The organism is Paractinoplanes brasiliensis (assembly GCF_004362215.1).
GTDB lineage: Bacteria > Actinomycetota > Actinomycetes > Mycobacteriales > Micromonosporaceae > Actinoplanes > Actinoplanes brasiliensis.
In genome coordinates this window covers 284,313-340,988 of the sequence record NZ_SNWR01000002.1, presented here as the reverse complement: position 1 = coordinate 340,988, position 56,676 = coordinate 284,313, and the positions used below count along the sequence as shown (strand labels likewise).

51 protein-coding genes (2 of these 51 running past the window's edge) are annotated in these 56,676 nt (G+C 69.6%); 29 read left to right on the top strand and 22 right to left on the bottom strand.

The genetic code is table 11. The annotated features are described in order from the left end of the window. From cbiQ to C8E87_RS33565, 4 genes are all read left to right on the top strand, one after another. Positions 1 to 215, top strand: the 3' portion of a protein-coding gene (cbiQ, locus tag C8E87_RS33580; RefSeq protein WP_133877464.1) for a cobalt ECF transporter T component CbiQ. 547 nt of this gene lie to the left of the window's left edge; the window shows 215 of its 762 coding nt (coding positions 548–762); its start codon lies off the left edge, out of view; it ends in the stop codon at positions 213 to 215. A gap of 5 nt (positions 216 to 220) precedes the next feature. After that, positions 221 to 991 (top strand): energy-coupling factor ABC transporter ATP-binding protein, encoded by a 771-nt coding sequence (locus C8E87_RS33575; protein WP_133877463.1) that lies wholly within the window; start codon positions 221 to 223, stop codon positions 989 to 991. A 2-nt stretch (positions 992 to 993) separates the two neighbouring features. Then, positions 994 to 1,563 (top strand): HD domain-containing protein, encoded by a 570-nt coding sequence (locus C8E87_RS33570; protein WP_133877462.1) that lies wholly within the window; start codon positions 994 to 996, stop codon positions 1,561 to 1,563. A 103-nt stretch (positions 1,564 to 1,666) separates the two neighbouring features. Further along, positions 1,667 to 1,951, top strand: a complete 285-nt coding sequence (locus C8E87_RS33565) for a hypothetical protein (protein ID WP_239080136.1) — start codon at positions 1,667 to 1,669, stop codon at positions 1,949 to 1,951. A 96-nt stretch (positions 1,952 to 2,047) separates the two neighbouring features. Here the strand turns inward: C8E87_RS33565 and C8E87_RS33560 are convergent, their stop codons facing one another. Both C8E87_RS33560 and C8E87_RS33550 read right to left on the bottom strand, forming a co-directional pair. Then, a complete protein-coding gene (locus C8E87_RS33560) occupies positions 2,048 to 2,671 on the bottom strand; it encodes a DUF2461 domain-containing protein (protein ID WP_133877461.1) in 624 nt (207 codons plus the stop codon). Positions 2,672 to 2,848: 177 nt separating this feature from the next. After that, positions 2,849 to 3,331: an AAA family ATPase gene (locus C8E87_RS33550; RefSeq protein ID WP_166661373.1), complete on the bottom strand. Its 483-nt coding sequence runs from the start codon at positions 3,329 to 3,331 to the stop codon at positions 2,849 to 2,851. 207 nt (positions 3,332 to 3,538) lie between these two features. On the opposite strand from C8E87_RS33550, the gene C8E87_RS43985 reads away from it, so the two are divergent. Then, positions 3,539 to 3,700, top strand: a complete 162-nt coding sequence (locus C8E87_RS43985) for a hypothetical protein (RefSeq protein WP_166661372.1) — start codon at positions 3,539 to 3,541, stop codon at positions 3,698 to 3,700. A gap of 239 nt (positions 3,701 to 3,939) precedes the next feature. Continuing rightward, positions 3,940 to 4,374 (top strand): hypothetical protein, encoded by a 435-nt coding sequence (locus C8E87_RS33545; RefSeq protein ID WP_133877459.1) that lies wholly within the window; start codon positions 3,940 to 3,942, stop codon positions 4,372 to 4,374. 553 nt (positions 4,375 to 4,927) lie between these two features. Here C8E87_RS33545 and C8E87_RS33540 read toward each other — a convergent pair. Continuing rightward, a complete protein-coding gene (locus tag C8E87_RS33540) occupies positions 4,928 to 5,377 on the bottom strand; it encodes a hypothetical protein (RefSeq protein ID WP_239080137.1) in 450 nt (149 codons plus the stop codon). Positions 5,378 to 5,464: 87 nt separating this feature from the next. Beyond that, positions 5,465 to 6,292 carry an SDR family NAD(P)-dependent oxidoreductase gene (locus C8E87_RS33535; RefSeq protein WP_133877458.1) on the bottom strand — a complete coding sequence of 276 codons (828 nt, stop codon included), beginning with the start codon at positions 6,290 to 6,292 and terminating at the stop codon, positions 5,465 to 5,467. 78 nt (positions 6,293 to 6,370) lie between these two features. Here C8E87_RS33535 and C8E87_RS33530 point away from each other — a divergent pair, with 78 nt between their 5' ends. Beyond that, positions 6,371 to 6,970 carry a TetR/AcrR family transcriptional regulator gene (locus tag C8E87_RS33530; RefSeq protein WP_166661371.1) on the top strand — a complete coding sequence of 200 codons (600 nt, stop codon included), beginning with the start codon at positions 6,371 to 6,373 and terminating at the stop codon, positions 6,968 to 6,970. A gap of 279 nt (positions 6,971 to 7,249) precedes the next feature. Here C8E87_RS33530 and C8E87_RS33525 read toward each other — a convergent pair whose 3' ends face one another. Next, the gene (locus C8E87_RS33525) at positions 7,250 to 7,762 is read right to left on the bottom strand and encodes a GNAT family N-acetyltransferase (protein WP_203720613.1); all 513 of its coding nucleotides are present in this window, start codon (positions 7,760 to 7,762) and stop codon (positions 7,250 to 7,252) included. A gap of 648 nt (positions 7,763 to 8,410) precedes the next feature. Between C8E87_RS33525 and C8E87_RS33520 the strand changes: the two genes are divergently transcribed. Beyond that, positions 8,411 to 8,857: a hypothetical protein gene (locus C8E87_RS33520; protein ID WP_239080138.1), complete on the top strand. Its 447-nt coding sequence runs from the start codon at positions 8,411 to 8,413 to the stop codon at positions 8,855 to 8,857. A 206-nt stretch (positions 8,858 to 9,063) separates the two neighbouring features. On the opposite strand, the gene C8E87_RS33515 is transcribed toward C8E87_RS33520, so the two are convergent. The 7 genes from C8E87_RS33515 to C8E87_RS33485 form a co-directional block, all read right to left on the bottom strand. Beyond that, positions 9,064 to 9,300, bottom strand: coding sequence for a hypothetical protein (locus C8E87_RS33515; protein WP_133877456.1), 237 nt, complete (start codon positions 9,298 to 9,300; stop codon positions 9,064 to 9,066). Positions 9,301 to 9,615: 315 nt separating this feature from the next. Further along, on the bottom strand, positions 9,616 to 9,957 hold the full coding sequence (locus C8E87_RS33510; protein ID WP_133877455.1) for a cytochrome P450 family protein: 342 nt from the start codon (positions 9,955 to 9,957) through the stop codon (positions 9,616 to 9,618). A gap of 290 nt (positions 9,958 to 10,247) precedes the next feature. Then, positions 10,248 to 11,933 (bottom strand): glucuronoarabinoxylan endo-1,4-beta-xylanase XynC, encoded by a 1,686-nt coding sequence (xynC, locus tag C8E87_RS33505; RefSeq protein ID WP_133877454.1) that lies wholly within the window; start codon positions 11,931 to 11,933, stop codon positions 10,248 to 10,250. A 913-nt stretch (positions 11,934 to 12,846) separates the two neighbouring features. Further along, a complete protein-coding gene (locus C8E87_RS33500; RefSeq protein ID WP_239080139.1) occupies positions 12,847 to 14,970 on the bottom strand; it encodes a transglycosylase domain-containing protein in 2,124 nt (707 codons plus the stop codon). 89 nt (positions 14,971 to 15,059) lie between these two features. Then, on the bottom strand, positions 15,060 to 16,301 hold the full coding sequence (locus tag C8E87_RS33495; RefSeq protein WP_133877453.1) for an SGNH/GDSL hydrolase family protein: 1,242 nt from the start codon (positions 16,299 to 16,301) through the stop codon (positions 15,060 to 15,062). Beyond that, positions 16,298 to 19,243 carry a glycosyl hydrolase 115 family protein gene (locus C8E87_RS33490; RefSeq protein WP_133877452.1) on the bottom strand — a complete coding sequence of 982 codons (2,946 nt, stop codon included), beginning with the start codon at positions 19,241 to 19,243 and terminating at the stop codon, positions 16,298 to 16,300. The genes C8E87_RS33495 and C8E87_RS33490 overlap by 4 nt, the downstream gene beginning before the upstream one ends. Further along, complete coding sequence (locus C8E87_RS33485; RefSeq protein WP_203720608.1) at positions 19,240 to 20,553, bottom strand: SGNH/GDSL hydrolase family protein; 1,314 nt, start codon at positions 20,551 to 20,553, stop codon at positions 19,240 to 19,242. The genes C8E87_RS33490 and C8E87_RS33485 overlap by 4 nt, the downstream gene beginning before the upstream one ends. Positions 20,554 to 20,760: 207 nt before the next feature. On the opposite strand from C8E87_RS33485, the gene C8E87_RS43980 reads away from it, so the two are divergent. Genes C8E87_RS43980 through C8E87_RS33475 form a run of 3 tightly spaced genes read left to right on the top strand, consistent with a single transcriptional unit; the run spans position 20,761 to position 22,155 of the window. Continuing rightward, positions 20,761 to 20,907 carry a hypothetical protein gene (locus C8E87_RS43980; RefSeq protein ID WP_166661370.1) on the top strand — a complete coding sequence of 49 codons (147 nt, stop codon included), beginning with the start codon at positions 20,761 to 20,763 and terminating at the stop codon, positions 20,905 to 20,907. Beyond that, positions 20,907 to 21,593, top strand: coding sequence for a DsbA family oxidoreductase (locus C8E87_RS33480; protein WP_133877450.1), 687 nt, complete (start codon positions 20,907 to 20,909; stop codon positions 21,591 to 21,593). Before C8E87_RS43980 ends, C8E87_RS33480 begins: the two co-directional genes overlap by 1 nt. Before the next feature lie 7 nt (positions 21,594 to 21,600). Further along, positions 21,601 to 22,155 (top strand): TetR/AcrR family transcriptional regulator, encoded by a 555-nt coding sequence (locus C8E87_RS33475; protein WP_133877449.1) that lies wholly within the window; start codon positions 21,601 to 21,603, stop codon positions 22,153 to 22,155. Between the two features lie 57 nt (positions 22,156 to 22,212). Here the strand turns inward: C8E87_RS33475 and C8E87_RS33470 are convergent, their stop codons facing one another. The 3 genes from C8E87_RS33470 to C8E87_RS33460 are packed head-to-tail and all read right to left on the bottom strand — an operon-like array spanning position 22,213 to position 28,954. After that, positions 22,213 to 23,322, bottom strand: a complete 1,110-nt coding sequence (locus C8E87_RS33470; RefSeq protein WP_133877448.1) for a lytic polysaccharide monooxygenase auxiliary activity family 9 protein — start codon at positions 23,320 to 23,322, stop codon at positions 22,213 to 22,215. A gap of 13 nt (positions 23,323 to 23,335) precedes the next feature. Further along, positions 23,336 to 26,266 carry a glycoside hydrolase family 48 protein gene (locus tag C8E87_RS33465; protein WP_239080140.1) on the bottom strand — a complete coding sequence of 977 codons (2,931 nt, stop codon included), beginning with the start codon at positions 26,264 to 26,266 and terminating at the stop codon, positions 23,336 to 23,338. Positions 26,267 to 26,296: 30 nt separating this feature from the next. After that, entirely contained in the window at positions 26,297 to 28,954 is a 2,658-nt protein-coding gene (locus C8E87_RS33460; protein ID WP_133877447.1) for a cellulose binding domain-containing protein, read from the bottom strand. A 489-nt stretch (positions 28,955 to 29,443) separates the two neighbouring features. Here C8E87_RS33460 and C8E87_RS33455 point away from each other — a divergent pair, with 489 nt between their 5' ends. From C8E87_RS33455 to C8E87_RS33440, 4 genes are all read left to right on the top strand, one after another. Next, on the top strand, positions 29,444 to 30,808 hold the full coding sequence (locus C8E87_RS33455) for a UDP-glucose dehydrogenase family protein (RefSeq protein ID WP_133877446.1): 1,365 nt from the start codon (positions 29,444 to 29,446) through the stop codon (positions 30,806 to 30,808). Positions 30,809 to 31,119: 311 nt separating this feature from the next. Further along, the gene (locus C8E87_RS33450; RefSeq protein ID WP_133877445.1) at positions 31,120 to 32,487 is read left to right on the top strand and encodes an ABC transporter substrate-binding protein; all 1,368 of its coding nucleotides are present in this window, start codon (positions 31,120 to 31,122) and stop codon (positions 32,485 to 32,487) included. A 130-nt stretch (positions 32,488 to 32,617) separates the two neighbouring features. After that, entirely contained in the window at positions 32,618 to 33,559 is a 942-nt protein-coding gene (locus tag C8E87_RS33445; RefSeq protein ID WP_166661480.1) for a carbohydrate ABC transporter permease, read from the top strand. Beyond that, positions 33,556 to 34,470, top strand: coding sequence for a carbohydrate ABC transporter permease (locus tag C8E87_RS33440; RefSeq protein WP_133877443.1), 915 nt, complete (start codon positions 33,556 to 33,558; stop codon positions 34,468 to 34,470). Before C8E87_RS33445 ends, C8E87_RS33440 begins: the two co-directional genes overlap by 4 nt. A gap of 313 nt (positions 34,471 to 34,783) precedes the next feature. On the opposite strand, the gene C8E87_RS33435 is transcribed toward C8E87_RS33440, so the two are convergent. Next, positions 34,784 to 36,175: an APC family permease gene (locus tag C8E87_RS33435; RefSeq protein WP_133877442.1), complete on the bottom strand. Its 1,392-nt coding sequence runs from the start codon at positions 36,173 to 36,175 to the stop codon at positions 34,784 to 34,786. A gap of 80 nt (positions 36,176 to 36,255) precedes the next feature. Between C8E87_RS33435 and C8E87_RS33430 the strand changes: the two genes are divergently transcribed. The 3 genes from C8E87_RS33430 (at position 36,256) to C8E87_RS33420 (ending at position 38,187) form a co-directional block, all read left to right on the top strand. After that, complete coding sequence (locus C8E87_RS33430) at positions 36,256 to 36,675, top strand: universal stress protein (protein WP_133877441.1); 420 nt, start codon at positions 36,256 to 36,258, stop codon at positions 36,673 to 36,675. Positions 36,676 to 36,997: 322 nt separating this feature from the next. After that, positions 36,998 to 37,321 (top strand): hypothetical protein, encoded by a 324-nt coding sequence (locus C8E87_RS33425; protein ID WP_133877440.1) that lies wholly within the window; start codon positions 36,998 to 37,000, stop codon positions 37,319 to 37,321. A 29-nt stretch (positions 37,322 to 37,350) separates the two neighbouring features. Continuing rightward, positions 37,351 to 38,187, top strand: a complete 837-nt coding sequence (locus tag C8E87_RS33420) for a DUF1028 domain-containing protein (RefSeq protein WP_133877439.1) — start codon at positions 37,351 to 37,353, stop codon at positions 38,185 to 38,187. On the opposite strand, the gene C8E87_RS33415 is transcribed toward C8E87_RS33420, so the two are convergent. Both C8E87_RS33415 and C8E87_RS33410 read right to left on the bottom strand, forming a co-directional pair. Next, entirely contained in the window at positions 38,159 to 39,631 is a 1,473-nt protein-coding gene (locus tag C8E87_RS33415; protein ID WP_239080141.1) for a polysaccharide biosynthesis protein, read from the bottom strand. The genes C8E87_RS33420 and C8E87_RS33415 overlap by 29 nt on opposite strands. 141 nt (positions 39,632 to 39,772) lie before the next feature. Further along, complete coding sequence (locus C8E87_RS33410) at positions 39,773 to 39,982, bottom strand: hypothetical protein (protein ID WP_133877438.1); 210 nt, start codon at positions 39,980 to 39,982, stop codon at positions 39,773 to 39,775. Between the two features lie 85 nt (positions 39,983 to 40,067). On the opposite strand from C8E87_RS33410, the gene C8E87_RS33405 reads away from it, so the two are divergent. The 7 genes from C8E87_RS33405 to C8E87_RS33375 all read left to right on the top strand — a co-directional run bounded on the left by C8E87_RS33405 (position 40,068) and on the right by C8E87_RS33375 (position 49,670). Continuing rightward, entirely contained in the window at positions 40,068 to 41,615 is a 1,548-nt protein-coding gene (locus C8E87_RS33405; protein ID WP_133879107.1) for a long-chain-fatty-acid--CoA ligase, read from the top strand. A gap of 92 nt (positions 41,616 to 41,707) precedes the next feature. Next, complete coding sequence (locus C8E87_RS33400; RefSeq protein WP_133877437.1) at positions 41,708 to 43,033, top strand: GlnX family signal transduction membrane protein; 1,326 nt, start codon at positions 41,708 to 41,710, stop codon at positions 43,031 to 43,033. Then, the gene (locus tag C8E87_RS33395; RefSeq protein ID WP_133877436.1) at positions 43,033 to 44,001 is read left to right on the top strand and encodes a glutamate ABC transporter substrate-binding protein; all 969 of its coding nucleotides are present in this window, start codon (positions 43,033 to 43,035) and stop codon (positions 43,999 to 44,001) included. Before C8E87_RS33400 ends, C8E87_RS33395 begins: the two co-directional genes overlap by 1 nt. Then, positions 43,998 to 45,176, top strand: coding sequence for a hypothetical protein (locus C8E87_RS33390; protein ID WP_133877435.1), 1,179 nt, complete (start codon positions 43,998 to 44,000; stop codon positions 45,174 to 45,176). The genes C8E87_RS33395 and C8E87_RS33390 overlap by 4 nt, the downstream gene beginning before the upstream one ends. Beyond that, on the top strand, positions 45,173 to 47,374 hold the full coding sequence (locus tag C8E87_RS33385; protein WP_239080143.1) for a serine/threonine-protein kinase: 2,202 nt from the start codon (positions 45,173 to 45,175) through the stop codon (positions 47,372 to 47,374). The genes C8E87_RS33390 and C8E87_RS33385 overlap by 4 nt, the downstream gene beginning before the upstream one ends. An 86-nt stretch (positions 47,375 to 47,460) precedes the next feature. After that, positions 47,461 to 48,408, top strand: a complete 948-nt coding sequence (locus C8E87_RS33380) for a protein phosphatase 2C domain-containing protein (protein WP_133877434.1) — start codon at positions 47,461 to 47,463, stop codon at positions 48,406 to 48,408. Continuing rightward, complete coding sequence (locus C8E87_RS33375) at positions 48,405 to 49,670, top strand: vWA domain-containing protein (protein WP_133877433.1); 1,266 nt, start codon at positions 48,405 to 48,407, stop codon at positions 49,668 to 49,670. The genes C8E87_RS33380 and C8E87_RS33375 overlap by 4 nt, the downstream gene beginning before the upstream one ends. Before the next feature lie 22 nt (positions 49,671 to 49,692). Here C8E87_RS33375 and C8E87_RS45935 read toward each other — a convergent pair whose 3' ends face one another. Continuing rightward, positions 49,693 to 49,896: a hypothetical protein gene (locus C8E87_RS45935; protein WP_239080144.1), complete on the bottom strand. Its 204-nt coding sequence runs from the start codon at positions 49,894 to 49,896 to the stop codon at positions 49,693 to 49,695. A gap of 88 nt (positions 49,897 to 49,984) precedes the next feature. Here C8E87_RS45935 and C8E87_RS45930 point away from each other — a divergent pair, with 88 nt between their 5' ends. Further along, on the top strand, positions 49,985 to 50,413 hold the full coding sequence (locus tag C8E87_RS45930; protein WP_239080145.1) for an FHA domain-containing protein: 429 nt from the start codon (positions 49,985 to 49,987) through the stop codon (positions 50,411 to 50,413). Here C8E87_RS45930 and C8E87_RS33365 read toward each other — a convergent pair. Beyond that, complete coding sequence (locus C8E87_RS33365) at positions 50,410 to 50,598, bottom strand: hypothetical protein (protein ID WP_133877431.1); 189 nt, start codon at positions 50,596 to 50,598, stop codon at positions 50,410 to 50,412. The two genes, C8E87_RS45930 and C8E87_RS33365, sit on opposite strands and share 4 nt — an antisense overlap. A gap of 419 nt (positions 50,599 to 51,017) precedes the next feature. On the opposite strand from C8E87_RS33365, the gene C8E87_RS33355 reads away from it, so the two are divergent. The 3 genes from C8E87_RS33355 to C8E87_RS33340 all read left to right on the top strand — a co-directional run bounded on the left by C8E87_RS33355 (position 51,018) and on the right by C8E87_RS33340 (position 53,617). After that, positions 51,018 to 51,713 carry a carbon-nitrogen hydrolase family protein gene (locus C8E87_RS33355; protein WP_133877430.1) on the top strand — a complete coding sequence of 232 codons (696 nt, stop codon included), beginning with the start codon at positions 51,018 to 51,020 and terminating at the stop codon, positions 51,711 to 51,713. A gap of 73 nt (positions 51,714 to 51,786) precedes the next feature. Further along, positions 51,787 to 52,794: an inositol monophosphatase family protein gene (locus C8E87_RS45925; RefSeq protein WP_239080146.1), complete on the top strand. Its 1,008-nt coding sequence runs from the start codon at positions 51,787 to 51,789 to the stop codon at positions 52,792 to 52,794. Between the two features lie 82 nt (positions 52,795 to 52,876). Continuing rightward, positions 52,877 to 53,617 carry a hypothetical protein gene (locus C8E87_RS33340; protein ID WP_133877429.1) on the top strand — a complete coding sequence of 247 codons (741 nt, stop codon included), beginning with the start codon at positions 52,877 to 52,879 and terminating at the stop codon, positions 53,615 to 53,617. 110 nt (positions 53,618 to 53,727) lie between these two features. Here the strand turns inward: C8E87_RS33340 and C8E87_RS33335 are convergent, their stop codons facing one another. Together C8E87_RS33335 and C8E87_RS33330 are read right to left on the bottom strand one after the other, a co-directional pair. Beyond that, positions 53,728 to 54,270: a GNAT family N-acetyltransferase gene (locus C8E87_RS33335; protein WP_133877428.1), complete on the bottom strand. Its 543-nt coding sequence runs from the start codon at positions 54,268 to 54,270 to the stop codon at positions 53,728 to 53,730. Further along, positions 54,267 to 56,676: the 3' portion of a DEAD/DEAH box helicase gene (locus C8E87_RS33330; RefSeq protein WP_133877427.1), read on the bottom strand. The gene runs 344 nt beyond the window's last position; 2,410 of the gene's 2,754 nt are visible here — the last part of the coding sequence; its start codon lies off the right edge, out of view; it ends in the stop codon at positions 54,267 to 54,269. Before C8E87_RS33330 ends, C8E87_RS33335 begins: the two co-directional genes overlap by 4 nt.

The following is a 56,676-nucleotide window of genomic DNA, read 5'->3' as shown; positions in this document are numbered from 1 at the left end:
TGTGGCAGGTCAAGGCGTTCGCGGTCAGCGTGGGCGCGTTGTTCCTGCGGGCGTACGAGCGGGGCGAGCGCGTCTACCTGGCGATGGTGTCGCGGGGTTACACGGGACGGCTGCCCCGCGCCTCGGACGACCGGGCGCCCGTGTCGCAGTGGGTGACGGCGGCGACGTTACCGGTTGCCACCGCGGGGATCGCCGTGATCACCGGGCTAGGCTGACCGGAATGACGATCAGCGCGCTCCGGGTCGACGGGCTGCACTTCGCCTACCCCGACGGCACCCCGGTGCTGCACGGCGTCGACCTCACGCTGGCCCCCGGCGAGCGCGTCGCCCTGCTCGGCCCCAACGGCGCCGGCAAGACCACTCTCGTCCTGCACCTCAACGGCATCCTGCACGGCGGCGCGGGCACGATCGAGGTGGCCGGGGCCCGGGTCGACCCGTCCGACCGGGCCGGGCTGGCCGAGATCCGCCGCCGCGTCGGCATCGTCTTCCAGGACCCCGACGACCAGCTCTTCATGCCCACGGTCGCCGAGGACGTCGCTTTCGGGCCACAGAATCTGGGCGTACGCGGTGACGAGCTGAGCAGCCGCGTCGACGAGGCGCTGGCCGCGGTCGGCATGAGCGAGCACCGTGACCAGGTTCCGCACCACCTGTCGTTCGGGCAGCGCCGCCGGGTCGCCGTGGCCACCGTGCTCGCCATGCGCCCCGAGATCCTGGTGCTCGACGAGCCGTCGTCCAACCTCGACCCGGCCAGCCGCCGCGAGCTCGCCGAGATCCTCGAACCGCTGCCGGTCACCGTGCTGATGGTGACCCACGACCTCCCGTACGCGTTGCAGCTGTGCCCCCGCGCGGTCATCCTCGACGCCGGGCGCATCGTGGCCGACGGACCCACCCCCGGCCTGCTCGCCGACGAGGCCCTGCTGCACGCGCACCGCTTGGAGCTGCCGTTCGGCTTCGACCCGGCGGCGATGACCCCGGGCCGGAGGGCCGGCTGACCGTGGACCTGCCCACCGACGACGAGATCCGCGCCCTGCACGAGCGGTTCGCCCCCGGCCCCGAATCGTTCGAGCTGGTGTGGACGCACTGCCGCATCGTGCGCGACCTGGCCGTGGCGCTTCCCGCCCCCGGCGCCGACCCTGACCTCGTACGGGCTGGGGCTCTTCTCCACGACATCGGGGTCTACCGCCTGCGGCCGGGCGAGGCGTACATCCGCCACGGCGTGCTCGGCGAGGAGTTGCTGCGTTCCCTCGACCTGCCGGAGCCGCTGGCCCGCGTCTGCTCGCACCACACGGGTGTCGGCATCACCCGCGACGACGTACGGGATCAGGGTTTGCCCTTGCCGCCCGGGGACTACCTCGACGAGACGCCGTCCGAAACCGTGATCATGTACGCCGACAAGTTCCACAGCAAATCCCACCCGCCCAGCTTCCTGACCGCCGAGTCGTACGCGTCGTCGGTCAGCCGTTTCGGGCCGGCGAAGGTCGCCCGTTTCACCGACCTGGTCACCACGTACGGCGAGCCTGACGTGGCCGGCCTGGCCCGCCGTTACGGTCACGAGGTGCGCTGACGTCCCGATCAGCGGGCCGCGTGGATGTTCTCCAAGTCCTCGAGCAGGCTCGGGTGGGCGGGCACCCAGCCGAGCGTCGCGCGCGTCCGACGCGATGGGCCCGATGAACCGTGAGCTCGGCCCCCGGCTCAAAGCCGCCGTTGCCGCCAGCACCGAACTGCAGGAACGCGACGCCCTCAAAAGCGTCAGCCTGGCCGCCGCCATCACCGAGGCGCTCGTCGACCGGGGCGTACCCGACCCGGTCGCGGCCCTTGCGGGCGAACTGGGCGTGCTGGCCTTCAAACGCGGTTACGCCGAATGGTCCGAGTCCGACGCCGACACCGGCCTCGCGCCCTACACCCGAGCCGCGTTGCAGGAGCTGCGCGCGGCCACGGCCAGTCTGAGCTGACCCGGCAGCCGACGTCCGAGCTCGCGGACCTCCACCTGCCGCCTGCGACGGCTCTCTCCCTCAGCTGCGGTTCCTGCACAACTCACGAAGTGCGGTCTAGCGCCCCACGTGGGTGTCGAGCCAGTCCTTGAGCGGGCGGCTGGCACGCAGGAACGCGGTGACACGGGTCTGCGCCTTGTTCGTGCCGAGCCAAGCCGCGGGCTGCCACTCCTGCCACGTCGTCAAGCCCTTGTGCCGCAGCAGATCCACGCGCGGATGATCCTTGGCGAACCCCCGTGGCGCCGACTTCAAAGACCCGTGCCCGTGTACGCGGATCGGCCCGCCCTCGATCGACGCGATGATGCCCGTCAGCTCCTCCCCCGTCTTGTCGTCGGCGACCGCGCGGCGGTAACGCTGAAGCTGCTCACCGTCCAGCTGATACATGCCACAGCCGGCCGCGAGCCCGTCGGCGGACAACTGGATGTAGCCGCCCGCTTCGAGCCAGGCCCCCAGATGCGTCTTGTACGGGGTTTTGTCCTTGCTGAACCGCACATCCCGGTACGGCCGGAAGACCTTGCCCGGCCCGAACTCGGGTTCGAGCGCCGCCAGCAGCTCAAGCATGGGACCGCGTACGTGCTCCTCGTAGAACTCCCGGCGCGCTGTCCAGTACGTCTTCGAGTTGTCGGCCGCCAGACCCTCGTAGAACTCGAGCGCCTCAACGGGCCAGCCACGGAACGTCACGCCCGCAACTTACCGCCCGCGCGGGGCCACAGTCAGTCCGGGCCGAGCCGGGCTGGGGATGCTCTCCTGCTCGAAATGCTGCGACACGTCGAGGACGAACCCAGCCTGCTCGGCGCCAGCAGCCACCTCCTGACCGTGGCGGTCGGCTCGCGATGCGCCACCCCCGCTGCGCGCCGATCAGCCGTCCTCGGCGGCGTGCGCCAGCTCCTGATAGGCGCGGAACAGCTGATGCTGCACCCGGATCTTGTGCTCGCCGATCGTCCGGCCCCCCGACAACCCCCGAAGCCGATCCCGGGCGATGCAGTCCTCCACGTCCACGGTCGTGAAGTCCCAGATCACCAGCTCGGCATCGCAGCGCTCGGCCAGCTCCCGCACCGCCTCCAGATAATGCGGAAGCAGAAACGGATCGTCACAGACGACATCGATCCCCGCTCGCAGCAACGCCTCGATCGCGGCGTTCACCACCAGCTGCTCCCGCTCGGCATACCGGGCGCCGTAGGCCGCCCCATCACTGGCCAGCACATGCGGATGCAACATCGCGGCGATCTCGTCGCTGCCCACCCTCGCCCGATGCTCCGGATCCTCAGCCACCCAGCTCAACGCCTCGGTGGTCTTCCCCGAAGCCGGTAAACCCCGGGTGACGATCAGCTTCCGCCGCACCTCTCGGCACCGCCCCGCGCTCACAGCCGGACCGGGCCGGTCACAAAAACAAGCTCCACGCCTCGATGTTGACCGCCCCCACCACCCAGATCCAGATAGCACTCACGAACAGCACCGGTTGATGCCGATTCACACATGGCGGATGAGGATCTCTCGGACGCGAACACCAGCTCGCCCTGATAGTACACATGTTCGAGGACGGCCGCCGTGTTGGCAGACGTGATGCGGCCGGCTCAGGACGCGGCGAAGCTCACCGCCGCTCCGCTGCGGCCGCCGGCCGACAACGAGATCACCGACTGCCCGACGGCGGCCTACGGGCTCGAGCAGGCCGCCGCCGTCCAGAGCCGGCTCGTGCAGCACGCCGCGTGATGGCCGAGTTCCGCCGCGGGGCTTCGCTCGCTGTTGCTGCTCAACGCCGGCCCACCGCGCGACCTCACCGACCGCGTCGCCGCGCCGGCCCGGAGCGATCGACCGACTGCACGGGACCGGAGCCTCTGTCCATGCCGCATCGGTGCGGCATGGATCGACGTACGTGCACTTAATACGGTCCTCGAGGAGTCGCCGGCTCATCCGCAGCGGCCGGCGTCAGATCGTCGAGAGGAACGTCGATGCGATCCATTCGTGTGCGACTCGGCGCCATCATCGCCATGGTCGTCAGCACCGTCGGGCTCGGTGCGGCTCCGGCCCGTGCCGCGGAGGGCTGGTCGTGCAGCTTCCCGCCGCCGGGCTACACCTTCGTCGGCCTCCGCCAGCTCTCCGGCGTCTGCGGCTCCCCGTGGCCCACGATCCAGTACAACCTCCGGTTGCCGGTGGACGGGCTGACCGCGTGCTCGGTCGTCGAAGGCTGGGCCGTCACCAGTTCCCGCTCATCGGCGAACTCGTGCGCCCTCACCGGCACGGCGTTCCAGCACAAGCTGGCCACGCCGGTGGCCGGCCTGTGGTCCTGCAACGTGCCGCGGGGCTGGACCTATTCACAGCAGCGTACGGCCACGAACGTCTGCGGCAACGGCACCTTCCCGATGTTCCAGCTGGCTCCGCTCTGATCAACCAGCCACGCGGATGATGTCCGCGATCAGGCGTACTCCACCCCATACCTTGCAGGAGATCCCCGAACCAGCCCGCTACGGCTGTCCGATCCTCGTCCGGTCCGATTCGGCGGGCAGCAGCTACGCTCCTCGCGCACCTACGCGGCCTGCGCGAGGAGAAGCCCGAAAAGATCGACGAGTTCGAGGCGCCGGACACGTTCGATGCGGCCCTGCCCGGGTCCGGCCCGGTGGTCGCCGCGGACCGCGACCGGATCGTCGGATTCGTCTACGGCTGCACGGTGACGGCGAACGAGCGGTGGCGTCGGACGGCGTCGGTGTGCAGGGCGCTGCGCAGGGCGGACAACTTCCACCTGGTCATGCGCGCGGTCACACCGGGCATGGCGGACGAGCCGGAGGATGTCAGGCGCCCGTCTGCTGGTGGAACCGCTTGCCGGTCGGGCGGAACGCCACGCCACCCTGCACCTGCTGGGGGGGGACGCGACCCGCGCCGGCTACGAGATGCTCGGGCGGCGTGTGCGGTCCGGAAATGGGCCGGCGCAGCACCGTGCTGTCAGTGATTCGGGGTGCGCACCACGGTGTCGAGCTGGCCGTCGCGGTCTGTGTCGAGGTAGGTGAGCTCGGGCACCCCGTCACCGTCGAGGTCGAGCTGCACCACGTCGGCGATGCCGTCACCGTCGAGGTCGGTGACCACCTCAATCGATCCGTCCGAGCGCCGACTGACAATCGAGTGAGCGGTGGTGGTGACACGGCCTGCCGGTCCCGGGATCGGCGGCGATGCAGGCGTGGAGGATGGTTGCGGTCGGGGCCTGCTGTCGTACGCCCCGACCGGGCCGTCGGTGCCGGCCGGATCGATCTCCTCTTCAGAGGGGTAGACGTCGCCGTGCCAGGCGGGATCAGGGTAGGTACTCATCTCCTTCAGGTTCCCTGACGGAACCGGCGGTAACCGTCGGCGCACGCCCATGCGGTCGGCCGCGCGTACGACATCCTGGTCGCCGACCACGGCCGGGCAGTCCCTGACTCTCGTGGCAGGTCCATCTCGCGGTGCCGTCGAGCATCCGCGCCCCGGCGGCCTGCTCGCTCGAGCGGCTCAGCCCTGCTTGGAGGCGAGCAGGGCTGCGGTGCGGTCCCAGAGCTCACGGGCCAGTGCGGGGTCGAGGGCCTGAGGGTTGTTGCGTCTCGCGGGCCGCTTCTTCTCGTAGTAGGTACCGGACTGCCAGTCGCGGCCGGGTTCGCCCGCGGCGAGCCAGATGAGCTGGGCGGCGCCCTTCTCCGGGCCGATCAGGACCGGCCGGGTCAAGCGGTAGACGTGCCGCAGCCAGCTCTGCGCCTCGGTGGCGAAGCTCGTCGCCACGACGCCGGGATGGAAGGCCGCGGCGGCGATGCCCTGATCGTGGTAGCGGCGGTGCAACTCCTTGGTGAACAGGATGTTGTAGAGCTTTGCGGTCGAGTAGGCCCGCTCCGGGGTGAAGTCGCGCTGGTGTTCGAGGTCGTCCAGGACGAGCTTGCCCGCGATGCGGGCGCCGGTGCTCGCCGTCTGGATCACCGAGGCCCGGCTCGCGATGAGCGTGTCGAGCATCAGGTGGGTGAGCCAGAACGGCGCCAGATGGTTGACCTGGAACGTCCTCTCGAACCCGTCCACCGTCCTGTGCTGCTTCCCGATGACACCCCCGGCGTTGTTGGCCAGCACGTCGATGCGGGGATAGCGCGCGATCAGGTCGGCGGCGAGCGCTCGTACCTCCTCGAGCCGGGCGAAGTCGGCGATGAAGTGATCGGCCCCGAGTTCCTCGGCGACGGCTCGCGTCTTGGCCGGCGAACGGCCGACGAGCACAACGCGATGGCCTTGCCCGTGCAGGCCACGCGCGGCCGCAGCGCCGATCCCGTCCGAGGCCCCGGTGATCACAATCGTCTTTGTCATGCACGTCAGTCTATGACGCTGTTGTCAGTGACTGTCAAGTGCGACATGCGACGGTTTCTGCCGCTAGGATCGGACCCGATGAGCGAGAAACAGTTGACTGTGCGCGAGCGCAGCCGCCGGGCCGTGCAGAGGGAGATCGCCGAGGTCGCGCTGGGGCTGTTCGCCGATCGCGGCTACGACGCCACCACCACCGAGCAGATCGCGGCTGCGGTCGGCATGTCACAGCGCACGGTGTACCGGTACTTCGCCACCAAGGACGAGATCCTGCTCGGCAAGGTCGATCTGGTCACCGGCGACATGCTCGACGCCCTGCGCGCCCGTCCGGCCGACGAGCCCGTGTGGACGTCGCTGCGCCGCACTTTCGACGTCTTCGGCGTCCCGCATCATCCTGAGTACTCCGCCGCGATCGCCCGGCTGGTGTTCGACTCGCCCACCCTGCTGGCCGCCTACTTGGAGAGACTGCGCCGCGCGCAGGACGCCGTCATCACCGTCCTGCATGAACGGGCCGAGGCGGCAGGGGCTCCGTACGCCCCCGACGATCCCACCCCGCGCGCGCTCACCACGGCGGCTTTCGGCTGCCTGGTCGCCGCCCACTACTCCTGGCTGGCCTCCGGCGCCGTGACCCCGTTCGAGCAGTCCGTGGACCGGGCCATCGCGACCCTCCGCCCGGCTACCTGACCGGTCAGGCAGGCGAAGGCTCGCGAAGCGGCTGGTTCGCAGGCCCACATGACGAGCTCGACGCGGTTGCGGATCCTTCGGCGTGCCTGTGACGACAACTGCCCACCCCGCACGGAGTCAAGCCGGGGTGCGACTTCATGACATCCGTCAGTCACGGGGCACTCAACAGCAGGGTGTCGAGATTACGCAGGTAGAGGAGTTCCCTCAGCGAAGCCCGCTTCGAGACGCCAACCCGCGCGCTGAACACCGGACCAGCAGGGCTGGTGTCGAGGGCACCCCTCAGATGTGGTCGAGGTGCGTACGGATTTCCGCGTCGTGGTGCATGATGTGCCCGGTGGCAGTGAAACTTTCATTGCCGGCCAGCGATCCCGTCCGGGTCTCGGTGACCGTGAAACCCTCGCTCAGGTACAGCCCAAGGGCAGCCGGATTGCCGTCAAGGACCGTGACCTCCACCCCAGGCCCCGCAGTAGCGAGGGCGTGCCGAAGCAAAGCCCGGCCAATGCCTTGGCGGTAGCGCCGATGGTCGGCGTACAGCCAGGTGACTTCGTTGTCGTCCAGCGCGACGAACCCGGCCATGGTCCCGTCGACCTCGGCAACCCACAGTTGACCGTCGAACAGCCCTTCGGCTTCGGCGGTCTGCTCGAGCGTCAAGAACGCCTCGACGCCCACAGAATGGCGGAGTTCGTCGAGCCGAGCGGCATCGTGAATCCGCGCGATCTGGTTCCAGTCATCATCGGAATAGGGGCGGATGCTGATGTCGCCAGCTCGGCTCCAACGACCAACACAGCCGATTCGTCGGTCAACTGGGACAGCGGTTCCGACCGGAGCAGCTCCCCATCCCGAAGCCGGACGCAGCACCCACCCACGCAGAGATCTACCCGTCGCATGCGCGCTTCTGCCGTCAACAAGCCGCCGTCCGTGGCCAAAGGGGTGCGTTGATCCAGCCACGAGTCGCGTGCCTACGACGAAAACTTGCGCCAACCCACTGGTCGAGCCATGACGATGAGCATCGTTCCCAGCGGCCCCACAGGCTGGGAACGAACCACGGCCGGTGATCCAGTCCCTTGCGGCGAACAAGCCACTGGTTCAGGCGGTAGCAGACGGCGATAACCGCCACCCATGCCAGAAAGACCACGATGTCTTTCATCGCCCCGCCTCCCTGTCCTAGATCATCCAGACCCTAACCCCAGCGGTCGAGACGACAGCCCGCCCTTCGGCCGACGTCATCCTGCGCCGAGCACCCGGACGCCAGGCTCACGCACTCGTATGGCCGCCGGCGAAGCGCCCGGACGGCGCGGGCAGCGGCGTCGCTCGAGGACACCTGACGAATTCGACCGCCGCCCGGACCCGTGCTCGCGCCGGCACAGCCACCACCGGCCGTCCCCGAGCGCCGGCGACAAACCGTTCGCTCGGCGCTGGTGACCTCCATAAGGTGGCGTCATGGATCGACCTTCGCCGGTTCTTCTGCTGGATCTCGACGGCGTGCTCAATCCTTTCGCCGCTCCCCGCTGTCCTGACAGCTATCAGGAGCGCGTACTTTTTGATGGGGAGGAGCCGGTGCGCTTCTGTGCGGCGCACGGCGGCTGGATCCGGGAGCTGGCCGCCGTCGGCGACCTGTGGTGGGCGACCGGCTGGGGCGAGAACGCCAATGAGCTGTACCTGCCGCTGCTGGGCGTCGAGGCGTTGCCGGTCGTACAGTTCCCGCTGGCGCCGTTCGAGCCGGAGTTCAAGGTGCCGGCGGTCGTCCCGCAGTCTGGATCGATGACAATCACACGAAGGCGGGACGCCGCTGGTCCGCCGCTCGGTGCGCACCGACGTTACTGGTGGCGATTGATCCCGCGATCGGTTGGACTCGCAAGGACGTCGATCACGTACTGGGATGGGTAGGCGATTTGCAGTCCTGACCCGATCCCCGCACCATGATCATGTGCGCGGATTTTGATATGCGGTAATCCTTGGTGATCCACAGCACGTTCGTTGCTGGAGTGAGTGGTTGACGGCAAGCTGAAAACGAAGATCGTGTGCGGGGCACCTCCACCAACGACGGCGTCGTCGGCGAAGTCCTGGGGGCCACAGCATCGTGGGCCGGCCGGTCACACGTGGATGTCGCTGATCTGCGCGGAGTCGGCGTCGACCCATCCGTTGGGGCCCATCCAGACACAGACCGCCCCGGCGAGCCCCAGCGGAAAGACCGAGCCGCCGGTGGCCACGCACTCCGCGAAGGTGACTGGGGAGCGGGTGGCGCCCTGCGCCGTCGACCCGAACCCGAACACCGCGACCAGGGACGTGAGGGCGGCGGTTGCGGCTGCAACAGCCAGGCGAGATCGCATATCCATTCCTCTCCTCCGTGGTGGCGGTTCTGCCACCGCAGAGGAAGCTAGCTCCGTCGAATCTGGAAATCGCCTAGAAATCGTTCGGATGTCTCGTCGCTCGACGTCGTCGCACAACCGAAACAACGCGGGCCAAGGACATCCGACCGCGTGACAAGGGCAGCTCGGTGAGCCGGCAGAAGTGCTTGAACGCCGCCACCGCGAGCGCGTGGGCCTACGGCCTACCGTCCAGGCTCGGCCCGGATCCGCTTGTCGACAGGGATGGCGAAGGATGGGTTCATGCGTGATCCCGGTCCGCGAAGTCCTCACCCGGCTCTACGACGCCCCTGTGGTCAGTCCGCGCTCCGCGTGGTGACAGGCAACCGGTTGCAGGCCGCGCCGGAAGTCGTGCCGCCACGTCAGCTCGCCGGGCGGGACCGCGAGACGAAGATCGGGGAATCGCGTCATCGGCGCCGTGAACCCCAACCGGACCTCCACCCGGGCCGGCGGCGCGCCGAGGCAGTAGCGCATGCCGTAGCCGAAGCCGATATGCAGGTTGGGGCGGCGGTCAAGCAGCAGCCGGTAGGCGTCCGGGAACCGGTTCTCGTCGCGGTTCCCCTCCGCGAGGCTGACGGCGGCGGCATGACCATCAGGCGGGATGGGCTGCGCCTTGACCATACGTCTACGAAGCGAGCTGCTGATGCGACAGTTGCCGCCTGCAGCCCTGGGCCGCGGGCGGACAGACGCGTTTCGGCAACCCCAGGTCTCACTACTTGGCAGACGGCAAGCTCAGTAGACGTGCCGGTGGCTCAGCCGACGCTCACGGCCACCCGTCGCGCACGTACGGGATCTGCCACCGCCCCGGCCTCACCGCCACAACCCCGTATGCACCGCAGGCCGACGTCGTGTCAGTCAACACCGTGAACGTTCATGGTCACGGCACTGGCGGACAGCTCCGCCCGACCGGTTCACGCAATGACGCAGGGAACACCGTTGAGGGTGAAGGCCGTGGGTGAGCCGGTGTTGCCGGTGTGGGTGGCCTGGAAACCGAGTTCGACGGAGGCGCCGGGCGCGAGGGTCCCGTTGTAGTCGAGGTTGCGCGCGCTCACCTGACCGCTGGCGGGCGAGTACGTGGCATTCCAGCCCGAGGTGATGGCCTGGCCCGAGGGCAGGGTGAAGGTCAGCGTCCAGCCGTTGATCGCCGAGGAACCGGTGTTAGTGATCTTGATGCTGGCGGTCAGGCCGGTGCTCCAGGCGCTGGTCGTGTAGGTGAGGCGCGGCCCGGTGCCACCAGCGGGCGGGTCAGTGGGTACGGGGGTGACCGTCGGGCTGGGCGACGAGGTGCCGCTGACGCTTGTCACGAAGGTCATCACGCTTCGGGCGGGCAGCGTGACGGTGAGAGAGCCGTTCGACATGCTGAGCGGGTTCTGCGGGGCCACGTTGCGGCTCGAGTCGGTCAGCCAGTTCGACACACTGCCGGATGCGGTCGTGTTGGCCAGGGCGAACTGCTGGCTGACGGACGAGGTGTTCTTGTTGACGGCGACGATGACAACGGTTGTGCCGTTCCGGTACGCCGAGACGTACACGTTGCCGGCTGGGTTGGCTGTGGCGTCGATCCGGACGTATCCGGGGCGCACGAACCGGGCGAAATGCGCCATCATGGCGCCACGCTTGCTGATCTGACCGTCCTCGCGCATGGGGCCGTAACTACGCCGCAGATACCACCAGACGTAGGCCTGGAACTCGGCGTCCACCATCGCGCGGTGGATGTGCTCACCGACGTCGAGCGCCTCCGGCCAGGCGTCGCCGGAGTTGGCGTTGCTGTTCGGGTAGTAGACCTCGGTCATCCAGAGTTCCTTGCCCGCGCCCTTCTGCTTGAACAGGGGGTACGGGAAGTTGGCGTAGGACGTGCCGTAGAGGTGGGCACCGAGGATGTCCACGTTGGCGAGCGCCGCGGCGTCGTTGAGGATCGGGTCCGACAGCGACTTGATGTACTGGAAGGACTCCGGGGCGATGATCCGGGTGCCGATGGAGCCGGCGTTCTCCTTGAGGAACTTGACTATCTCGGCGGACGTCCACCAGGTCCACTCCGAGGCGTAATCGGGCTCGTTCTGTACCGAGATGGCGTACAGGTTCACGCCGTTGTTGCGCATGTGGGTGGTGAAGTCATTCAGGTGCTGGGCGTACGCGCCGTACGAACTGGCTCTGAGCCGTTTCTGATTCGGCTGGCCGTTGCGCGTGAAGGTCTCGATCATGCTGGCTGGCGGGTTCCAGGGAGACGCGAAGACGGTCCCCCCGAGCGCGACCGCGCGCTGCGCCGTGGCCAGGTCGCGGCTCCAGTCCGAGGAGTTCTCGCCGACCGGGATCCGCAGGATGGAGAACCCCAGCTGCCCTTCCCCGTTGCTGAAGGCCGTGGTCCGCTGAGCGGCGGTCAGGTCACCGATCCAGCCCGCGTGCACCATGGCGCCGAAACCTTTGATCGTCTGCCGGGTGGCTGACGGGTTGATGTTCGCCGCCGCGGCCGAGGCTTCGGTCGCCCGTACGACCGACGCCGCGACCGTGGCGACCGGCAGGGCACCCATCGTCGTGAGGACGGTCCGCCGACTCAACCGTCGTGGCCCGCCACCCGCCGGCTCGTTGTCGTTCTTCGTCATGTCTCGTCCTTCTCATTCGTCGGTGCCCGCCGATGCTCGTCCACGCCGCAGCGGTCCAGGCGGCGCGCCAGCGGCCTCGTCGTCAGGGTCCGGGGAACCTCAGTCCGACCGGCGACACGGAACGCGAGCCAAGGGGTTGTGCCTGCCACGCCCAACTATGTGAACGATAACCAGCAGCCCACGGGAGCGCTCCCATATAGCGCGGTCAATGTTGCCAGAAGGTTTCCCCTGCCTCAAGAGGCGGGATGAAATGATCTATGAGAGCTCTCTAGCTGCGGATATGCACGTGACTAGAGCATCGCTACCGGCGCCAGTCAACTGGTCAACCCGCTCATACCATGTACCCCACGTCGCTTCCCGGCAGAGCTGACGGGACTTTCCAGCGCCAGAGTGCGCCACGAATGTTCACGTTCTCACGATGCTGCTTCACGGAGACGACTGCCACGTCACTTCCGGGACTGACGGCGGCCCGGGTGACCAAGCCGGCCGACGCGCGAAGCGTCTCACATTTATTTACTACCCAAAATGGATGTACTTAATTTTCGAGAAAACGGGATCGTTTCCAGGCTTTGTGCCGCCGCATAATGGGTGGGTTCGTGCACCCCTCGACACGCTCCTTTCTCCCTGTGATGCCATCAGGGCTTCGTTCAGATCCCGCAGCGTTGACGACGTCAGGCGCTTAAGCCAGCCCAATGAATACGCGAGGCTGTTTGGGCTTCGTCTCTGGCAAGACCCAGAGTGACGGCCGCCAACTTCGCTCTGATCGCCCTCCGGCGGTCGGTTACGTCGCTGCGCACCTGCTCAACCACCGATGGCCTGGCCAACGTTGACAACCTGGCCCTGCTCTGCCGTCCCCATCACCGGCTGATTCAGAACCCCGCGGAACGGGGCGGAGAGGAACGCACGGGTCGCGTTACTCGCCGGGTTTCTTGAACTCCACGGGTTCGGTGCCTTCGAGGTAGTCGGCCAGGGTGCGATATGTGACCGGGTTGACGATGTCGTGACGCATGTCGTCGGTGTGGTTGGCCCAGTCCGGGTTGACCATGTAACCGGCCACCACCAGACCCGAGGCGCCGACCACGAGCGAGGCGGTGCGGTTGCCGTCGGTGGTTCCGGTCTTGCCGAAGATCGGGTGCTTGATCGTGCGGTACGCGTTGGGCTCGGTGCTGCCGGAGCAGTTGCCGAGCTGAGCGCGGTCGCCGACGGGGCAGCGGGCCGCGTCGATCGTCTTGCGGGCCACGTCGGGGGTGGTGGCCCGGACGCAGCTGGGCTGGCCGGTCTTGAGTTTGGTGCCGTCGGACGCGGTGATCTGTTTGATCGGCGTGGGCTTGCAGTACATGCCGTCGCCGGCCAGGGTGGCGTACGCGTTGGCGATGTCCAGGGGCGTCGAGGTGGTCACGCCGAGGGTGAAGGCGCCGAACTGGTGCGCCGCCTCCTCGGTCGCCATCAGGTCGCGGTCGCTGGACGAGCGGTACTGCATGCCGAACCGCTTGGACACGTCGATGACTTTCTCGGCCCCGACCTGTTCCTGCAGCGGCACGAAGTACGTGTTGACCGACTTGCCGAAGCCGCTCCACATGTTGAACGTGCCCTTGGTGTTGGGTGACGAGTTCGACGGGCAGTAGATCGACGTCCCCGGGCAGGCGGCCGGCGAGTTGAACGCGACCGGGTAGCTCGACTTGTACGTCGAGTCGGACGTGATGGGGTGGTCCAGCTCGTACCCGTTCTCGAGCGCGGCCACCATCGTGAACATCTTGAACACCGAGCCGGCCTGGTACCCGTCGATGTCGCCGCCGCCCGTGATGATCGGGTTGGTGGTGTACGGGTAGGTCGCCCGCTGCCCGGCCTTGCGCAGCCCGGGGTTGGAGCTGGGCGGGTTGGTGCCGTCGTCGAGCTTGAACTTGCGGTTGGCGGCGAGCACCTTGACGTGCCCGGTGGCCGGTTCGACACCCGCGATCAGGACGGCGTTCTTGTTGTTGTCCTTGATCTTGCGGTTGATCTGGCGGCGGGCCGCGTTCTGGGCCTTGACGTCCATCGACGTGATGACCGTGTACCCGCCGCTCTTGAGCTGCCGCTCCCGGTCGTACGCGTTGTCACCGAATTCTTTCTGCTCCATCCACCAGCGGTAGAAGTAGTCGCAGAAGAATCCCCAGCTGTTGGTCTGCACCGACGTGCAGCCGTTTCCGGGCCGGTTGGTCGTACGGGCGAGTTTGGTCTTCTTGGCCTTTTCGCCCTCGGCCTTGGTGATGTGGCCGAGCGACACCATGTTGTCGATGATGTAGTTGCGCCGGGCCAACGCCTGCGGATAGCCGGTCTCGGTGGTCGGGTCGAACGCGGTGGGCGCTTTCACCATTCCGGCCAGCAGCGCCGACTCGGCGATGGTGAGGTTCTTGGGCGACTTCTTGAAGTAGACCTGGGCGCCCGCGTAGATGCCGTACGCCCCGTTGCCGAACGGCGCCAGGTTGAGGTAGCGGGTCAGGATCTCTTTCTTGTTGAGGTCCTTCTCGACCTGCAGCGCGTACTTCATCTCGGCGATCTTGCGTTCGGGGCTGTCCTTGGTCGCGTCGATCGCTTCCTGAGCCGTCTTCGCCCCGTACGCCTGGGCCATGCGCACATATTGCATGGTGAGCGTCGAGGCGCCCTGCTGCGAGCCGCCCTGGCTGTTGTTGACGAACGCGCGAGCGATGCCTTTGACGTCGACGCCGTTGTGCTCGTAGAACTTGTGGTCCTCGGCGGCGACGATCGCGTTCTGCATGTTGACCGAGATCTGGTTGTTCGGCACGTCGCTGCGGAACTCGTCGTACAGCACGGCCAGCTGGGTCTTGCCGTCGGCGGCGAACACGCGGGTCACCTGGGGCGCGGCCTGCTGCACGATGGTGCTGGGCAGCGACGCGAACTCCTCGGCGCCCGCCTTGGCGACGAGCCCGCCCAGCGCCACGGCCGGGAAGGAGGCGGCGGAGACCACCACGGCGGTCAGCAGACCACACATGAGCAGCAGGCCTGCTTTGCCGAACAGTGATCGGTTCTTGCTCGCCACGGGTCGCCGGACCCCTTCCTCGACGCCGACTGGGACGCCGAGGAAGGTACCCGATCACGTCCAGGGTTAACGAAAACCTTGGGTTCGGCTCATCGCAACCAGCGCGACGGCACCGCTTCGGCGATCGCTCGATATCCGGCGGGGTTCAGGTGCAGGTGGTCCCCGGTGTCGTAGGCGGGCAGGAGCTGCCGGGGCGCGGCCGGATCCCGTACGGCGGCATCGAGGTCCACGACTCCGTCAAAGATCTTGTTGTGACGGATCGCACTGTTGATCGCCGTACGGGTGTGCTCGCGGTGACCGTCCGGATCGTCGTAGCCCTCGTTGCCCCCGAACGGGGTGATCGTGGCGCCGTAGACCTTGATGTCACGCGCGTGCGCCCGCAACACGATCTGCTCGTACGCCACCAGCAGTTCCTCGGTGACCGCTTTCTGGGCCGCCACGGTGGCCGGGGCGGTGCCGATGTCGTTGACCCCTTCGAACAGCAGCATCCGGTCGACCCCGCTGGTGGCGAGCACGTCCCGGTCGAGGCGGGCGAGCACGCTGGGCCCCAGCCCGTCGTTGAGCACCCGGTTGCCGCCCGCCGCCTGGTTGAGCAGCGCGATCCGGGCCCCGCGGATCTGGTCGGGCCAGCGGTCGTTGCCGTCGGTGGTGGATCCGCGCCCGTCGGTCAGCGAGTCGCCGACGATCGCCATGGCCGCCACGTCCGACTCGACCTCGACGCCGCTGATCAGGTACCAGTGCGCCACGCCCACGGACCCGGGCAGGTCAGGGTCCCGGTGGTGGTCGCCGGCGATCAGGTACGAGGTGGTCCGCGAACCGGGGTGCGAGGTGAGGTTGAGCGTGGCCTGCCCCGTGGCCAGGTAGACGGTGATGGTGAGGTTGGCGCCGGGGCCCACCGGCAGCGGCACCGGGTCGGACACGACCTGCGCGCCGACCGGCACCGTGGCCGACGGCCGGCCGCCGAACGTGAGCGGCCGGCTCGACCCGGGCACGATGGCTGAAACCCCCGCCCGGCCGTTGACAGGCAGGGCCACCGCGGCGGCGGTGACGGGCAGCGCCGCGCCGCCGAAGGCGTTGGACAACCGGATCCGTACGCGGGAACCTCCGACCGTCACGTGCACGGTCTGCCGCAGCGTGGTGTCGGCCAGCACCGACGATTCCCCGGTGAAGGGCGCCGGCGGCAGGTTGTGCGGCTCGGTGAGCTGCGGCATCGCCGTCCAGGTGTGGATCCAGCGCCTCGAGGTGTGCCCCGGGGAGGCCACGGCGGGCTGTGCGGCCAGCACCGCGGGCACAGCCGCCGCGGAGGCGCCCAGGAGTGTGCGTCGTCTCATCGGCTCCTCCGGCTCTCGGGCGGACCGAAGTAGCTGTCCTTCACTCCCCCGGTGTCGACCACCAGCCGCTGCACGATGACCGTCGGGTCGACCGCCCAGAACGTGAGCGTGTGCCTGCCCGGCTTGGTGATGGTGTGCGTGGTGGTGGTGCGGTTGATGTTGTCGGAGGTGTTGCGCGCCCATTGGCGGTTCATGGTGGTGTCGTTGGCGCCGGTCGCCGTCGTGATGTTGACGACCTGCGGGGTCTGTCCGTCGACCGACACCGCGTACTTGAGCCCGTCGCCGGGCAGCGTGTTGTTGCGCGGCGACAGGTACGCGGTCACCTTGACCGGTCCGCTGCTGGTGAGCGTCATCGTGTAGTCGAGGCGTGCCCCGCTGCTGAGCGGGGTGAGCCCGTTGCCGGTCTTGCCGATGCCGGGCAGCAGCCGCCACTGGCCGGCCTTGCCGGTGTAGTGGTCGGCCTCCATCGCCACGTGACCGTCGGCCTCGAGGAAGCCGCGGGCCGGCAGCGTCGGGTTGTTGACCGGCGCCTGCACGACGGCCGAGGATCCGGCGCCCGCGATGGTGATCGGCACGCTGGTCGCGCCGCGCGGGGCCCGCTTCCAGTCGACCGTGACGACCGGGCGTACCTCGTCGGTGACCAGCCCGGAGGACGGCGTCACGTGCACCCACGGCGCGCCCGTGGTGACGCGGTACCGGAACGGCGTGGTGCCCTTGTTGTAGATGTCGAGGGTCGGCGCGGCAGCGCTCGACCACGGGTTCGACTCGGGCAGCCGCGTCGAGCCGACACCCATCGCCGCCTCGGCGGGCACGGTGATGCGCTTGAGGTGCGGGTAGATCTCGTCGGGCAGCGCGACGTTGTTCAGTTCGGGTTGCTGCCAGGGCGCGTTGGGGCCGTAGCGCTCGACGTTGCCGTACCCGATCTTGGGTTGCAGCTGCCAGTTCTTCCACTTGCCGCCGGCCAGCTCGGTGTTGTAGTAGTCGCTCATCGCCTGGTCCTCGGCGAACAGCCGCTCGGCGGTGTCGGCGAGCCGGTTGGTGGCCGCCCGGCCCTGGGCCGCGTACGCGATGTTGGTGAACTGGGCCCGGCGCAGCTCGTAGATGATCGCCGTGTCCTTGATCTGGTAGTAGACGAGCTGATAGAACGCGTCCTGCCAGGCGGCCGGCACCCGTTCGCGCAGCGCGGTGGCGCGGCGGGCCAGGTCGAGCCATTCCTCGGTCACGCGGTCCATCTCGCCGTACTCGGTGAGGTTGAACGGGCTGGCCTGGTCGTTGTAGACGACCTCGCCGGTGGCCGGGTCCAGCGTGATCCGCCGATTGAGCAGCTCGGGCTTGCGGCGCGACTGCAGGAACCCGTACCGGTCGAGCAGTTCCGCCACGGCCGGGGCGAGCTCGTCACCGAAGTTCTGCGCGGCGAACTGCTCGGTCCACTCGTCGAGCCGGTCGACCGGGATCGCGTCCGGGTTCCAGGCGTAGTCGAGGAAGAACTGCGTGGGAAGTTCCTCGTTCTTGAGGTCGCCCACATTCACCACCCAGAGGCGGTCAACCCCTTTGCGGTACGACAGTTCGAGCTGCTCCCAGGTGTTGGTGAGGTTGATCGTGTCGGCCCACTTGTAGTTACGGCCGTCACCCACGTAGTCGAAGTGGTAGTACATGCCGTAGCCCCCGCTGCGGGCGGGCAGCGACGCGTCGGGCAGCTTGCGCATGTTGCCCCAGTTGTCGTCGCAGAACACGACCGTGACGTCGTCCGGCGGGCGGTAGCCGTTGTCCCAGTAGCGCTGCACCTCCTTGTAGAGGGTCTGCACCTGGGGCCGGTCGATCAGGCCGGTGTCGCGCAGGATTTCCCGCTGGCTGTCGATGATCGAGCTCATCAGGTCGATGCCGTCGCCGTCGGGCAGCGAGACGTCGCCGTTGCCGCGCATGCCGAGCGTGATGACGCCCTCGATGTTCTGGTCGCGCATGCGTTCGGCGCCGTCACGCCAGTACGCCTTGATGGCGTCGGCGTTGCGGCGGAAGCTCCACTCGCCGGTGCCGGTGGGGTGCCGGTTCCACTCCTCGATGCCGCGCATCATCGGGGCCTCGTGCGAGGTGCCCATGACGACGCCGTAGAAGCTGGCGGTGGCGTGGTTGAGCGGGTCGTCCTCGGCGAACGCACGGCCCCAGACGGCCGGCCACAGATAGTTGGCCTTCAGCCGCAGCATGGTCTCGAACACCTTGGCGAAGTAGTCCGCGTTGAGCCCGCCGGGATAGCCGGGGGCCTTGCCGGGCCCGAAGTAGCCGGGCGCCCAGGTGCCGGTGGCGGGGTTCTCGTCGTTGATGAAGAACCCGCGGTACTTGACCTTGGGCGTGCCCTGGGTGTGGCGGCCGGGCAGCACGTACAGCCGGTCGGCGTGGGCCGCGGGCACGTCGTCCCAGAAGTGCCAGGGCGAGACGCCGATGTTCTTGGACAGGTCGTACGCGCCGTAGATGCTGCCCCGCTGGTCGCTGCCAGCGATCACAAAGGCACGCCGTACGCCGGGAAGGGGATCGCTGACGACCTGCTCCACTGTGGTTTCCCACTTGCCGCGGACACCGCGCACGTCGAGCTTGCCGCGCGCGATGATCTTGTCGATGAGCGGGCTCTTGCCGATGGTGCCGACGATGACGGGGTCACGCCCGGCGGGGATGGCGTCGTGGGAGACGGCCGGCTCGGCGCCGGTGACCTTCTTGATGTCGCTCTGCAGGTCGTCGACGACCCGGATGACGCCGGCGTAGTCGTCCTTGCTGACCACGAGGGGCGCCGCCCGGCCCGCCTCGACGAGGGGGAACCGTCCCGGTCCGGGCTGTGTGGACACGTACGAGGGAACGGTTTTGGTCTTGGGGGCGGGCTCGCCGGCCTGGGCGGGAACAGGCGCGACGACGAGCAGGGTGGCCGCGGTGACCGCCGCGATCAGGGTTCTCATTTGAACAACCTCAGTGGTACGGCGTCGGCCATCGCGGCCATGCCGGCGTCATTGGGATGCAGGTGGTCGCCGCTGTCGTACGCGGGGTTGAGGCGCAGCGGGTCGGCCGGGTCGCCCATCGCCCGGTCGAAGTCGATCACGCCGTCGTACTCGCCGCCGGAGCGGATCCAGCGGTTGAGCACGTAGCGTTTGCGCTCGTTGGCCTCGGTGTAGAAGCCCAGCGTGTCGCCCTTGAACGGCAGGATGGTGGCGCCGATGGCGACGATGCCGGCCGCGTGCGCGCGGGCGATCAGTTGCCGGTGCCCGCCGATCAGGTCGTCGGCGGTGACCGTCTCGGACTCGGGCGCAACCGTGCCCGGGTGGCCGAGATCGTTCACGCCGAGCAGGACGACCACGAATTGCGCGCCGGGCTGGGCGATCACGTCGCGGTCGAACCGGCGCAGACCGCTGTGCCCGAAGTAGGCCGCGAACGACTCGGCGTCGCTGCCCGGGGCGGGGTTGGGGTCGTGCAGCAGCCGGTTGCCGGAGATGCCGACGTTGGCGATGCCGCGGCGCAGGCCGGACGAACGCAGCCGCGCGGCGAGCAGGTCGGGCCAGCGGTGGTTGAGGTTGTTCTGCGTGTTGGCGCCGTTGGTGATGGAGTCGCCGAGGGTGACGATGGCGGCGCCGCGGTCACGCACGGAGACGCCGGAGAGGAACAGGTACTGGTCAACCCTGGCGACCGGGGTCACCGTGCGCGCGGCGGTAACGTCGCCGTCGGCGATGACGTTGTCCTGGAACGCGAACGCGGCCAGCGTCGTCACCGGGGTACGAGCCGGCAGGTAGAGGCTGACCACCAGGTCGGCGCCGGGCGGGACCCGTAGTCGTACGGGGTCGCTGATCAGCGGCGACCCGGCCGGGATCCGCACCTCGGCCTGGTTGGAGAAGGTGACCCGGCGGTCGGTGCCGGGCACGGTGGCCGTGCCGGCGCCGCTGCCGGCGCGCAACGCGACCCGGACGGCGCCGAGGCGCAGCGGGCCGTTGCCGAACTCGTTGGTGACCCGGATGCGGATCTCGTCGCCGCCGGCGCTGCAGTGCACGACGTGCCGGACGGTCTGGTTGGCCAGCACGATGGGGGCGCTGGGCGGGTTGGGCGGGATGGTGGTGGGGGCGGCGGCCCAGGTGGCGATCCACCCGGGGATGGTCCAGTCGCCGTCGCCGTCCTGGTGGGCGGTGCCGGCGGCGTGGGCGGCGGTGGGGGCGGCAAGACCGGCCGCGGCGGTGACCGCCGCGCCCGAGGTGAGGGCGAGTAATTCGCGACGGGTGGGCAAGGGGAACCTCCGCGGTGGATCGGAAGTTTCGGTAACGCATCGAACGAACACCCGTAACGTAGAGGCGTTCATCTATGTCGTCAATATCCGGAGCAGTGGATCATGGGTTTTTGCAGCCGCATTGCGTCGCCGGAACTTTCGGGAAGGTTCCTGGAAAGTACCGGCACATGTTGTCGATGACGTCAAGTTGGGGGTAACTTCTTGACCATGCAGTCAAGTAGCACTGAGACGGCCGCCCCCGTCGTCGAGCCGGAGCCGGCCGAGCCGGTCCCCGCGCCCCTGATCCTGTTGGAGCCGGTCGAGGGCAACCCCGGCGATTCCGGTGTCTGCGCCGCGGACGGGTGGTGCGACTGATGAGCGCCGGCGTCTTCGGCCGGGCCGCCGAGCCCGTCGTCATCGACGTCTGGAGCGACGTCGTCTGCCCGTTCTGCTACCTCGGCAACGCTGTGCTCAAGGAAGCGATCGAGCAGTTCCCGCACGGCTCGTCGGTCGAGGTCCGCTATCACAGCTTCCAGCTCAACCCCGGTTTTCCCGCCGGTGACGCCGTCCTCGCCGACGACTACCTGGCCCGCAGCTACGGCATGCCCAAGGCGCAGATCGAGGGCTCGCACGCCCAGCTCGCCGCGCGGGGCGCCCAGTCCGGCCTCGACTACAAGTTCGAGACCGCCATGATGGTCAACACGCTGGACGCGCACCGGATGATCCACCTGGCCAAGGAACACGGTCGGGAACTGACGATGGTCGACCGCCTGTTCCGGGCCGAGTTCACCGAGGGGCTCAACCTGGCCGACCACGACGTGCTGGCCGGCCTCGCCGCCGAGCTGGGTCTCGACCGCGCCGCCGCCCTCGAGGCGCTGCGCGCCAAGGCGTACGAGAAAGACATCCGGGCCGACCTCGCGCAGGCCCGGCAGCTCGGCATCAGCGGCGTGCCGTTCTTCGTCTTCGACAACAAGCGGGCCGTGTCGGGCGCCCAGCCGGTCGAGCTGTTCCGCCGGGCGCTCGACGTCACCTGGCAGGACCGCGCCGCCGCCCCCGCGTGAGGCCGGCATGAGAGCCGACGCACGGCGCAACGTCGAGGGCATCCGCCGCGCGGCCCTCGACGTGTTCCGCACCGGCGGCCTGACCACGCCGCTGGACGAGGTGGCTCGGGTCGCCGGGGTCAGCAAGGGCACGATCTACCACCGTTTCGGGAGCCGCACCGGCCTGATCGATGCGGTCGTGGACGATCTCGTGGCCGCCCGCATCGCCGGCATCATCGACGCTGTCGACGCCCTGGACGGCCCGTTGCTGCGTTTCGAGGAGTACCTGCTGCGTACGTGGCTCCTGCAGTACGACGAGCCCGCCGCCAACGACGTCCTGATGCGGGTGCTGCCCGACTCCGAGCCACTGACCACCCTGTTCGAACGCGCCTGCCACTTCGGCGCCCGGCTGCTCTCCGACGCCCAGGCCGCCGGCGTGGTCCGCGACGACATCACGAGCGAGGACCTGAGATACCTGATTCTCGAACGGGGCGTCATCGTCCGCGCCTGTGACCGCCAGACCCGCGACGACTACCGCCGCCGCCTCGACTTCGTCCTCCGCGGCCTGCGCACGGACCGCTGAACCGGCGGCGGCGCCAGGGAGCGCCGCCGCCGGTTTCTCCTACTCCAGCGAGTCAGGTCAGGCGGTCGAACAGGACAGGTTGTTCACCGAGGCGGGTGGGGTGCCGTTGCCCAGCAGGCCGAACGTGGTGTGCTGGCCGGAAGCCACCGTGCCGTTGTAGCTCGCGTTCTTGACCGACACCATCGAGCCGCTGCTGCTGGCTGTGCCGTTCCAGGCCTGGGTCAGGCTCTGCGAGCCCGGCCAGGTCCACGACACCGTCCACTTGTTGATGGCGGCCGTTCCGGCGTGCACCATGACCTCGGCCTGGAAGCCCCCGTTCCAGGTGCTCGAGATGTTGAACATCGCGGAGCAGCCGGATCCGCCCGCCGGCGGTGAGGTCGGCGGGGTCGTCGGAGGCGTCGTGGGCGCAGTGGTGGGTGGCGTCGTCGGCGGGGTCGTGGGCGGCGTGGTGGTGCCACCGCCGATCCCGGTCACCTCACCGTTGCCGCCGTCGAAGACGACGTCGGAGCAGTTGTAGAACGTCTCGTTGCTGTCCGAGCGCTGCCACACCGAGTAGATCAGGTGGCGTCCGCTCTTGCCCGACGGCAGCGTCGCGTTCCAGTAGTAGTGCCCCTCGTCGGAACCGGGCCCGCCGCGGTCCGGCGGGTTGGTCACCGTGTCGAACGGCGTCGACTCCAGGTCGCTCCAGGCCAGGGCCCGGGTCGGGCTCCAGCTGTCCTTGGTGATGTACATGCGGAACGTGCCGGGGTGCTTGGCCCAGTTGTTGTACTTCACCTCGATCTGCCGGCCCGCGGTCAGGTGGGTGACCGGGAAGTCGTTGCGCGGCAGGTTGAAGCCGGTGAAGTTGTACGGGCCCCCGGTGCCGCCCGAGCAGAGCTGGCCGTCGGGGATGAAGCCGGCCATCCGGCCCGCCCCGTCCGAGCGCAGCACCGCGAACCAGTTGTAGAGCGACGCCGTGCCGCTCTGGGCCACGGCCGCGGCGCAGGCGGGGTTCTTGGGCTCGATCGCGCCGGTCTGCGGGTTGCGGCCGTCCTGGTAGCAGAGCCACGTGCGGCTGCCCGGCACCATCATGGCCCCGTGGGCCTGAGCGGGGCCCTGTGACACCACTGCCCCGACGCCCGCGGCGAGCAGCCCCGCCATGGCGTACATCAACAATCTTTTTCTCATCAAGGCCTCCGGATCAGCCGTTGGGGAACAACCGGGCGAAGTCCGCGTAGCCGGTGGCCACGTCGACCTGCGCCCAGAAACGGTGGTAGTTGAACGTCGGCGCCGGCCCACCGTTGAGGTACGCCTCAACCTTCGGGTAGTCCGGGTCGTTCTTGTAGAAGGAGCGAATGTCCAGGAAGGACACACCCGGCTTGATCTCGTCGCCGTTCGGCATCTTGCCGCTCCAGCCCGGCGGGATGTAGATGCCCTGGCCGGTGGACGCGTCGTACTTGTCGTCCATGCGGTTGTAGTCGGCCCGGGTCTCGGTGACCGAGACGCCCTTCGAGTCCTTCTTGGTCCAGATCGCGTCGAGCAGGTTCTTGGCCGCGGTCTTGGCCGTGGTGCTGCCGGACTTGGCCGCGTAGTAGGTCAGCAGCTTGGCGAACGAGCCCGCGACGCCGAGGTCCTGGCCGTGGCTGGTCACTTCGACGTGCAGGTTGGTGTTCGGCTGCGGGCTGGACGGGTTCCAGGTGGCCGGCGCGCCGGTCCACTCCATGTCCGACGGGATGCTGAAGTCGGTGGCGGTGATGTCGCTGTTCGCCAGCGCCCACGGCACCCACTTGTCCAGCACGGACTTGGCCTTGCTGTCGTTGGTCAGGTAGTAGTACTCGGCCAGACGCTCCAGCGACCAGGTCTGCATGCCGAACCAGCGGTTCGACGGCGGGTCCTCGTAGACCGGGGCCTCCACGTACGCCAGCCCGTAGAAGGTCGGCGTGCCGGCCGGGCGGGCCTGGTAGCTGCCGTTCCAGCTGTTCGTCGCGCCGCCGGCGATCGCGCCCTCGGACGACTGCAGCCACTGGTAGAACTCGAGCTGCCGGTTCAGGCTGGCCTGCCAGTCCGCCTTGGCCGTCGGCGACTTCGGGGCGAAGGCGCTGACGTTGGACAGGATGTAGGCGGCCATCGGGTTCTGGTAGCCGAAGTGGCTGGTGCTCGAGCCGATCCGCCACGCCCATCCGGCGCTGGTGTCGGTCGCGCCACCCCAGGCGTAGTACCAGGACATCAGGTTGCTGGAGGCGTTCTTGCCGGTGCCGGCCGGGCACGAGGTCGACGTGCAGCCGGGCTGCTTGAAGTACTTGTCGTAGAACGAGTACCGCAGGTAGTCGCCCATCTTGGCGGCGTTGGCCACGGCCGCGGTCAGCTGCGACTGCTTGCCCTGCTCGGTCGCCCAGGTGTACGCCCAGTACGCCGCCTGCACCGCGCGCGAGTCCGCGTCCGGGGCGTTGGTGTACTTCCACTGCTTGGCGTAGCTGGAGTCCTTGGTGAACAGGTCGAGGTAGCCGTTGGGGCCGCCGTGCTTGAACGTGTCGCAGGAGGGCTGCGGCACGGTCTCGAACGTCGACTCCTGCGGGCCGCGCTGGAACGTGTTGATGTAGACGTTGCGCGTGGTGCCGTCGCCGCAGCGGCCGAAGCCGTACGTGTTGTCGACGTCGAGCAGCCAGTGCATGCCGTAGATGTCCGACGTGCCGTACGCGCTCTTCAGCTCGTTGGCCAGCGGGTCGGTTCCCACCGAGACGCTGTTGTCGAGCTGCGACGGGTACTGCGACGGCAGCGGGTACTCCGCCGCGTACGTCGCCGGCTTCGACGGGTCGTACTTGTCGTTGGTCGGCTGGTCGGCGTGCGCCGGGATGATGTACTTCTCCATCGTCGCCCAGGCGCTGTTGAACGGCGCCCATTCACCGGTTACGTGCCCGTGCTCCGCCTCGAGCCACAGCCAGTAGCTGAACGCCTCGGAGGTGGTTTCGTGGCCGTGGTCGGGCGCCTCGTCGATCAGCGTCTCGATCGAGTGGTACGGCACGCCGTCCGGGCTGAAGTAGCCGTTGGCCGGGTTCTTGATGTCGTTGTAGAGCTGGGTGAACCGGGCGTCGGCGGCGCCCTCCCGGACGACGGTCGCGTTGACGGTCGCGGCCGTGTGCCCGCTCGCGGTGGCCGAGAAGGCGGCCGTCGCGCCGATCGTCGCCGCGTCGGTGGCCGCGACCGTGACGGTCTGGCCGGTGTTCCAGTTCGACGGGGTGAAGGTCAGCGACGCCGGGGTGGCCGAGACGGTGGTCGCGCCGCTGGTGCGGGCGACCGCCACAGTCACATTGGCCGTCGGAGCCTTCGACAGAGCCAGCTTGAAAGTCGCGCTCTTGCCGGGCGACACGCTCACCGAGGTGGCATCGGAGACGATCGCCGGGGTGGTGGCCGCGTCGACGAACACCGGCACGGCGGCGGTGTTGCTCTTGTTGCCGGTGGCGTCGTACGCGATGGCCTGCAGCTGGTAGGCCGCGGTCTGGGCCGGAACCCCGGACCAGGTGTACGTGTACGGCGCGGCTGTGTCGGTGTTGAGCAGCAGCCCGTCGTGGTAGAACTCGACCTTGCTGATCGACCCGCCGGACGGCGCGGTGGGCACCGCCGTGATCGGGATCGACGCGGGCGCGGTGAACCGGGTGTTCGCGGCTGGGCTGGTGATCTCGACCGTGGGTGCGGCGGTGGCCGGGCCGTTGCAGCGCACGCCGTTGACCGAGAACGCGGTCGGCACCGGGTTGGCCGAGCCGAACGAGCCGTTGAAGCCCGTGCTGACCGTCGCGTTCGTGCCCAGGTTGCCGTTCCAGGCCGCGTTGTTGACGGTGACGTGCTGCCCGCTCTGCGAGTAGACGCCGCTCCAGCCCTGGGTCACCCGCTGCGACGCGTCGGGGAAGTCGTACTCGAGCCTCCAGCTGGTCATCGGGTCGCCGGTGTTGGTGATGGCGATGTCGCCGGTGAACCCGCCGCTCCACTGGCTCTGCACCTTGTAGACCACATTGCAGCTCGGGGCGGCGAGAGCCGGGACGCCGGCCACCAGGGCCGCGCCGGCGCCGAGGACGGCGGCGCCGGTGACGGCCAGCCCGCGGCGTACGCGGGGTCTGGTTCGGAATCTCACTTGCACGTGGGGAGTCCTTTCTTGTGGGGAGGCGCGCTACGCCGGGGCGCAGGTGACCGGGGAGGGGACGGGGTTGGTGCTGCCGCTGAGGCTTCCGAGGAGGCCGAAGGTGGTGCTCGCGCCCGCGGCCAGGGCGCCGTTCCAGGAGGTGTTGCGCACGCTGACCGCGGTGCCGGTCTGCGTGTGGACGCCGCCCCACAGCTGGGTCACGCTCTGCCCGCCGGTGAAGGTCCAGCCGACGGTCCAGGCGCTGGTGGTGGTGGCGCCGGTGTTGGTGACGGTCACCTCGGCCTGGAAGCCGCCACTCCACGAGCCGGTGATCTGGTAGGTGGCCGCGCAGCCGCCCGACGGGTTGGGGGTGGTCGGCGGCGGCGTGGTGGGAGCGGTCGTGGGCGGTGTCGTCGGCGGCGTCGTGGGTGGCGTTGTCGGCGCCGTGGTGGGCGGCGTCGTCGGGGTGGCGCCTCCGGCCCGGTCGGCGTAGAGGATGCCGCGGCCGTTGGTGCCCAGATAGACCCGGCCGTAGATGCGCGGATCCCCGGCCAGGGCGTCGCCCATGTTCCCGTACTGGTGCTGGTCGTCGTTGATCCGCAGCCACGAGCCGCCGGTGTCGTCGGAGCGGAACACCCCGGTGACGCCGCCGACCGTGCCGACCAGGAAGACCGCGGGATGGCCGGCCCCCGGCGCCGCCTTGCCGAACGCGACGTTGATGCCCGAGGTCACCGGCGCGACCTCGGTGAATGTGGCGCCGGCGTCGGTCGAGCGCAGCAGCCCGCTCTCCCCCGCGAACCAGACGTGCCCGGCCGCGCCCGGCACCGCCTTGAAGTGCAGCCGCCCGGTCGTGGGCAGCGTGGCCGCCGACGCGGTGAACGTCGCGCCGCCGTCCTTGCTGGTGTAGAACTTCCCCGCCGCGTACGCGTAGAAGGTCTTCGGGTCGGCGCGGTCGCTCTCGACGATCGCGCCGGCGGGCACCCCGGTCGAGGCCGCCCATGAGCTGCCCCGGGTGGTCGAGTGGTGCACGCCCGCTCCGGCCGGCGACCAGACCATCGAGCCGGCGTCGGCGCCGACCGCGATCGTGCCGCCGCCGGTGACCCCGCCCGGCTCCTGGCCCTGATACCAGTTCCTGCCGCCGTCGGTCGAGATGCCGATGTGCGGGGCCGCGTCCGCGTTGCCGACCCGGGCGAACACCTGCGGGTTGAGCTCGGCGAAGTCCAGCGAGGTGTTGCTGCCCAGCGCCGGCGTGTCGTGGAAGTTCGGCTGCACGGCGTCGAGCGAGGCGTGGTGGAAACCGCCGATGTCGCCCAGCGCGCTGACCAGCGGGGCGCCCGACGGCGGGCTGGCCAGGTCGAGGACCGCTGTCTCCTCGAGGCCACGGGCGTACGGCTTGATCGTGAAGGCGGTGTCCGAGTCCCAGTTGGTCAGCTGGGTGGTGCCGTAGATCGTGGCGCCGGTGCCGTAGAGCATCCGGTCGGAGTTGAACGGGTCGATCTCCAGCGACTCGTTCATCCAGCCCAGCTTCGGTGTCGACTCGGGGGGCTGCGGGTTGGTGTTGAAGTCCAGCCACGGGTTGGCCGAGATGTCCATGCTGTAGCGCTTGGTGACGGACGGATATCCAGCGAAGTCCCAGATCCGCGTCCAGGTCGCGCCGTTGTCGGTGCTGCGGAAGAAGATGGCGTCGGGCCACCAGGAGATCTGCGTGGCCACCATGAGCGTGCCCGGGTTCTGACGGTCGACGGTGAGACCGGAATAGCCGTAATACGCGTCGGCGGCCGGCGTGGGCGAGATGTCCGTCCAGGCGCCGGTGGTGGTGTCGAGCCGCAGCACCTGGCCGGCTCCACCCTCGTACGGGCCGCCGGTGTCGCTGGTCGCGAGGAAAAGATGCTTTCCCTGTACGACGCCCTTGTGCGCGATGTGCCCGGTGGGCTGACCAGGCACGCGTTCCCAGGTCGCGCCCCCGTCGAGCGAGCGGTACAGCATGTTCTGCTTGTCGGCCACCCCGACGTAGATCTGGTTCGCCGCGCCGAACGTGACCCAGGTCAGCCCCTGGTTCTGGTTCAGGTAGCCGTTGGGGTCGTCCGGGTCCTGCACGTAGTTGCCGGCGTTCGGGAAGTTCGTGACCCTGGCCCAGGTGACCCCGTGGTCGGTGCTGCGCCAGAGCCCGTTTCCGCCTTCCGCGGCGAAATAGACGTTCCGGTTGTCGTGCGGGTCTACGGCGAGCCGCTCCCCCATTCCCCGGCCCGGCATGTTGCCGCCGTTCTTGAACGGCAGCTTCGTGACCTGCCAGGTGGCGCCCTTGTCGGAGGAACGAAGAACGGCGCCGTTGTTCGGGTCCCAGCTGTTGGTGTACATGCCGACGGCGGCGTAGACCCGGTCGGTGTCGACGGGGTCGGGCGCGATGCTGAGCACGCCGTTGTAACCCCAGTTGTCCTGGCCGACCCAGTCGAGCAGGGGGGTCCAGCTCTGGCCGTTCTCGTTCCAGCGGTAGGCGCCGCCGATGTCGGTGCGGGCGTAGATCAGGTTCCGCTCGCCGGGGTTGAACACGATGCCGGGCACGAACCCACCGCCGTCGATCCGCACGTTCTTCCAGACGTACGGGTCGGCCGCCTCGGCGGTGGCCGTCAGCGGCCGGGCCAGCACCAGGGCCGACGCGCTGAGCAGGGCGGCGGTGACGACCGCCGCGATGGTGGACCTTCGCATCCGCGACCTTCCATCGACGAGCTTCCACATGGGAGCGCTCCCAGCAGCGTCGTGTGCGCGTCACGCCTCTGTCAAGCCCTGGAAACCAGGAGTTGACAATCGTGCATATCTTGGGGAGTCTGCCTGGACGGCCGGAGCGCGCGGGCACGCGCGCGAGCCCGCGCCGCGGCCGTATGATCGCGGCGCCGCGGGCAACGCGGGCCCCGACGTGCCCGGCAGCGAGCTGAACGCGCGGGCGTGGCTGCCCGGCGCGGCCGGCGCGGCGCCACCGGTTCGTGGCAAATTTCACCGGCCCCGGCAATGCGACGCCGGCATTGAGCGATTTCAATTGCGGTAAATCGTCGGCGAACGTTGCGGCAACTCTAAGGAATGAACCCATAACCGTACGTCAGGGATTTGCCGAACGCTTTTCTACGCTGTGTATCATCTGGCGGTGAATACGGGAGGGGCGGCAGTTGTGCCAGGCCGCCCGCGGTGGAGGAGCGTTTGATGAGGGTTTGTGTTGTCGGCACCGGCTACGTCGGGCTGACCACCGGTGTGAGCCTGGCCTTCCTGGGACACCAGGTGACCTGCATCGACCTCGACCAGGACAAGGTCGACATGCTGCGCGGGGGCAAGTGCCCCATCTACGAGCCCGGCATGGAGGAGCTGCTCGCCGAGGCCGCGCCGAACCTGACGTTCACCACCAGCTACGCCGAGGGCGTGCCGGGGGCCGACGTCGTCTTCGTGGCCGTGCAGACCCCCTCCGCCGGCGACGGCAGCCCGGATTTGCGCTATCTGCGCTCGGCGGCCGAGAGCGTCGCGCAGAATCTCGACCACGAGTTCACCGTTGTGGTCAACAAGTCGACCGTTCCGATCGGCTCCGGCAACTGGGTCGACGCGATTCTTCGCGATTCGTTCGCGCAGCGCGACGACCGGCCGGAAAATTGCGAGTTCTCGGTCGCGTCGAATCCGGAGTTCCTGCGCGAGGGCAACGCCATCCACGACACGCTGTTCCCCGACCGCATCGTGATCGGCTCGGACAGTCCGCGCGCGCTCGAGGTGCTCAACCAGCTCTACCGCCCGCTGATCAACCAGACCTTCACCCCGCCCGTCTTCCAGCCTCGGCCCGACGACACCACGGCCGTCCCGCTGGTCTCGACCGACCTGGCCAGCGCCGAGCTGATCAAGTACGCGGCCAACGCGTTCCTCGCCCTGAAGATCAGCTACGTGAACGAGATCGGCCAGCTGGCCGGCAAGGTCGGCGCCGACATCACCGAGGTGGCCCGCGGCATGGGCCTCGACCAGCGCATCGGCTCGCGCTTCCTGGAGCCCGGTGTCGGCTGGGGCGGTTCCTGCTTCGGCAAGGACACCAAGGCGCTGATCGCCACCGCGTCGGAATACAACTACGACATGCCGATCGTGAAGGCCGCCCGCGACGTCAACCAGCGGCAGCGCGAGATCGCGGTCGAGCGCCTGCAGTCCGAGCTGCGCATCCTCAAGGGCCGCAAGATCGGGCTGCTCGGCGTGGCGTTCAAGCCCAACACCGACGACCTGCGCGACTCGCCGGCGCTCGACATCGCCGGCCTGCTGCTCGCCCGGGGCGCCCGGGTCAAGCTGCACGACCCGATCGCGGGCGAGCGCTTCCGCCGGGAGTACCCCGAGCTGGCGCCGCACCTGAGCGACACGCTCGACGGTGTCTTCGACGACTGCGACGCCGTGGTGCTGGTGACCAAGTGGGCGCAGTACATCGAGCTCGACTGGGGCAAGTTCGTCGGCCTGATGCGTACGCCGATCGTGCTCGACGGCCGCAACGTGCTCGACGCCGAGCGCATGAGCCGCCTCGGTTTCAAGTACCTCTCGATGGCCGGCTGAGGGGCTTACGTCTGCCCCCACCAAGGTCGGTATCGACCGTTCGGACCACCCCGCCTCGGATATCGGCCGATATCCCGGGCGGGGTGGTCCGTTTTTCGCTAGGGTCCTGGTAAGGCGCTTTTTCGCGGCCTGACCAGGGGCTCTACCTTAACCGGTTAAGGCGTCCGGAGCAGTGACGCCGTATCGTTACCGAGTCGATCAAGCGGAAATCATTGCGCAATGTGCCGGTTACCTCTTGACTGTGATCCAAGTAGCGCTTCGGACGGCGACGTCTCCGGACGTCGGAAGCGCGATTTGACATAGGGAGCGGTATGTTCGGTCAACCTACGAGCCCGCGTTTCCGCGCGGCGCTCGCCGGCACGCTGAGCGCAGGGCTGGTTTTCGGCCTCGCGGCGTGCGGCGGCGACGACTCTGACAGCGGCAGCGGCACGGACGCCTCGGCGGCGGCCATCGACTGTGCGCCATACACCAAGTTCGGTGACATCAAGGGCAAGACGGTCACGATCTACACGGGCATCGTGACGCCGGAGGACACTCCGCACATCGAGTCCTACAAGCCCTTCGAGCAGTGCACCGGCGCCACCATCAAGTACGAGGGCGACAAGTCCTTCGAGACCCAGGTGCTCGTGCGCGCCCGCGCCGGCAACCCGCCGGACCTCGCGATCGTGCCCCAGCCGGGTCTGGTCAAGCAGCTGGTCTCGACCGGCAAGGCCGTGGCCGCGCCGGAAGAGGTCTCGGCCAACGTCGACAAGTTCTGGGACAAGGCCTGGAAGGCCTACACCACGATCGACGGCAAGTTCTACGGCGCCCCGCTCGGCGCGAGCGTGAAGTCGCTGGTGTGGTACTCCCCCAGCGAGTTCAAGGACAAGGGCTACACCGTCCCGACGACGCTCGACGAGCTCAAGGCGCTCAGCGACAAGATCGCGGGCGAGGGCGGCAAGCCCTGGTGCGCCGGTATCGCCAGTGGTGACGCCACCGGCTGGCCGGTCACCGACTGGGTCGAGGACTTCGTCCTGCGCACCAGCTCGCCCGAGACCTACGACAAGTGGGTCAACCACGAGATCCCGTTCAACTCGCCCGAGATCGCGACGGCGTTCGACGCGGTCGGCGGCTACCTGAAGAACGACAAGTACGTCAACGGCGGTCTCGGCGACGTCAAGAGCATCGCGACCACCACGTTCCAGGACGCCGGTCTGAAGATCCTCGAGGGCCAGTGCTCGCTGCACCGGCAGGCCAGCTTCTACGCGGCCAACTTCGAGAAGGGCACCAAGGTGGCCGAGGACGGCGACGTCTTCGCGTTCTACCTGCCCGGCAAGGACGCCAGCAGCAAGCCGGTTCTCGGCGCCGGCGAGTTCGTGGTGGCCTTCGCCGACCGCCCCGAGGTCAAGGCGTTCCAGACGTACCTCTCCTCGGACGTGTGGGCCAACACCAAGGCCAAGCTCTCGTCGGGCTGGGTCACCGCCAACAAGGGTCTCGACCAGGCCAACCTGACGAACCCGATCGACAAGCTGGCCGGCGGCATCCTGCTCGACCCGAACGCCACGTTCCGCTTCGACGGCTCCGACATGATGCCGGCCGCCGTGGGTTCGGACGCGTTCTGGAAGCAGTCGACCGCGTGGATCACCGGTCAGGACACCAAGACCACGGTGGACAACATCGAGAAGGCTTGGCCCAAGTAATCACATAGCACTGCCGGGGCCGGTCGGGATCTTTCCCGACCGGCCCCGAACCTCTCTCCACTCCAGCGCACAAGGAGGTCCGGGTCGCGTGTTCAACACCGCCTCCACCACCCCCGAAAAAATCCTGCAGATGCTCGCGGCCCTGCTGCTGTTCGCCGCGGTCATGGGCGTCATTCTCTTCATCGCCGGTCGTTTCGGCGGTAAGCGCGGCGACAAGGTCGTCGCTTACCTCTACCTGTTGCCGGCCGTGCTCATGCTCGCGGTCGGTCTCGTCTATCCGGGCCTCCGCACCATCTACCAGTCGTTCTTCGACGCCGCGGGCACCGCCTTCATCGGCTTCGACAACTACGGCACCATCTTCACCGACAAAGACCAGTTGACCGTGCTGCGGAACACGGTGTTCTGGGTCGTTGTCACGCCGTTCGTGGCCACCGCGATCGGCCTGGTCTACGCCATCCTGGTCGACAAGTCGCGGTTCGAGTCGTTCGCCAAGGCGCTGATCTTCCTGCCGATGTCGATCTCGTTCGTGGCCGCCGGCGTGATCTGGAAGTTCGTCTACGAGTACCGCCCCGACCAGGGCAACGTGAAGCAGATCGGCCTGGTCAACCAGCTGATCGTCTGGCTCGGCGGCAAACCGGTCCAGCTGCTCATCGAGACGCCGCTCAACACGTTCCTGCTCATCATCGTGATGATCTGGATCCAGGCCGGCTTCGCGATGACCATCCTGTCGGCCGCGATCAAGGCCATTCCGGACGACATCATCGAGGCCGCCCGCCTCGACGGCGTGAACGCGTGGAGCATGTTCCGCAAGATCACGCTGCCGAGCGTGCAGCCCACCGTCGTGGTGGTGCTGACCACGATCGGCATCGGCACCCTGAAGGTCTTCGACATCGTCCGCACCATGACGGGCGGCAACTTCGAGACCAGCGTCGTGGCCAACGAGTTCTACCGGCAGACGTTCAACGCCGACAACCAGGGCCTGGGCGCCGCGCTCGCGGTGCTGCTGTTCGTCCTGGTCATCCCGATCGTCATCTACAACATCCGCTCGCTGCGTCGTTCGGAGGCATCATGAGCACCAGCACTCCGCTGACGACCACGCCGCCCCTGGTGGCGGACAAGCCGAGCCCCGCCTCGATCGCCAAGAAGCGGCTGAGCTCACCGTGGGCCTCGATCGCCGCCATCGTGATCGCGGTGCTGTGGACGCTGCCGACCTTCGGCCTGCTGGTGTCCTCGTTCCGCCCGGAACGGGCCATCAAGACGACCGGCTGGTGGACGTTCTTCAGCGACCCGACCGTCACGCTCGAGAACTACAGCAAGGTCTTCGGCGAGGAGGGCGGCGTCAACCTGGCCGCGTTCTTCGTCAACTCGCTGATCATCTGTATCCCGTCGGTGCTGATCCCGATGTCGCTCGCGGCCCTGTCCGCGTACGCGTTCGCCTGGATCAAGTTCCCCGGGCGCAACGTCCTGTTCCTGATGATCTTCGCCCTGCAGATCGTCCCGCTGCAGGTCACGCTGATCCCCCTGCTCAAGATCTTCGTGAGCATCGACATCACGGGCACGTTCTGGACGTTGTGGCTGTCGCACGCGACGTTCGCCCTGCCGCTGGCGATCTACCTGCTGCACAACTTCATGCGGGAGATCCCCTCCGGCCTGATCGAGGCCGCCCGCGTCGACGGCGCCGGCCACGTCTCGATCTTCTTCAAGGTGATGCTGCCGCTGCTCACCCCCGCGCTGGCGGCGTTCGGCATCTTCCAGTTCCTGTGGGTCTGGAACGACCTGCTGGTCGCGCTGGTCTTCGCCGGCGGCGGCAACGAGGTGGCCCCGATCACCCTGCAGCTGGCCAACCTGAGCGGCACCCGCGGCACCGCCTGGCACCTGCTGTCGGCGGGCGCCTTCGTCTCCATCCTGGTGCCGGTCACGGTGTTCCTGCTGCTCCAGCGCTACTTCGTACGCGGTCTGCTGGCCGGCAGCGTCAAGGGCTGAGCCCCCTCTCACCCCTGCCGAAGGGCCGCGTCCGCATCTCGGGCGCGGCCCTTCGACCGTTGTTCTCCCCTACCCCACCCACCCGGGGGCCGGCCAGAAACTACACCTCGGCGCGGCGCCGGCGCGGGTTGTCCACAGTCCGGCGTTATCCACAGGGCTTCCGGCGTGTCGTCACGCAAGCTGCTTCAATGCGGGCATGACTCCAGCCGCGCCGTCCTCCGCAGCCCCGGCTGCCCGCAGCCCCGGCTGCCCGCAGCCCCGGCTGCCCACTGCCCCGGCTGTCCGGGGCCAGGATCGTGATGCGCACGGCCGGTCAGTCGCGCAGGTTGGTCGGGTCGAGGTCGGCGTCCTCGTGCAGCACGTACCGGTTGTAGAGGAACGTGATCAACCACAGCACCACGCCGATGACGACGAGGATCCCGGCGATGCGGTAATCGGCGGCGGCCCGCCCCGAGAGCGGGCTGGCCAGGTACGCGCAGGCGACCGCGCCGATCACGGGGATGGCCGTGGGCGCCTTGAAGTGGTTGTGGTCGACCCGGTCGCGGCGCAGCACCAGCACGGCGATGTTGACCACGGTGAAGACGCACAGCAGCAGCAGCGACGTGGTGCCGCCGAGCGCGGTCAGGTCGGCGAACCAAATCAGGCCGAAGGCGATCGCCGTGGTGAACAGGATGCCGACCCACGGCGTACGGCGGGTGGGGTGGACCTTTCCGAGGACCCGGGGGAGCACGCGCTCGTTGGCCATGCCGTAGAGCAGGCGGCTGGCCATCAGCATGTTGATCAGGGCGGAGTTGGCGACGGCGAACATGGTGATGAAGGCGAAGATCCAGAGGGGGAACGCGGACGCGCCGGCCTCGACGACCTTGAGCAGGGGCGCGTCGCCCTCACCGAGCTCGGCCGGCGGCACCAGCGCGACCGACGAGATCGAGACCAGCACGTAGATGACGCCGGTGATGCAGAGCCCGGTGAGCATGACCTTGGGGAAGATGCGTACGGGATCCTTGGTCTCCTCGGCCATGTTGACCGAGTCCTCGAAGCCGACCATGGCGAAGAACGCCAGCGCCGTGGCCGCGGTGACCGAGAAGAACGCGGAGTCGCCCTCGGCGGAATGGAAGTCGGTGAGCCGCGACAGGTCGCCGTTGCCGCCGCCCAGCGCCCACGCCCCGATGCAGATGACGATCAGCAGGCCGGTCAGCTCGACGCAGGTCAGCAGCACGTTGAGTTTCACGCTCTCGCCCACGCCACGGAAGTTGATCAGCCCGACCAGCAGCATGAACCCGAGCGCGATGGCGGTCAGCGCGAACCCGTCGGCCGGCGACAGGTCGAACGCCTCGACGAAGTTGGACGCGAACGCCTTCGACGCGCTGGACGCGGATGTCAGACCGGAACACATGACGGCGAACGCGACGATGAACGTCAGGAAATGGATGCCGAACGCCTTGTGCGTGTAGAGCGCGGCGCCGGCCGCCCGCGGATATTTGGTGACCAGTTCGAGATAGCTGAACGCGGTCAGCAACGCCACCAGGAAAGCGATGAGGAACGGCAGCCACACGGCGCCGCCGACCTCGTTGGCGACCCGGCCGGTGAGGGCGTAGACGCCGGTGCCCAGGATGTCGCCCACCACGAACAGCAGAAGCAGGCCGGGGCCCATGACCCGTTTGAGTTCGGGTTCGCGTCGTGTTTGCTTCACCGCGTCGTCCGCCATAACCGCGACACTGGTACACGTCGGCGGTTCTGTCGAGTCAAAGCTATCGACGGGTCGCGATCACCGGCTAACGTCTAGTGATGCGCATCGTCGTGGCCGCCAAACCCGAAGCCGATCAGCCCTGGCTCGCCGACGCGGTGGCCGGCCTGGCCAAACAGACCGGCGCGGTGGTCTCGGTGGTGGCGGCCGACGGTGTCGAGCTGGAAAGGCTGGCGGCCGTCCCGCGTACGGTGTTCTCCGACTCGGCCTACGCGGCGGCCACCTCGATAGCGCGACGCCTGGCCGAGGCCGGGGTCGAGGCGACCGTCTCGGTGCTGCCCGGGCGGCCCGTGCCGGCGATCCTCGGCTTCGCACGGCAGCACAACGCCGACCTCATCGTGGCCGGTTCGAGCAGCCGGCCCAAGGTGGCCGAGCGGCTGCTCGGAAGCGTGCCGCTCGACCTGATCAAACAGTCCGCGAAACCGGTCCTGGTGATCACCCACCCGGGCCACCCGGCCTAGTTCACGACGCAGCTGGCCTTCGTGGATCGGGGCGCGACCGTCGAAGGTGGACCGGGCTCGAGGCCAGGACACACTTGTCGCCGAGTTCGTGCAGTCTTCTCCTGTGGATGGTTGAAAGCAACACCAAATCCGGAAATTAGCCGGTCGGATGGCACAGAAGGGACCGATCGCCGTCGATGAAAGGATGGATCGACGGTCACTTATCCATAACATCGGATGTGCACAAGGTGACGGGCACGTTTAGGTTGACCTCGCGCGGATATCGAGAGTCATCAGACAGCCACTCAGCCTGGGTGAAGGGAACGACCCGGTGGTCAACGCAGTGATTTACGTTCGCCCGGAGAACTACAGCGCGAGCGCTGCCCGGTGCCTGGACTACTGCACCAACCGCCGCTACAACGTCGTCGGCATCATCCCGGGCGACTGGACAGCGGCTATGCGGATGCTCGAGCTGGGATCGGCGTCGGTGGTCGTGGTCTCCTCGGTCGAGCAGGTCGAGCCGCGCCCCGGGGTCGAGATCGCGCCCAAGCCGTCGTCACGCCGCAAGGCCGGCGCGCGGTCCGCCGCGAACTCCGCGCGCAGCCGCTGGTCCGACAACGCCTCGCCCGCCACGGAACCGGCTGCGGCACGGCACTACCGCTACTAGACCGGGCCGGGCGGGATATCTTCCCTGCCATGACGTTCTCGATCGTGGCCCGGTCCGCCGACGGCAAGGCCCTGGGCATCGCCGTGGCCAGCAAGTTCCTCGGAGTCGGCGCGGCGGTCCCGGCCGCGCTGGTCGACGTCGGGGCAGTGGCGACCCAGTCGTACGCGAACCTCGCGTACCGGCCGCAGGCGCTCGCGCTGCTCGGCACGGGGGTCGCGGCCACCGAGACGGTCAAGGCGCTGGTCGCGGGCGATGCCGGGCCGGTCGGGCACCGGCAGGTCGGCGTGGTCGGGCCGGAGGGACCGGGCGCCACCTTCACCGGCGACCAGTGTCACGACTGGGCGGGCGGTGTGGCCGGGGACGGTTACGCGATTCAGGGCAACATGCTCGCCGGGCCCGGCGTCGTGGACGACATGGAGAAGACGTGGCTGGCCGGGGCCGGCGAGGAACGGCTGGCTTACCGGCTGCTGGCCGCGCTGAGGGCCGGCGACCTGGCGGGTGGGGACCGGCGCGGGCGGCAGAGCGCTGCGCTGTACGTGGTGTCGAAGGGCATGGGCTACGGCGGCACCAGCGACGTGTGGGTGGACCTGCGCGTCGACGACCATCCGGAGCCGGTGGGCGAACTCGGCCGGTTGCTCGAGATGCACAGCCTGTACTTCGAGTTCCCCGACCCGGCGACGCTGCTGCCGTTGACCGGGGTGCTGGCCGACGAGGTGGCCGAGCGGCTGGCGGCGGCGGGACATGTCGGGTCCGACCTGAACGACTCGCTGGCGTCGTGGGCGGGTGTCGAGAACCTGGAGATGCGGATCGTGCCGGGGAAGATCGACCCGCGGGTGCTCAAGATCCTGAGAGCGGCGCAGAGCTGAGGGCGGGGCCGCACAACCCGGCGAGCGCCGACGTGAGCGCCTCGGGGATGCCGGGAGCGGTCAGCGGGCGTACGGCTGCGGGGTGCAGAGGCGGAACGGCGACGTGTGAGATCAGCGGGTGGTGCGGCCGGGTGGGGTTCTCGCCGGCGCCGAACAGGACGTCGCCCAGTTTCTCGCCGGGGCGCAGGCCGGTGAAGACGATGTCGACGGGCCGGCCGGCCAGGGCGATCATCTGCCGGGCCAGCTCGGCGATCAGCACGGGCTCGCCCAGCTGCAGGATCAGGGCCTCGCCGGGACGGCCGAGCGTGGCGGCCCGCAGGGTGAGGTTCACGGCCTCCTGCGCGGTCATCAGGTAACGCGTGGCGTCCGGGTGGGTGACCGTGATCGGCCCGCCGTCGGCGATCTGGGCGGCGAACGTGGCGACGACCGACCCGCGGCTGCCGAGCACGTTGCCGAAGCGGACGCTGAGGCCGCCGTGGTGGGCGGTGAGACGTTCGGCGACACGCTCGGTGTAGCCGAGCACGCTGACCGGGTCGGCGGCCTTGTCGGTGGAGACGTTGACGAACAGCGCGGCGTCCCCGGCGGCCTCCAGCACGTTGAGAGCCCCGAGCACGTTCGTCTTGACGGCCTCGGCCGGGTGGCGCTCCAGCAGCGGCTGGTGTTTGAGTGCAGCCGCGTGAAAGACAACTTCCGGTTTCCCCGTACGGAACACCTCGCGCACCCGGGCGGCGTCGCGTATGTCGGCCAACTGGACGGATCGGTCGTGCAGCCCGGCCCGCGGGTCGACAGCCAGCTGGGCCGTTTGCAGGGCGGCCTCGTCGTGGTCGAGCATCGTCAGGGCGGCCGGCTCGTAGCGGTGGATCTGCCGGCACAGCTCGGACCCGATCTGACCGCCGGCCCCGGTGACCAGCACCCGGCGCCCGGTCAGCAACTCGGCGAGCGCTGCCTCGGGCAAGGCGGCCTCGATGCGGTGGCGGCCCAGCAGATCGGTGATCTGGACCTCGCGCACGTCGGCCGCGCCGAGTTCGTGGTCGAGGGCTTCACTCGCCTCGGGCACGATCAGCAGGCGCACCCCGGCCGCGACGGCGCGTTCCCGTACGTCGCGGATCAGCCCGGCCTCGGCATTGCCGACCGCGAAGATGACGACCTCGGCGCCCGTGCCGGCCACGGCCTCGTCGAGGTCCCGCCGGGTGCCGATCACGGGGATCCCGGCCAGCCGCTCACCCTGCCGGGCCGGGTCGTCGTCGAGGATGCCGAGCGGCTCGAACGGGCTGTCCGGGTCGAAGACCATGCTGTGCAGCAGTGCCGCCGCGGCGGCGCCCGCGCCGAAGACGAGCGCCGGCACCCGGGCGGGCGCGCTCCCCCGGCGCCGCGCCCACCGCTCGTAGCCGACGGCCAGCGTGTAGAGCACGCTCTCGCCCCGAGTGTCCCGACGCCCCTTCACCCTTTCAGCGTAAATTGGGGCGAACCACCCCTGCGCCGCAACGGGTCAACCCGCCCCGCGCCACCCGAGGGCCGACCCACCCTGCGCCGCAAACGGGGTCAACCCGCGGCGACCGCGGCACGTCGGCCGGCTCCCCCCGCGTCACGGCCGCCCGACGATGGTCGCCGGCCCGGCGGGTCGACCCGGCGGCCGCAGCGAGTCGTGCGACGAGCGGAACCTGCCGGTGGCCCGGAAGCACTCGATGGGCTGGGCGCCGATCAGCGTCATCAGCCCGGTGCGCCCCTGGCCGACGTCGCGCGGGAACCCCATCGCGTCGTCACGCAGGCTGCCCGTGTCGGCAGCGGGAAACAAAACCGAAACGGAGGGTTTCTCGCGTCCGGGCCGCGTGCTGGGATGAGACGGCAGTCACATCACCACCGTGAAGGGGACCGACCGCATGCTCAACCTCTCGATCCTCCTCGAGGACAGCGCCCGCAACTACCCCGATCGGGCGGCTGTCGTCCTGGGTGACCGGCGTCTGACCTACGCCCAGGTCGACGCGGCCGCCAACCAGGTGGCGAACCTGCTCGTCGAGCGCGGCATCCGGCCCGGCGACAAGGTGGCGCTGTCCTGCCCGAACCTGCCGTACTTCCCGGTCGCCTACTACGGCATCCTCAAGGCGGGCGCGGTCGTGGTGCCGCTCAACGTGCTCCTGAAGGGCCGCGAGATCGCATACCACCTGAAGGACTCGCAGGCCAAGGCATACCTGTGCTTCCAGGGCACGCCGGAGTTGCCGATGGGCACAGAGGGGTTCGCGGGATTCCAGCAGACCGACGGCTGCGAGACGTTCTTCCTGATCACCGCCGACCCGGCCGCGCCGTCGCCGATCGAGGGCGCCGAGACGCTGGGGGCGGGGCTGGCCGGCAGGTCGCCGGTCTTCGAGCCGGTGCTGCTGCCCGAGACCGACCCGGCCGTCATCCTCTACACCAGCGGCACCACCGGGCAGGCCAAGGGCGCCGAGCTCAGCCACTCGAACCTGCTGCTCAACGCGCTGACCTGCAACCGGTTGTTCGGCAGCACGCCGGCCACCGACACGCACCTGCTCGTGCTGCCGCTGTTCCACTCGTTCGGCAGCACCGTCAACATGAACGCGGGGTTCGCCACCGCCGCCACCCTCGTTCTGCTCCCCCGCTTCGACGCCGCGGCCGCGGTCAAGCTGCTCGAGAGCGAGAACGTGACGTTCTTCGCGGGCGTGCCGACCATGTATTGGGGGCTGCTCAACGCGCTCACCGACGATGTCGACGTCGAGCGGATCGCCGGCAACATGCGTGTCGCCGTGGCCGGCGGGTCCAGTCTGCCCGTCGAGATCATCAAGGCGGTCAAGGAGCGCTTCGGGGTGACCATCCTCGAGGGGTACGGGCTGAGCGAGACCTCGCCGGTGGCCACGTTCAGCAAGCCCGGCGCGGAGCCCCGCCCCGGCTCGATCGGCGTGCCCATCTGGGGTGTCGAGGTGAAGCTGATCGACACCGACTGGAACACGATCGAGGGTTCCGACGAGATCGGCGAGATCGCGATCCGCGGCCACAACATCATGCGCGGCTACTTCAACCGGCCGGAGGCGACGGCGGAGGTCATGCGGGACGGCTGGTTCCGCAGCGGCGACCTCGGCCGGCGTGACAAGGACGGTTACTTCTACATCGTCGACCGGGCCAAAGACATGATCATCCGGGGCGGCTTCAACGTCTACCCGCGGGAGATCGAGGAAGTTCTGATCACCCACGAGGCGGTCTCGCTGGCCGCCGTGATCGGGGTGCCGCACCCCAGCCTCGGCGAGGAGGTCAAGGCGTTCGTGATCCTCAACCCCGGCGCCACGGTGACCGAGCAGGAACTCGTCGAGTGGGGCAAGGAGCAGATGGCCGCGTACAAATACCCGCGGATCGTCTCCATTGTGGAATCGCTGCCGATGACCGCCACCGGCAAGCTGCTCAAGCGCGAACTCAGCTGAACTCGGGCATATGCGTCGCCCGGCAGCCCCGGCTGCCGGGCGCTTGCGTTGATGGCTCACAGTGAAGACCGCACAACAGCGGGGAGAAGAGCTTGACGACTGCGCTGGCGGCACGGCCCGCACCAGGAACCCAGCGGAACGCCGGCGTGCTGCGCCGGGTCGGCGGTCTGCGGCACACGTCCCCCGGCCGCCTGCAGCTTCTGATCGCGCTGCTCGTCGGGCTCGGGCTGCTCAGCGGCCTGCTGGCCGGCGTCACCGGTTCGTCGGCCCGGGCCGGCACGGACGACCTCGGCGACCGCGCGCAGCCGCTGCTGGTCGAGTCGGAGGCGATCTACGCGGCGCTGGCCGACGCCGACACCACCGCCGCGCAGGCGTTCCTGGCCGGCGGGCTCGAACCGGTCGCGTTGACCCGCCGCTACGACGCCGACCTCGAACGCGCGACCACCGCGCTCACGTCGGCGGCGCGCCGCACCCCCGCCGACGGCCGTGCGGCCGAGGCCGTGCGCACGCTGTCGGCCGGGGTGGCGCAGTACTCGGCGCTGGTGGCCACGGCCCGCGCCAACAACCGCCAGGGCCTGCCGGTCGGCGTGTCCTATCTGTCCGAGGCCTCGCGTCTCAACCGGGACACCCTGCAGCCGCAGGCCCGCGAGCTGTTCCGCGGCGCGCAGAACGAGGTCGAGGACGGCTACTCCGCGGCCGGCGCGGCCGGCTGGATGGCCCTGCTCCTGCTGTCGCTGCTGGCGTTGCTGATCGCGTTGGTGCTGACCCAGCGCTACCTGAGCCGCCGTACGAACCGCACCTTCAACGTGCCGCTGCTGGCCGCCACGGCGCTGACGCTGGTGTTCACGATCGGCACCATCGCGATCCTGGCAGTGCAGCAGGCCCACCTCGACCGGGCGGCCGGCCAGGGCTCCGGGCCGATGGCGTCGATCTCCGAGAGCCGTCTGCTGACCCTGCAGGCCCGCGGCGACGAGGCGCTCACGCTGGCGGCACGCGCGGGTTCCGGCCCGTACGAGGAGGACTTCGCCACGGTCCAGGCCCGGCTGACCCAGTCCGGGGGCCCGATGGTCAACCAGTACGGCGCGCTCGACTCCCAGCTGGGCCGGACGATGGACCGCGCGGCCAAGCAGTTCCGGCAGTACGCGACGATCCACAAGGACGTCCGCGCGCTCGACGACAACGGCGAGTACGACAAGGCGGTCGCGCTGGCCATCGGCCCCGAGACGTCCAAGGTCTTCGACGAGCTGCGCTCCGACCTGGACGCCGCGCTGGAGAACCGCAAGGCCTTCTTCACCGCCGAGATCGAGAGCGCGGGCAGCGGGCTCGGCCTGCTGACCGTGCTGGGGCCGTTGCTGGCCCTGGGCGTGTGCGCGTTCGCGTACGCGGGTCTCCGCGCCCGGTTGGAGGAGTACCGCTGATGCGCATCCGAGCCGTTCTCGCCGTCGCCGCGCTCGCCGCCACCACCGCCCTGGCCGCCTGCTCGGGCGACACCGGCCCGCTGTCCACGACGGCCACCCAGCCGCGGACGGACGCTGTGGGCCAGGCCCCGCCCGCCGCCAAGAAGGCCGCCCCCGCGTGCAACCCACGGGCCAGCCTGCGACCCGAGCCCGGCGGGCTGCCCTCCCCCGGTGACATGCCCGCCGGCAGCTACATGAGGACCATCCAGGAACGCGGCCGGCTCGTGCTCGGCACCAGCCAGGACACGCTGCTGTTCAGCTCGCGCAACCCGTTCACCGGCCAGATCGAGGGCTTCGACGTCGACATGGGCCGCCAGATCGCCGAGGCCATCTTCGGTGACCCCGGCAAACTGCAGATCAAGGTCATCGCGTACGACAAAAGGGTGAGCTCGGCCGCGGACGGCTCGGTCGACATCGTCGCCGACACCATGACGGCCAACTGCGAGCGCTGGCAGGACGTGCTGTTCTCCAGCATCTACTACGAGGCCGGGCAGAAGGTGCTGGTGTCGAAGACCTCGACGGCCAAGAGCATCGAGGACCTCGGTGGCAAGAAGGTCTGCTCGGCCGCGGGCTCCACGTCGATCGAGAACGTGGCGAAGGTGAAGACCAAGCCGATCCCGGTGGCCAAGGCGGTGTTCGGCGACTGCCTGGTCGCGTTCCAGCGCAACGAGGTCGACGGCATCTCGACCGATGACACGATCCTGGCCGGCATGGCCGCTCAGGACCCGTACGCCAAGGTCATCGGCGACCGGTTCACCGACGAGCCGTACGCGATGGCGATCTCGAAGGAGCATCCCGAGTTCGCCCGGTTCGTCAACGCCGTGCTCGAACGCAACCGCGCCGACGGCACCTGGAAGAAGACGTACGAGCGGTGGCTGGGTGACTTCGGCGCGGCCCCGTCCCCGCCGAAGGCCCAGTACGACAAATGACCGCGCGGGCAGAGGCCGAGCTGCGGCGGCTCGAGACCGCGGTGACGGCGATCGCGGCCAACCTGGTCGACCTCGACGACAACCCGGCCCGCAAGGAGCTGGACAAGACCCGGCTGACCGGCCGGACAGCCGCCGCGTGGGCCGACGCGACCGCCGCGCTGACCGAGCTGTGGGACGGCTATCGGCTGCTGACCGAGGTGATCACGCGGGCGCAGCAGCTGCGCGACCTCAAACGGCCCAGCGACGCCGAGCGGGCACAGCTGCGGCACGAGGTGCTCGGCGCGTCGATCACGCTGTCGGTCGAGGTGGTTCCGCTGGCCCAGCGCGGGCTGCTCGGACCCGGCCAGGTGCACACCACGTGCACGCCGGCCCAGTTGCTGTCGGCGATGGAGGCCGCCTTCGCCACGGCGGTCGGCGTCGCCACCCGGGCCGGCGCGGCGTGGGACAGGCTGCTCCCGGCCGCGGCCGAGGCGGCCACCGCGCTGGAGACCGTACGGGGGCTGACCCGGCAGTCGGGTGGCAGCACGGCCACCATCGACCAGGCCGACCGGTTGCTCGGGCAGTTCACCGCGACGCTGGCGACCGATCCGCTCGGCGTGCGCGAGGCGGACCTGACCGCCGTACGGTCCCTCATCGAACGCGCCGACGCCGAGCGCACCTCGGCCGGCGAGCTGCGGGAGGTCCTGACCCAGCGGCTGGCCGACGCGCACCGCCTGGCGGCCGAGCTGGTGGCGGCAACCGACGAGGCCCACGCCGCCGCCGGGAAGGCCGACGGCCGGTTCCCGCCGCACGAGATCGCCGCCGTGCCCGCCGGTGACCTGCGGCCCGACCTGGCCGCGATCGACGCGCTGGCCGCCGCCGGGCACTGGCCGCTGATCAGCGCTCGGCTCTCCGACTGGAACCGGCGGGCCCGGGAGCGGCTCACGACGCTGCGCGAAGGGGCGGCCCACAACGGCGGCCTGCTCGCGGCCCGCAACGAGCTGCGCGGACGCTTCGACGCCTACCAGGCCAAGGCGCTGCGCCGCGGGCTGGCCGAGCACCCGCAACTGTCCCCGCCGGCGTTGGCCGCGCGTGAGGCCCTGTACGTCGCGCCGTGCGACCTGGCCGCCGCCCGCCGGGCCGTCAACGCCTACCAGGATGCGCTCACCGCCACGATCGCGAAGGACGGCCGATGAAGTGCGAACGTAACTGCCCGGGGACGATCGAGGACGGGTACTGCGACACCTGCGGCATGGCCCCGCGCGCGAGTTCCCGGCCGGCCGGCGTTGTGCCGAAGCCACGTGAGGCCACTGTCGCGACCGGCCCGTCATCGCGGTCGGCCGCCCTGTCCACCCGTACGGCGGGATCGAGCCGGACCGGCAGCTCCCGCACCGGATCGTCGCGCCGGCGCTTCGGAGGCGGCCTGGTCGACATCGAGCCGATCACGCAGGCCGACCCGGCGACCGTCGTCAAGGCCAACGCCGAGGTGCCCGAGTCGAAGCGGTACTGCGCCAAGTGCGGCAACACGGTCGGCCGCACGAGAGGTGACCGCGGAGGGCGTACGTCGGGCTTCTGCCCCTCCTGCGGCGAGCCGTTCAACTTCACCCCCAAGCTCGTCAAGGGCGACCTCATCGGCGGGCAGTACGAGGTGGTCGGCGCGCTCGCGCACGGCGGGCTGGGCTGGATCTATCTGGCCGTCGACAAGAACGTCTCGGACCGCTGGGTGGTGCTCAAGGGCCTGCTCAACTCGGGTGACGAGGACGCGCTGGCCGCGGCGGTGGCCGAACGCCGGTTCCTGGCCGAGGTCGAGCACCCGAACATCGTCAAGATCTACAACTTCGTCGAGCACGACGGCGCCGGCTACATCGTCATGGAGTACGTCGGCGGCCAGTCGCTCAAGGACATCCTCAAGAAGCGCCGGGAGGCGGCCGGCAACACGGCCGACCCGCTGCCGGTCGACCAGGCGCTGGCGTACGTCCTGGAGATCATGCCGGCATTCGGGTACCTGCACGACCGCGGGCTGATCTACTGCGATTTCAAGCCGGACAACGTGATCCAGGTCGGCGACCAGCTCAAGCTGATCGACCTGGGCGGCGTCGTGCACGTCGACGACCACGACGCGGCGCTCTACGGCACGGTCGGCTATCAGGCGCCCGAGATGGCGACGCTGGGCCCGTCGATCGCCTCGGACCTGTACACCATCGGCCGTACGCTGGCCGTGCTCACCACCGACTTCCGCGGTTACCAGAGCACGTTCGCCGACACCCTGCCCGACCGGGGCGAGTTCGACGTGTACCGGCAGTTCGAGTCGTTCTACCGGCTCATCGACCGGGCCACCCGCAAGGAGCCGACGGAACGGTTCGTCGACGCGGCCGAGATGAGCGAGCAGATGCTGGGCGTGCTGCGGCAGGTGCTGGCGGCCGGCGGCACGCCCCACCCGGCGCCGTCGCGGCTGTTCACCGGCGAGCTGCGCACCGACCCGCGCTCGGAGACGCCGCGCTGGCAGGACCTGCCGACCCCGCTGATCGACCTCACCGACCCGGCGGCCGCGTTCCTGGCCTCGGTGACCGTGACCGACCCGTCCGAGGTGCTCACGCTGCTGACCTCGGCCCCGGTCGACACCATCGAGGTGCGGCTGCGCGCTCTGCGGGCCCGCATCGACCTGGCAGCCCGCACCAGCGAGTTCGGCGAGGCCCGGGAGGCGTGCGACCGGCTGATGCTCGCCGAGGGCGGGGACTGGCGGGCGGCCTGGTACGACGGGTTGCTGCGGCTGGCCGAGGGCAACCACCCGGCGGCCCGGCTCTGCTTCGACGCGGTGTACGCGGCGCTGCCGGGCGAGCTGGCGCCGCAGCTCGCGCTGGGCCTGAGCCTGGAGCTGGCCGGGGACCCGGCGGCGGCCGGGTACTACGACGTGGTGAGCCGCACCGACCCGTCGTACACGGCAGCCGCGGCCGGGCTGGCGCGCTGCCGGCTGCGGGCCGGTGACCGCAGCGGGGCCGTCGAGGCGTACAACCGGGTGCCCGGCACGTCGTCGGCCTACCGCAGCTCGCAGGTCGGGGCGGTGCGCGCGCTCGTGCAGGCACACCCGTCGAAGGCGCCCGACGTCGACTCGCTGGCGGCCGCGGCGGCCCTGATCGAACGCCTCGAGGTGGAAGCAGCCCAGCTGGCCCAGTTGCGGGCCGAACTGCTCGAACAGGCCCTGCGCAACGTCGGCGGCGGCGCCACGCTGCCCGCGGCGGTGCTCGGGTCCACCCGGAGCGGGAAGATCGCCGAACGCGACATCCGGTTCGCGCTCGAGGAGGCGTACCGGGAAATGGCGCGCGCCGCCCACGGGGCCGAGAAGATCCGGCTGGTCGACCTGGCCAACACGTCGAGGCCCCGGACGCGGACATGACCCGGAGTTCTTATGATGTGCGCCACCGGGCTCATTCCCCGGCTCCCGCTTTTGTTCCCCGGCTCCAACTGCGACAGCGAGGCCCGATGATCATGACCGACTGCGCCTCCTGCGCCGACGAGCGTGCCGCCGGAGCGGCCTTCTGCGAGGCCTGTGGCAGGTCGCTGGCCCCCGAGCCGGCCTGCCAGCACTGCGGCACCCCGGGCGGCGTCGGCGCGGACGGGTACTGCCGGCACTGCGGCATGCTGGCCGGACGGGAACGCGACCATCTCGAGACCGACTGCGGCGACGTGGCGGCGGCGGTGACCGACCGCGGGCTGCGCCACCACCGCAACGAGGACGCCATGTGGCTGGCCACCCGCGGGCGTGACGTCGACGTGGTGGTCAGCGACGGTGTCTCGTCGTCCTTCGACCCCGACGTGGCCTCGCTGACCGCGGTGTCGGCGACCGGGACGGCGCTCGGCGACGGGCTCGACCTGGCCACGGCCATCGGCTCGGCGCAGATCGCGGTGGCCAAGCTGGCCGGCGAGGGCGACCCGCGGCGGCAGGCCTCCAACCCGGCGTGCACGATCGTCGCCGCCACCGTACGCGGCGACGCGGTCACGGTCGGGTGGATCGGTGACAGCCGGGCCTACTGGGTGCCCGAGGAGGGCGTGGCCGAGCAGCTCACCGAGGACGACTCGTGGGCGACCCATGTGATCGCGCTGGGCGCCGACCCGGAACAGGCGATGCGCGACCCGAAGGCCCACGCGATCACGGCGTGGCTCGGGGCCGACGCGGGCACGATCGCCCCCCGTACGGCGGAATTCGTGGTCGGCGACCCCGGGCATCTGGTGCTGTGCAGCGACGGCTTGTGGAACTACCTGACCGATCCGGGAGCCTTCGCCGCGGCGGTGCGGGAAGGGTTGCGCGAACAGGGCACGCTGATCTCCGCGGCCCGGTGGCTCGCCGCCTACGCCAACACCGCGGGCGGCGCCGACAACATCACCGTGGCCCTGGTGCCGATCACGCCGGCTGGGGGAGAACACCGATGACGTACACCGCCGAGGCCTTCCAGAACGAATTTCTCGCCCTCGGTGCGACCGAGGTCAACGCGATCGTCACGGTCACCTCGTCCGGCGGCGCCACCGGCTCCCGCACCAGCGGCGCAACCGAGATCATTATCGTGGACGCGTCCGGCTCCATGCAGGCCGAGGGGCGCATCGCCGCCGCCCGGCAGGCCGCCAAGGCCGCGGTCGCCTGCATCGACGACGGCGTGCACTTCGCGCTGATCGCCGGCGTCGGCACGGCACAGCAGCTCTTCCCGGCGCCGGGGCAGCTCGCGGTGGCGTCCGCGCAGACCCGGGCCGAGGCGACGTGGGCGATCGACCGGCTGCACGCCAGCGGCGGCACCGCGATGGGCGCGTGGCTGCTGCTCGCGGCGCAGCTGTTCGCCCAGCGGCCGGGCGACATCGCGCACGCCATCATGCTCACCGACGGCGACAACGGCGAACGCCAGGGCTACCTGGAAAGCGTGCTGGCATCGATCGGCGGCAAGTTCACGGTCGACTGCCGCGGCGTCGGCACCAACTGGAAGGTCTCCGAGCTCCGCAAGATCGCCGACGCGATGCTGGGCACCGTCGACATCGTGGCCCGCCCGGCCGACCTCACGGCCGCGTTCGAGCAGATGATGACCGCCGCCATGGGCAAGACGGCGGCCGACGTGCAGCTGAAGGTCTGGACGCCGGTGAACGCCACGGTCCGGTTCGTCAAGCAGGTCGAGCCGCAGGTGGCCGACCTGACCGGCAAGCGGGTGGCCGACGGCGCGCGGGCGGGCCGGTACCCGCTGGGCTCGTGGGGCGCCGAGAGCCGCGACTACCACCTGTGCGTCGACGTGCCGCCGGGTGCCGCCGGTGACGAGATGCTGGCGGCCCGGGTGTCGGTGGTCGAGGGCGACACGGTGCATGCCCAATCCCTCGTACGGGCGGTGTGGACCGACGACGCGGCGCTGTCGACCCGGATCAACCGGCAGGTCGCCCACTACACCGGGCAGGCCGAGCTGGCCGACGCCATTCAGGCGGGAATCGAGGCGCGCAAGGCGGGTGACGACCACACCGCGACGATCAAATTCGGGCGGGCGGCGCAGCTGGCCCACGAGAGCGGCAACCAGGCGACCTCCGAGCTGCTGGCCACCGTGGTCGAGATCGAGGACGCGGCGACCGGCACGGTCCGGCTGCGGCGCAAGGTGGCGGCGGCCGACGAGATGGCGCTGGACACCCGCTCGACGAAGACCGTGCGGGTGGGACGCGGCCAGTGACCACGTACGCCTGCCCGAAGGGTCACGTCTCGGGAGAGAGCGACTTCTGCGACACGTGCGGCGCCAAAATCGACGGGATGCCGGCCTCGGCGGGCGTTTCGCCCGGCCCCGGCACGTCTGGCGTTTCGTCGGCCGCCGGCACTTCCGGAATTTTGTCCGCTTCTGGCACTTCGTCCGCTCTTGCCGGCGCTTCTTCGCCTGCCGGCGCCTCCGCGCTCGATTCCACCGCCGAGCCGTGCCCGAATTGCGGCACGCCCCGGGTCGGGGCGGGCCGGTTCTGCGAGGACTGCGGCTACGACCACAGCACGGGCCGGGTGCCCACGCTCACGCCTTCGTCGCCGCCGGCTCCCCTGGCGGGCTGGACGGTCACGATCGCGCCGGACCGGGCGTACTTCGAGGAGAACGCGATCGACGGCATCGAGTTCCCGGCCGACGGCGGATCCCGTACGGTCCCGTTGCCCCCGCCGCAGGTGCGGATCGGCCGCAGAAGCACGTCGAAGGGCACAAACCCCGAGATCGACCTGGCCGACGACGACCCCGGGGTCTCCCACTCCCACGCCCTGCTGACGCTGAGCGTCGACGGTGTGTGGCTGGTCTCCGACGTCGGCTCGACCAACGGCACCTACATCAACGACGGCCAGCAGCCACTGACGGCGGGCCAGTCGCGGGCCCTGGCAGACGGCGACCGCGTCCACGTCGGGGCCTGGACAACCCTGACCCTGCACGCCCCGCCCAGGCCTTAATCCGGCGGCTCGGGCAGCGGCTCCCCCTCGTTGAGGTTGGCCCGGTTGTCGTTGATCCCCTTGTTGCTGCTGCCACCGGCCGGCGTGTTGCTGTCCGGCGGGTTGTCGGTCGGGAACTTCTCAGTTTCCGGGCTGCCGGTAATGTGCTGCTCCGTACTGGCGCCCGCATTCGACGGTTGAGTCATCCCACCCGAATACCCCCGCGACGGCGGCTGATGCTCTCATCGGCGCGGCAGCATGGCCGTCTCAGCGGTCAGATCGACCCGGCTCGGCTTGAACCCGGCAGCCGCGATGGAACGACCGACTCGGCCACCAGACCCTCCCACCCACCTGATTGATGGGCTGCCGACCCCAGGACTGCTCAGCCCGTGGGCATGCCGACGGCGAGGCCGGCTGCCGGCGCCGTCTCGGCCAGCCGCTTGTCGTAGGTCACGAACGACGTCAGTCGCTGCTGGTCACGCAGGCGTGGTCCAGTGGCCAGGTGGATGGCGTCAAGGCTGCGTACGGTGGGCGGGGTGACGGTCTGGGCGAGGATGCGAATCCCGGAGTCGATCTCGACACGCGCGGGGTGAGGCTCTGATCCATCGTGGAGAGGACAGGCGCCATGCGGGTCGGGGTGTGCCAGACGCCGGAGATCATGGGCGATGTGGAGGCGGCGCGCGAGCTGATCCACGAATTCGCGGAGCGGGCCGGCGGGGTTGATCTGCTGGTGTTTCCGGAGTGCTTCCTGCAGGGCTATCGGCCGACGGCGGAGCATGTGCGGCGATACGCGATGAGCTGCTCGGACATTCGGCTCGACGTGCCGCAGACCGTGGTGCTGGGCATGATCGAGCGCGACGGCGGGAACTACTACAACACGGCGGCGGTGATTGCCGGCGGGCGGGTTGTGGGGGCGTACCGGAAGACGTTTCTGACCCGGGGTGAGAGCGTGTTCACGGCGGGCGGGTCGTATCCGGTTTTCGAGACGGCGGGAACTCCGTTCGGCATCAACATCTGCTTCGACGGGCAGTACCCGCACGCCGCCCGGGAAGTTGCCCGGCGCGGCGCGAAGCTGCTGGTGTTCCCGGCGCAGAACATGATGCGCCGCCAGAATGCGTACGGGTGGAAGGAAAGACACAACGAACTGCGGCGCAAACGCGTCGCGGAAACGGGACTGTGGCTGGCTTCGGCCGACGTGACCGGTGAACGCGGCGGCACGCATGTGGGCCTCGGGCCGACGTGTGTGCTGAACCCGGCCGGCGAGACAGTGGCTTCGGTGCCGCTGGGAACGACCGGAATCGCGGTGGCCGAGGTCGGCTGAACGCGCATACGCGTGGGTGACACGCCAGCGATTCGCGACGGGGTGGCCCGTGGGGCGAGGCAGTATGGGGCGGGTGGAAACGGACCTTCAGCTCGCCCAGCGCGCCGCCATGACCGGAGCGGCGGTGGCCCTGCCGCATTTCGAGGCGCTCGCCGAATTGTCCCGCGAGGTGAAAGCGGACGGCTCGGTGGTGACCGCCGCCGACCGGGCCGTCGAGTCGGCCGTCCGTGACGTGCTGACCGCCGCCCGCCCGTCGGACGCGATCCTCGGCGAGGAGGAGGGCCAGACCGGCTCTGCCGGACGCCGCTGGATCATCGACCCGATCGACGGGACCGCGCTGTTCGTGGCGGGCGACAACCGCTGGCTGATTCTGATCGCGCTCGAGGTGGACGGCGAGGTCACCACCGCGGTGGCCGCGCACCCGGCGCAGGGCAGCGTATGGTGGGCGACCCGCGGCGGCGGCGCGTTCGAGGGCCGGTTCGTGGGCGGCCGCGTGGTCGCCGAGACGCCGGTGCGCGTCACCACAAACGGGGATACCGGCGATCCGCCGTACAGCGGCTCCGCCACGCCCATGAGCACGCCCATGGCCACGCCCACAGCCACAGCCACGCCCACAGCCACAGCCACAGGCACAGTCACAGCCACGGCTCCGCCCACAGCCCCGGCTCCACAAGTTGCCGCCATCAAACTCATCCGCGAACCAGGCACCATTCCGACCGACTCACCTCTTACCGACATTTCGGAAAAGTCAGGAGTGGTGGCGGGGAGCCGGCTCGGAGTCGTGCCCGAGGAGTGGAATCGCGACCTGGTGGCGCCGCTCAAGCGGTTGACACCCGCGCTCCCCTGGCCCATCCACCCGGCCCTGATGGTCGCGCGCGGCGACCTCGACCTGGCCGTGCAGACCGGCGGCCAGATCTGGGACTTCGCCGCGACATCGCTGATCGTCCGCGAGGCCGGCGGCAGCTACAGCGGCATCAACGGGCGCCTGGAGCCGGGACCGGGAGCTTCCGTGTACGCCCGCAGCGACGCCCTGCGCCTCGCCGCGCTCGACGTCGTCAGCGGGTCGCTTCTGTCGCCGTGACAGGTGTGTATTGAGCTCTCCCCCGTCTCGTCCAACGCCGGGATCGGCGCCCGGCATCGCGTACGTCCCATAAGGTTCGGCCGTGGATGTTGCCCGCACGTTTCTCGAGGAGGCCGATGCCCGCGCGCCCGGCGCGTTGACCGGCCTGTTTCTGCACGGATCGCTGTGCTGGGGCGAGTTCTTCCCCGGCAGCGACGTCGATTTCGTCGGCGTTTGGGCGGAACCGCCGGAGCACGCCATGCTGGCCGAGGCGCATGCGGCCACCGCGAAACGGCACCCCGAAGTGGTGTTCGACGGCTTTCATTGCACCCCGGCCGACCTGGCTGTGTCCTCGCTGACCGTCGGGCGGCGGCCCGCCTTCTTCCAGGGCGAGTTCCAGTCCGAGGGCAAGATCGACATCTGCCCGGTGACCTGGCACGAACTGGCCGAACGGGCGGTCGTTGTGCGCGGGCCGTTGCCGCCGGTGCACACCGACCGTGGCGAACTGCGCGAGTTCACCCGTACGAACCTCGACACGTATTGGCGTTCCACCATGGAGCAGATCGAGCAGGGCGATGTCGAGGCGTTCGGGCGGCACGAGCCGTCGGTCGCCTGGGTGGTGCTGGGCGTCGCCCGGCTGCGTCATTTGCTGGCGCTCGACGCGCTGACGTCGAAAAGCGGAGGTGGGCGGTACATCGTGTCGCACCTGGAGCCGAAATGGCACACGCTCGGCCGCGAGGCGCTGCGCATTCGCGAGCAGCCCGCCACGCCCAGCCTCTACGACGACCCGGCCCGGCGGGGTCAGGAGGCCTACGATTTCCTGCGCTGGGCGGTCACGTCCTGAGTTCCGGGCCACAATGCGCATCGGCGCGCCCGGCTCAGAATTCCGAAGCCCAGCGGCCTCGATCGTGGCAGAGCGTCTTCACCCGGGCCCTCATCCCCTTTCCGCGGCCCTTACCGGCGGAACCATCCCTGGCGCAGTTCCAGAGTCAACTCGTCGCGGATTTCGATGCCGTGCTCGCCGACCAGCGGTATGGACGGTTTGAGGACGCGCGACGCGGCGACCGCGCCGGGCGCCAACCCGGCCAGACGCATGCCGCGTCGCTGATAGAAGCGGAGCGCGCGGAGATTGTCGTTGGTCGTGATCAGCCAGACCCGGGACGCCCCGGCCGCCCACGCCCGGTCGGCGGCGGCAGCGAGCAGGGCAGTTCCGACCCCGGCGCCGGGCACGGCGGCGTCGATGGTGACCACTTCGAGGTCGTCGGGGCCGAGCACGTATGTCAGCAGGCCCACGGGCGCGCCGTCGAGCCACGCGATCAGGGCCGGCAGGGTCGCCGCGTCGTAGCTGACGCCGTGCGCCACCACCGTGGTGCCGCCCCACGAGCCGGTCAGTAGTGCGACGACGATGTCGTGCTGGGACGGGTCGGCGGCGCGCACGGCCGGCTCCCCCATGCGGCCGGCGTAGGCGGTGTCCGCCGAGCGCCCCCTGTCGGTCACAGGCCGCCCTGATAGGCCAGGACCCCACGGTTGACGGCGGTGATCGCCTTGCGGGCGGTGGCGCGCAGCGGCTCGGAGGCCGCGGACGCCTCGCGGAGCTGGCCGAGCAGGTCGAGCACCTGCCGCGCCCAGCGCACGAAGTCGCCCGCCGGCATGTCGGCGTCGTAGTTGTGCCCGCTGGCCAGCACCCGGGCCAGCGGCTCACCGCGGGCCCAGCGGTACATCGGCCAGACGAACCCCGGGTCGGGTTCGCGGGTCAGCGTCAGCCCGTGCTCGGACTCGTCGGCCGCGATGTCGGCCCACAGCTTGCCGCAGGCGTCGACTGCGGCGGTGATCGCGCCCTTGGGCACCGAGGCGCGGTCGTCACCCTCGCGGCGCGACTCGTAGAGCACCATCGAGACCGCCGCGGCCAGTTCCTCGGGGTCGAGGCCGTCCCAGACGCCGTGCCGCAGGCATTCGGCGATCAGCAGGTCGGCCTCCGACCAGATGCGGCCCAGCATGCGGCCCGACTCGGTGACCTCGCCGGCCTCGGTCAGGTAGTCGCGTTCGGCCAGCACGGCGCACACCTGGTCGAACGTGCGGGCGAGCGAACCCGTCCGGCCGGCGACCTTGTCGCGCAGCGCCTCGGTGTCGCGGGCCAGCCGGTGCCGCCGCTCGGCCCAGCGGGCGTGTTCCTCACGGTCGGGGCAGGCGTGGCAGGGATGCTGCCGCATCTGCATCTTGAGCAGCGCGATCTCGGCGTCCTCGCCGGTGTTGCCGCCCCGGTTGCGCCGGCGGCTGCCGACCGTACGGTCGTGGCCGGTCGCGCTGACCTGGGCGGCCAGGTCGCGGCGGGCGGCGGGCGAGCGCGGGTTGAAGTGCCTGGGGACGCGGATGCGGTCGAGCACCTCGGCCTCGCCGGCGAAGTCGGCCGGGCTGACCCGGCCCGCCCAGCGGTCCTGCGTGAGCACCATCGGGCGGGGCTCGCCGAACCCGCCGGTGGGCGCCTCGAGCACCACGGCCAGCCCGGCGCGGCGGCCCTGGGCCACCCGGATCACGTCGCCGACCCGCAGTTTCTCCAGTGAGGCGACAACGGCCGAGCGGCGCTGCGAGGCCCCCTGCCGGGCCAGGGCGCGTTCCCGGTCGGCGATCGCGACGCGCAGCGCGAAATACTCGTCGAAGTCGCCGTGATGGCAGGCGGCGTCCTGCCCGTACGTCTGCATGGTCTCGACGTTGCGCTGCACCTGGCGGGCCAGGCCCACCACGGAACGGTCGGCCTGGAACTGGGCGAACGACGACTCCAGCAGATCACGGGCCTGGTCGGCGCCGACGGACCCGACCAGGTTGACCGCCATGTTGTAGGACGGGCGGAACGACGACCGCAGCGGATAGGTGCGGGTGGAGGCCAGCCCGGCGACGTGACGCGGGTCGACCTCGGGGCTCCACAGCACCACCGCGTGGCCTTCGACGTCGATTCCGCGGCGCCCGGCCCGCCCGGTGAGCTGCGTGTACTCGCCGGGGGTGAGGTCGACGTGGGCCTCGCCGTTGAACTTCACAAGCCTTTCCAGTACGACGCAGCGCGCGGGCATGTTGATGCCGAGCGCCAGGGTCTCGGTGGCGAAGACCGCCTTGACCAGGCCCTGCACGAAGCACTCCTCGACCGCTTCCTTGAAGGCGGGCAGCATGCCGGCGTGGTGGGCGGCCACGCCCCGCTCGAGGCCGTCGAGCCACTCCCAGTAGCCCAGCACCGAGAGGTCCTCGCGCGGGATCGAGGCGACCTTGGCCTCGGCGATGCGCCGGATCTCGGAGCGTTCCTCGGCGCTGGTCAGGCGCAGCCCGGCGGACAGGCACTGCTGCACGGCGGCGTCGCACCCGGCCCGGCTGAAGATGAACAGGATCGCCGGGAGCAGGTCGGCGCGTTCGAGCCGGTCGACCACCTCGGCCCGCGGCGGCGGCTGCCAGCGCCGGCCCCGGCCACCGCGCCCCGGCCCGTAGCTGCGGTCGGTCATCTCGAGCCGGCGCAGCATCTCGCGGGAGTAGCGCAGCAGCTCGGGGTGCACGTCGTGCTTCTTGGCGGCGTCGGCGTCGTGGAACAGGTCGAACATGCGCCGGCCGACCAGCATGTGCTGCCAGAGCGGGACCGGCCGGTGCTCGCTGACCACCACCTCGGTGTGGCCCCGGACGGTGACCAGCCAGTCGGCGAACTCCTCGTAGTTGCTGACGGTGGCCGACAGCGAGACCAGGGTGACCGAGGCCGGCAGGTGGATGATCACCTCTTCCCAGACGGCGCCGCGGAACCGGTCGGCCAGGTAGTGCACCTCGTCCATCACGACGTACGCCAGGTTTTTCAGCGCCGACGAGCCCGAGTAGAGCATGTTGCGCAGCACCTCGGTGGTCATCACGACCACGGGGGCGTCGCCGTTGATG

What these genes read in the sequence shown, in the direction of transcription:
- C8E87_RS33355 (WP_133877430.1), top strand. Translation starts at nt 51,018, where the DNA reads ATGCGGGTCGGGGTGTGCCAGACGCCGGAGATCATGGGCGATGTGGAG.
- xynC (WP_133877454.1), bottom strand. Translation starts at nt 11,933, where the DNA reads ATGACGAAGAACGACAACGAGCCGGCGGGTGGCGGGCCACGACGGTTG.
- C8E87_RS33470 (WP_133877448.1), bottom strand. Translation starts at nt 23,322, where the DNA reads ATGAGAAAAAGATTGTTGATGTACGCCATGGCGGGGCTGCTCGCCGCG.
- C8E87_RS33515 (WP_133877456.1), bottom strand. Translation starts at nt 9,300, where the DNA reads ATGCGATCTCGCCTGGCTGTTGCAGCCGCAACCGCCGCCCTCACGTCC.
- C8E87_RS33375 (WP_133877433.1), top strand. Translation starts at nt 48,405, where the DNA reads ATGACGTACACCGCCGAGGCCTTCCAGAACGAATTTCTCGCCCTCGGT.
- C8E87_RS33575 (WP_133877463.1), top strand. Translation starts at nt 221, where the DNA reads ATGACGATCAGCGCGCTCCGGGTCGACGGGCTGCACTTCGCCTACCCC.
- C8E87_RS33445 (WP_166661480.1), top strand. Translation starts at nt 32,618, where the DNA reads ATGCTCGCGGCCCTGCTGCTGTTCGCCGCGGTCATGGGCGTCATTCTC.
- C8E87_RS33420 (WP_133877439.1), top strand. Translation starts at nt 37,351, where the DNA reads ATGACGTTCTCGATCGTGGCCCGGTCCGCCGACGGCAAGGCCCTGGGC.
- C8E87_RS33365 (WP_133877431.1), bottom strand. Translation starts at nt 50,598, where the DNA reads ATGACTCAACCGTCGAATGCGGGCGCCAGTACGGAGCAGCACATTACC.
- C8E87_RS33530 (WP_166661371.1), top strand. Translation starts at nt 6,371, where the DNA reads ATGAGCGAGAAACAGTTGACTGTGCGCGAGCGCAGCCGCCGGGCCGTG.
- C8E87_RS33490 (WP_133877452.1), bottom strand. Translation starts at nt 19,243, where the DNA reads ATGAGAACCCTGATCGCGGCGGTCACCGCGGCCACCCTGCTCGTCGTC.
- C8E87_RS33440 (WP_133877443.1), top strand. Translation starts at nt 33,556, where the DNA reads ATGAGCACCAGCACTCCGCTGACGACCACGCCGCCCCTGGTGGCGGAC.
- C8E87_RS33405 (WP_133879107.1), top strand. Translation starts at nt 40,068, where the DNA reads ATGCTCAACCTCTCGATCCTCCTCGAGGACAGCGCCCGCAACTACCCC.
- C8E87_RS33475 (WP_133877449.1), top strand. Translation starts at nt 21,601, where the DNA reads ATGAGAGCCGACGCACGGCGCAACGTCGAGGGCATCCGCCGCGCGGCC.
- C8E87_RS43980 (WP_166661370.1), top strand. Translation starts at nt 20,761, where the DNA reads ATGCAGTCAAGTAGCACTGAGACGGCCGCCCCCGTCGTCGAGCCGGAG.
- C8E87_RS33565 (WP_239080136.1), top strand. Translation starts at nt 1,667, where the DNA reads ATGAACCGTGAGCTCGGCCCCCGGCTCAAAGCCGCCGTTGCCGCCAGC.
- C8E87_RS33520 (WP_239080138.1), top strand. Translation starts at nt 8,411, where the DNA reads ATGGATCGACCTTCGCCGGTTCTTCTGCTGGATCTCGACGGCGTGCTC.
- C8E87_RS33380 (WP_133877434.1), top strand. Translation starts at nt 47,461, where the DNA reads ATGATCATGACCGACTGCGCCTCCTGCGCCGACGAGCGTGCCGCCGGA.
- C8E87_RS33495 (WP_133877453.1), bottom strand. Translation starts at nt 16,301, where the DNA reads ATGAGACGACGCACACTCCTGGGCGCCTCCGCGGCGGCTGTGCCCGCG.
- C8E87_RS33480 (WP_133877450.1), top strand. Translation starts at nt 20,907, where the DNA reads ATGAGCGCCGGCGTCTTCGGCCGGGCCGCCGAGCCCGTCGTCATCGAC.
- C8E87_RS33460 (WP_133877447.1), bottom strand. Translation starts at nt 28,954, where the DNA reads ATGCGAAGGTCCACCATCGCGGCGGTCGTCACCGCCGCCCTGCTCAGC.
- C8E87_RS33455 (WP_133877446.1), top strand. Translation starts at nt 29,444, where the DNA reads ATGAGGGTTTGTGTTGTCGGCACCGGCTACGTCGGGCTGACCACCGGT.
- C8E87_RS33385 (WP_239080143.1), top strand. Translation starts at nt 45,173, where the DNA reads ATGAAGTGCGAACGTAACTGCCCGGGGACGATCGAGGACGGGTACTGC.
- C8E87_RS33535 (WP_133877458.1), bottom strand. Translation starts at nt 6,292, where the DNA reads ATGACAAAGACGATTGTGATCACCGGGGCCTCGGACGGGATCGGCGCT.
- C8E87_RS33430 (WP_133877441.1), top strand. Translation starts at nt 36,256, where the DNA reads ATGCGCATCGTCGTGGCCGCCAAACCCGAAGCCGATCAGCCCTGGCTC.
- C8E87_RS33435 (WP_133877442.1), bottom strand. Translation starts at nt 36,175, where the DNA reads ATGGCGGACGACGCGGTGAAGCAAACACGACGCGAACCCGAACTCAAA.
- C8E87_RS33395 (WP_133877436.1), top strand. Translation starts at nt 43,033, where the DNA reads ATGCGCATCCGAGCCGTTCTCGCCGTCGCCGCGCTCGCCGCCACCACC.
- C8E87_RS33545 (WP_133877459.1), top strand. Translation starts at nt 3,940, where the DNA reads ATGCGATCCATTCGTGTGCGACTCGGCGCCATCATCGCCATGGTCGTC.
- C8E87_RS33510 (WP_133877455.1), bottom strand. Translation starts at nt 9,957, where the DNA reads ATGGTCAAGGCGCAGCCCATCCCGCCTGATGGTCATGCCGCCGCCGTC.
- C8E87_RS33390 (WP_133877435.1), top strand. Translation starts at nt 43,998, where the DNA reads ATGACCGCGCGGGCAGAGGCCGAGCTGCGGCGGCTCGAGACCGCGGTG.
- C8E87_RS33450 (WP_133877445.1), top strand. Translation starts at nt 31,120, where the DNA reads ATGTTCGGTCAACCTACGAGCCCGCGTTTCCGCGCGGCGCTCGCCGGC.